General features: G+C 71.5%; 51 protein-coding genes, 5 pseudogenes and 1 riboswitch (2 of these 57 only partly in view). Of the genes and pseudogenes, 47 read left to right on the top strand and 9 right to left on the bottom strand.

Going from position 1 to position 56,017, the window contains the following annotated elements:
• Both ACIHEJ_RS04660 and ACIHEJ_RS04655 read right to left on the bottom strand, forming a co-directional pair.
• A protein-coding gene (locus tag ACIHEJ_RS04660) for an amino acid adenylation domain-containing protein (RefSeq protein ID WP_400132169.1) crosses the window boundary here: on the bottom strand, nt 1–3,007 show its 5' portion. Its footprint begins 245 nt before the window's first position; the window shows 3,007 of its 3,252 coding nt (coding positions 1–3,007); the start codon lies at nt 3,005–3,007; its stop codon lies beyond the left edge, outside the window.
• A gap of 19 nt (nt 3,008–3,026) precedes the next feature.
• Complete coding sequence (locus tag ACIHEJ_RS04655) at nt 3,027–5,624, bottom strand: Pls/PosA family non-ribosomal peptide synthetase (RefSeq protein ID WP_400132168.1); 2,598 nt, start codon at nt 5,622–5,624, stop codon at nt 3,027–3,029.
• 309 nt (nt 5,625–5,933) lie between these two features.
• Here ACIHEJ_RS04655 and ACIHEJ_RS04650 point away from each other — a divergent pair, with 309 nt between their 5' ends.
• The gene (locus ACIHEJ_RS04650) at nt 5,934–6,272 is read left to right on the top strand and encodes a DUF3040 domain-containing protein (protein WP_400132845.1); all 339 of its coding nucleotides are present in this window, start codon (nt 5,934–5,936) and stop codon (nt 6,270–6,272) included.
• Between the two features lie 181 nt (nt 6,273–6,453).
• On the opposite strand, the gene ACIHEJ_RS04645 is transcribed toward ACIHEJ_RS04650, so the two are convergent.
• Nucleotides 6,454–7,017 (bottom strand): hemerythrin domain-containing protein, encoded by a 564-nt coding sequence (locus ACIHEJ_RS04645; RefSeq protein WP_400132167.1) that lies wholly within the window; start codon nt 7,015–7,017, stop codon nt 6,454–6,456.
• Nucleotides 7,018–7,731: 714 nt separating this feature from the next.
• Here ACIHEJ_RS04645 and ACIHEJ_RS04640 point away from each other — a divergent pair.
• The 13 genes from ACIHEJ_RS04640 to ACIHEJ_RS04580 all read left to right on the top strand — a co-directional run bounded on the left by ACIHEJ_RS04640 (nt 7,732) and on the right by ACIHEJ_RS04580 (nt 21,610).
• Nucleotides 7,732–8,742: an NAD-dependent epimerase/dehydratase family protein gene (locus tag ACIHEJ_RS04640; RefSeq protein WP_400132166.1), complete on the top strand. Its 1,011-nt coding sequence runs from the start codon at nt 7,732–7,734 to the stop codon at nt 8,740–8,742.
• A gap of 43 nt (nt 8,743–8,785) precedes the next feature.
• Complete coding sequence (locus ACIHEJ_RS04635) at nt 8,786–10,420, top strand: carbamoyltransferase (RefSeq protein WP_400132165.1); 1,635 nt, start codon at nt 8,786–8,788, stop codon at nt 10,418–10,420.
• Entirely contained in the window at nt 10,417–11,412 is a 996-nt protein-coding gene (locus ACIHEJ_RS04630; protein ID WP_400132164.1) for a glycosyltransferase family 2 protein, read from the top strand. Before ACIHEJ_RS04635 ends, ACIHEJ_RS04630 begins: the two co-directional genes overlap by 4 nt.
• A complete protein-coding gene (locus ACIHEJ_RS04625; RefSeq protein ID WP_400132163.1) occupies nt 11,409–11,951 on the top strand; it encodes a D-glycero-alpha-D-manno-heptose-1,7-bisphosphate 7-phosphatase in 543 nt (180 codons plus the stop codon). The genes ACIHEJ_RS04630 and ACIHEJ_RS04625 overlap by 4 nt, the downstream gene beginning before the upstream one ends.
• The gene (locus ACIHEJ_RS04620; RefSeq protein ID WP_400132162.1) at nt 11,948–12,958 is read left to right on the top strand and encodes a glycosyltransferase family 9 protein; all 1,011 of its coding nucleotides are present in this window, start codon (nt 11,948–11,950) and stop codon (nt 12,956–12,958) included. The genes ACIHEJ_RS04625 and ACIHEJ_RS04620 overlap by 4 nt, the downstream gene beginning before the upstream one ends.
• Nucleotides 12,955–13,917, top strand: coding sequence for a glycosyltransferase (locus tag ACIHEJ_RS04615; protein ID WP_400132161.1), 963 nt, complete (start codon nt 12,955–12,957; stop codon nt 13,915–13,917). The genes ACIHEJ_RS04620 and ACIHEJ_RS04615 overlap by 4 nt, the downstream gene beginning before the upstream one ends.
• Entirely contained in the window at nt 13,914–15,146 is a 1,233-nt protein-coding gene (locus tag ACIHEJ_RS04610) for a glycosyltransferase (protein ID WP_400132160.1), read from the top strand. Before ACIHEJ_RS04615 ends, ACIHEJ_RS04610 begins: the two co-directional genes overlap by 4 nt.
• Nucleotides 15,143–15,889, top strand: coding sequence for an SIS domain-containing protein (locus ACIHEJ_RS04605; protein ID WP_400132159.1), 747 nt, complete (start codon nt 15,143–15,145; stop codon nt 15,887–15,889). Before ACIHEJ_RS04610 ends, ACIHEJ_RS04605 begins: the two co-directional genes overlap by 4 nt.
• On the top strand, nt 15,886–17,313 hold the full coding sequence (locus tag ACIHEJ_RS04600; RefSeq protein ID WP_400132158.1) for a PfkB family carbohydrate kinase: 1,428 nt from the start codon (nt 15,886–15,888) through the stop codon (nt 17,311–17,313). The genes ACIHEJ_RS04605 and ACIHEJ_RS04600 overlap by 4 nt, the downstream gene beginning before the upstream one ends.
• Entirely contained in the window at nt 17,310–18,350 is a 1,041-nt protein-coding gene (locus ACIHEJ_RS04595; RefSeq protein WP_400132157.1) for a glycosyltransferase family 9 protein, read from the top strand. The genes ACIHEJ_RS04600 and ACIHEJ_RS04595 overlap by 4 nt, the downstream gene beginning before the upstream one ends.
• A gap of 657 nt (nt 18,351–19,007) precedes the next feature.
• Nucleotides 19,008–19,550 (top strand): STAS domain-containing protein, encoded by a 543-nt coding sequence (locus ACIHEJ_RS04590; protein ID WP_400132156.1) that lies wholly within the window; start codon nt 19,008–19,010, stop codon nt 19,548–19,550.
• 20 nt (nt 19,551–19,570) lie between these two features.
• Nucleotides 19,571–21,082: an ANTAR domain-containing protein gene (locus ACIHEJ_RS04585; RefSeq protein WP_400132155.1), complete on the top strand. Its 1,512-nt coding sequence runs from the start codon at nt 19,571–19,573 to the stop codon at nt 21,080–21,082.
• 69 nt (nt 21,083–21,151) lie between these two features.
• A complete protein-coding gene (locus ACIHEJ_RS04580) occupies nt 21,152–21,610 on the top strand; it encodes an RpiB/LacA/LacB family sugar-phosphate isomerase (RefSeq protein ID WP_400132154.1) in 459 nt (152 codons plus the stop codon).
• 74 nt (nt 21,611–21,684) lie between these two features.
• On the opposite strand, the gene ACIHEJ_RS04575 is transcribed toward ACIHEJ_RS04580, so the two are convergent.
• On the bottom strand, nt 21,685–22,050 hold the full coding sequence (locus ACIHEJ_RS04575) for a DUF6479 family protein (protein WP_400132153.1): 366 nt from the start codon (nt 22,048–22,050) through the stop codon (nt 21,685–21,687).
• Nucleotides 22,051–22,223: 173 nt separating this feature from the next.
• On the opposite strand from ACIHEJ_RS04575, the gene ACIHEJ_RS04570 reads away from it, so the two are divergent.
• The 3 genes and pseudogenes from ACIHEJ_RS04570 to ACIHEJ_RS04560 all read left to right on the top strand — a co-directional run.
• The gene (locus ACIHEJ_RS04570) at nt 22,224–22,598 is read left to right on the top strand and encodes a ferredoxin (protein WP_400132152.1); all 375 of its coding nucleotides are present in this window, start codon (nt 22,224–22,226) and stop codon (nt 22,596–22,598) included.
• Between the two features lie 96 nt (nt 22,599–22,694).
• Nucleotides 22,695–23,873 (top strand): acyl-CoA dehydrogenase family protein, encoded by a 1,179-nt coding sequence (locus ACIHEJ_RS04565; RefSeq protein ID WP_400132151.1) that lies wholly within the window; start codon nt 22,695–22,697, stop codon nt 23,871–23,873.
• Between the two features lie 228 nt (nt 23,874–24,101).
• Nucleotides 24,102–24,335 (top strand): annotated as a pseudogene (locus tag ACIHEJ_RS04560) (transposase); the annotation flags it as partial.
• Nucleotides 24,336–24,452: 117 nt separating this feature from the next.
• On the opposite strand, the gene ACIHEJ_RS04555 reads toward ACIHEJ_RS04560, so the two are convergent.
• Entirely contained in the window at nt 24,453–25,019 is a 567-nt protein-coding gene (locus ACIHEJ_RS04555) for an RICIN domain-containing protein (protein ID WP_400132150.1), read from the bottom strand.
• A 64-nt stretch (nt 25,020–25,083) separates the two neighbouring features.
• Entirely contained in the window at nt 25,084–25,674 is a 591-nt protein-coding gene (locus tag ACIHEJ_RS04550; protein WP_400132149.1) for a ricin-type beta-trefoil lectin domain protein, read from the bottom strand.
• Between the two features lie 115 nt (nt 25,675–25,789).
• On the opposite strand from ACIHEJ_RS04550, the gene ACIHEJ_RS04545 reads away from it, so the two are divergent.
• The 21 genes and pseudogenes from ACIHEJ_RS04545 to ACIHEJ_RS04445 all read left to right on the top strand — a co-directional run bounded on the left by ACIHEJ_RS04545 (nt 25,790) and on the right by ACIHEJ_RS04445 (nt 45,722).
• Nucleotides 25,790–26,770 (top strand): ArsR/SmtB family transcription factor, encoded by a 981-nt coding sequence (locus tag ACIHEJ_RS04545; RefSeq protein ID WP_400132148.1) that lies wholly within the window; start codon nt 25,790–25,792, stop codon nt 26,768–26,770.
• Nucleotides 26,771–26,927: 157 nt separating this feature from the next.
• A pseudogene (locus ACIHEJ_RS04540) lies at nt 26,928–27,113 on the top strand (IS5/IS1182 family transposase); the annotation flags it as partial.
• A gap of 716 nt (nt 27,114–27,829) precedes the next feature.
• Nucleotides 27,830–28,726 (top strand): TauD/TfdA dioxygenase family protein, encoded by an 897-nt coding sequence (locus ACIHEJ_RS04535; RefSeq protein ID WP_400132147.1) that lies wholly within the window; start codon nt 27,830–27,832, stop codon nt 28,724–28,726.
• Entirely contained in the window at nt 28,723–29,616 is an 894-nt protein-coding gene (locus tag ACIHEJ_RS04530) for an ABC transporter permease (RefSeq protein ID WP_400132146.1), read from the top strand. Before ACIHEJ_RS04535 ends, ACIHEJ_RS04530 begins: the two co-directional genes overlap by 4 nt.
• Nucleotides 29,613–30,344 (top strand): ABC transporter ATP-binding protein, encoded by a 732-nt coding sequence (locus ACIHEJ_RS04525; protein WP_400132145.1) that lies wholly within the window; start codon nt 29,613–29,615, stop codon nt 30,342–30,344. The genes ACIHEJ_RS04530 and ACIHEJ_RS04525 overlap by 4 nt, the downstream gene beginning before the upstream one ends.
• Nucleotides 30,345–30,385: 41 nt before the next feature.
• Nucleotides 30,386–31,444 (top strand): aliphatic sulfonate ABC transporter substrate-binding protein, encoded by a 1,059-nt coding sequence (locus tag ACIHEJ_RS04520; RefSeq protein ID WP_400132144.1) that lies wholly within the window; start codon nt 30,386–30,388, stop codon nt 31,442–31,444.
• Nucleotides 31,441–32,769 carry an LLM class flavin-dependent oxidoreductase gene (locus ACIHEJ_RS04515; RefSeq protein ID WP_400132143.1) on the top strand — a complete coding sequence of 443 codons (1,329 nt, stop codon included), beginning with the start codon at nt 31,441–31,443 and terminating at the stop codon, nt 32,767–32,769. The genes ACIHEJ_RS04520 and ACIHEJ_RS04515 overlap by 4 nt, the downstream gene beginning before the upstream one ends.
• Nucleotides 32,770–33,217: 448 nt before the next feature.
• Complete coding sequence (locus tag ACIHEJ_RS04510) at nt 33,218–33,328, top strand: putative leader peptide (protein WP_333750322.1); 111 nt, start codon at nt 33,218–33,220, stop codon at nt 33,326–33,328.
• 128 nt (nt 33,329–33,456) lie between these two features.
• Nucleotides 33,457–34,320 (top strand): glutathione S-transferase C-terminal domain-containing protein, encoded by an 864-nt coding sequence (locus tag ACIHEJ_RS04505; RefSeq protein WP_400132141.1) that lies wholly within the window; start codon nt 33,457–33,459, stop codon nt 34,318–34,320.
• A 65-nt stretch (nt 34,321–34,385) separates the two neighbouring features.
• A riboswitch (SAM riboswitch) is annotated at nt 34,386–34,494 on the top strand.
• A 324-nt stretch (nt 34,495–34,818) separates the two neighbouring features.
• The gene (locus tag ACIHEJ_RS04500; RefSeq protein ID WP_400132139.1) at nt 34,819–35,799 is read left to right on the top strand and encodes an amino acid ABC transporter permease; all 981 of its coding nucleotides are present in this window, start codon (nt 34,819–34,821) and stop codon (nt 35,797–35,799) included.
• Complete coding sequence (locus ACIHEJ_RS04495; RefSeq protein ID WP_400132137.1) at nt 35,796–36,593, top strand: amino acid ABC transporter ATP-binding protein; 798 nt, start codon at nt 35,796–35,798, stop codon at nt 36,591–36,593. Before ACIHEJ_RS04500 ends, ACIHEJ_RS04495 begins: the two co-directional genes overlap by 4 nt.
• 64 nt (nt 36,594–36,657) lie before the next feature.
• Nucleotides 36,658–37,686: a transporter substrate-binding domain-containing protein gene (locus tag ACIHEJ_RS04490; protein ID WP_400132135.1), complete on the top strand. Its 1,029-nt coding sequence runs from the start codon at nt 36,658–36,660 to the stop codon at nt 37,684–37,686.
• An 88-nt stretch (nt 37,687–37,774) separates the two neighbouring features.
• Nucleotides 37,775–38,500: a GNAT family N-acetyltransferase gene (locus ACIHEJ_RS04485; protein WP_400132843.1), complete on the top strand. Its 726-nt coding sequence runs from the start codon at nt 37,775–37,777 to the stop codon at nt 38,498–38,500.
• A gap of 2 nt (nt 38,501–38,502) precedes the next feature.
• Nucleotides 38,503–38,646: a putative leader peptide gene (locus ACIHEJ_RS04480; protein WP_387195561.1), complete on the top strand. Its 144-nt coding sequence runs from the start codon at nt 38,503–38,505 to the stop codon at nt 38,644–38,646.
• Between the two features lie 77 nt (nt 38,647–38,723).
• On the top strand, nt 38,724–39,932 hold the full coding sequence (locus tag ACIHEJ_RS04475) for an LLM class flavin-dependent oxidoreductase (protein ID WP_400132133.1): 1,209 nt from the start codon (nt 38,724–38,726) through the stop codon (nt 39,930–39,932).
• Nucleotides 39,933–39,952: 20 nt separating this feature from the next.
• The gene (locus tag ACIHEJ_RS04470) at nt 39,953–41,326 is read left to right on the top strand and encodes an NtaA/DmoA family FMN-dependent monooxygenase (RefSeq protein ID WP_400132131.1); all 1,374 of its coding nucleotides are present in this window, start codon (nt 39,953–39,955) and stop codon (nt 41,324–41,326) included.
• Nucleotides 41,323–42,414, top strand: coding sequence for an LLM class flavin-dependent oxidoreductase (locus tag ACIHEJ_RS04465; protein ID WP_400132129.1), 1,092 nt, complete (start codon nt 41,323–41,325; stop codon nt 42,412–42,414). Before ACIHEJ_RS04470 ends, ACIHEJ_RS04465 begins: the two co-directional genes overlap by 4 nt.
• Complete coding sequence (locus tag ACIHEJ_RS04460; RefSeq protein ID WP_400132127.1) at nt 42,407–43,552, top strand: LLM class flavin-dependent oxidoreductase; 1,146 nt, start codon at nt 42,407–42,409, stop codon at nt 43,550–43,552. Before ACIHEJ_RS04465 ends, ACIHEJ_RS04460 begins: the two co-directional genes overlap by 8 nt.
• Nucleotides 43,459–43,759, top strand: a pseudogene (locus ACIHEJ_RS04455) (monooxygenase); the annotation flags it as partial. The gene ACIHEJ_RS04460 and the pseudogene ACIHEJ_RS04455, both read left to right, overlap by 94 nt.
• A gap of 57 nt (nt 43,760–43,816) precedes the next feature.
• Nucleotides 43,817–44,371, top strand: a complete 555-nt coding sequence (ssuE, locus tag ACIHEJ_RS04450; RefSeq protein ID WP_400132125.1) for an NADPH-dependent FMN reductase — start codon at nt 43,817–43,819, stop codon at nt 44,369–44,371.
• 190 nt (nt 44,372–44,561) lie between these two features.
• On the top strand, nt 44,562–45,722 hold the full coding sequence (locus ACIHEJ_RS04445) for an LLM class flavin-dependent oxidoreductase (protein ID WP_400132123.1): 1,161 nt from the start codon (nt 44,562–44,564) through the stop codon (nt 45,720–45,722).
• Between the two features lie 605 nt (nt 45,723–46,327).
• On the opposite strand, the gene ACIHEJ_RS04440 is transcribed toward ACIHEJ_RS04445, so the two are convergent.
• Nucleotides 46,328–46,732: a type II toxin-antitoxin system PemK/MazF family toxin gene (locus tag ACIHEJ_RS04440; RefSeq protein ID WP_400132122.1), complete on the bottom strand. Its 405-nt coding sequence runs from the start codon at nt 46,730–46,732 to the stop codon at nt 46,328–46,330.
• Nucleotides 46,733–46,897: 165 nt separating this feature from the next.
• Between ACIHEJ_RS04440 and ACIHEJ_RS04435 the strand changes: the two are divergent.
• Together ACIHEJ_RS04435 and ACIHEJ_RS04430 are read left to right on the top strand one after the other, a co-directional pair.
• Nucleotides 46,898–48,119, top strand: a pseudogene (locus ACIHEJ_RS04435) (IS701 family transposase).
• A gap of 134 nt (nt 48,120–48,253) precedes the next feature.
• Nucleotides 48,254–48,715: a pyridoxamine 5'-phosphate oxidase family protein gene (locus tag ACIHEJ_RS04430; RefSeq protein WP_400132120.1), complete on the top strand. Its 462-nt coding sequence runs from the start codon at nt 48,254–48,256 to the stop codon at nt 48,713–48,715.
• 619 nt (nt 48,716–49,334) lie between these two features.
• Here the strand turns inward: ACIHEJ_RS04430 and ACIHEJ_RS04425 are convergent.
• Complete coding sequence (locus ACIHEJ_RS04425; protein WP_400132118.1) at nt 49,335–49,493, bottom strand: helix-turn-helix domain-containing protein; 159 nt, start codon at nt 49,491–49,493, stop codon at nt 49,335–49,337.
• Nucleotides 49,494–50,399: 906 nt separating this feature from the next.
• Between ACIHEJ_RS04425 and ACIHEJ_RS04420 the strand changes: the two are divergent.
• A pseudogene (locus tag ACIHEJ_RS04420) lies at nt 50,400–50,767 on the top strand (sigma factor-like helix-turn-helix DNA-binding protein); the annotation flags it as partial.
• 229 nt (nt 50,768–50,996) lie between these two features.
• Here ACIHEJ_RS04420 and ACIHEJ_RS04415 read toward each other — a convergent pair.
• Nucleotides 50,997–51,482, bottom strand: a complete 486-nt coding sequence (locus tag ACIHEJ_RS04415) for a MarR family winged helix-turn-helix transcriptional regulator (protein ID WP_400132116.1) — start codon at nt 51,480–51,482, stop codon at nt 50,997–50,999.
• 159 nt (nt 51,483–51,641) lie between these two features.
• On the opposite strand from ACIHEJ_RS04415, the gene ACIHEJ_RS04410 reads away from it, so the two are divergent.
• The 6 genes from ACIHEJ_RS04410 to ACIHEJ_RS04385 all read left to right on the top strand — a co-directional run.
• Complete coding sequence (locus ACIHEJ_RS04410) at nt 51,642–52,790, top strand: PP2C family protein-serine/threonine phosphatase (protein WP_400132115.1); 1,149 nt, start codon at nt 51,642–51,644, stop codon at nt 52,788–52,790.
• Between the two features lie 135 nt (nt 52,791–52,925).
• Nucleotides 52,926–53,819: an STAS domain-containing protein gene (locus tag ACIHEJ_RS04405; protein ID WP_400132113.1), complete on the top strand. Its 894-nt coding sequence runs from the start codon at nt 52,926–52,928 to the stop codon at nt 53,817–53,819.
• Nucleotides 53,816–54,226, top strand: coding sequence for an STAS domain-containing protein (locus ACIHEJ_RS04400; RefSeq protein ID WP_400132111.1), 411 nt, complete (start codon nt 53,816–53,818; stop codon nt 54,224–54,226). The genes ACIHEJ_RS04405 and ACIHEJ_RS04400 overlap by 4 nt, the downstream gene beginning before the upstream one ends.
• Nucleotides 54,223–54,672 (top strand): anti-sigma regulatory factor, encoded by a 450-nt coding sequence (locus tag ACIHEJ_RS04395; protein WP_400132109.1) that lies wholly within the window; start codon nt 54,223–54,225, stop codon nt 54,670–54,672. Before ACIHEJ_RS04400 ends, ACIHEJ_RS04395 begins: the two co-directional genes overlap by 4 nt.
• Nucleotides 54,669–55,718, top strand: coding sequence for a SpoIIE family protein phosphatase (locus ACIHEJ_RS04390; RefSeq protein WP_400132108.1), 1,050 nt, complete (start codon nt 54,669–54,671; stop codon nt 55,716–55,718). The genes ACIHEJ_RS04395 and ACIHEJ_RS04390 overlap by 4 nt, the downstream gene beginning before the upstream one ends.
• 53 nt (nt 55,719–55,771) lie before the next feature.
• Nucleotides 55,772–56,017, top strand: the start of a protein-coding gene (locus ACIHEJ_RS04385; protein WP_400132841.1) for a PP2C family protein-serine/threonine phosphatase. The gene runs 1,470 nt beyond the window's last position; 246 of the gene's 1,716 nt are visible here — the first part of the coding sequence; the start codon lies at nt 55,772–55,774; its stop codon lies beyond the right edge, outside the window.

Here is a 56,017-nt window from a genome sequence, read left to right as displayed (position 1 = left end):
GGTGGGCACAGGCGCAGTCGTGCCGGTAGGCGGCTCCGATGTGCTCGGCATGCTGTTCGCTCAGCTCCGCGAGCTCGGTGTAGCCGCCGTCCTCGGCCAGCCGTGCGGCGATCTCCGCGTCGGTCCACCCGGACAGTTCACCCAGAGCGGCGCGGCGGCCGACGGCCGTGCCGAGGAGCTGCGCGCCGAGGAAGACCCGCGTCACCTCCACCCCGCGCTCCTTGAGCCGCCGGGCCGTCTCGAGGGCCGGCGCAGTGCCCGACGAGTGGCCCCACAACATGACCCGGGTCAGGCCACGCGCACCGATCTCGCCGGCCACCCGTTCCGCGATCTCGGTGATCGACGCGAACGGCTCCCGCCGGGCGGCCAGATCGTGGCCGGGCAGGTCCACCGCGAGGACCGCCGTGCCGTGGCCGGCCAACGCACTCGCCATCGGCTGGTAGTTGACCGCGTTGCCGCCCGCGTACGGGAAGCACACCAGCGTGCACTGCGGTTCACCGTCCGGCTGCGACAGCGGCTGGAGCAGCTCCGGCCGCTGCCGGGCGGCCCCGTCGAGGAGGGCGGCCAGGTCGGCGAGGACCGGGTGCCGGGTGATGTCCTTGAGGGAGACGGCGCGGTCGAGCGCGATGGTGAGCCGTACGGCCGTCAGGGAGGTCCCACCGGAGTCGAAGAAGTGGTCGCCGCGGCCGATGTGATGTTCCGGGACGCCCAGCAGCTCGGCCCAGGCGGCCGCCAGCTTCCGCTCGGTCGGCGTGAGCGGGGCGCCGTCCCGCTCACGCCCGCCGCCGTCGGAGGCGGCCGGTGCCGCCTGTTCGGCCAGCGCGGTGAGCGCTTTCCGGTCGATCTTGCCGTTCGCGGTCAGTGGCAGGGCGCTGTGCCAGTGGAAGGCGGAGGGGACCATGTACCCCGGCAGGACGGCGCCCAGCGCCTCCCGCAGCACCTCCGGCTGCTGCTGCCGGCCCGTGTAGAAGGCGATCAGGTGCTTGTTCCCGCCTGCACGCTCCGCGGCGACCACGGCACCGTCGCGCACTCCGGGCACCCGCAGCAGGGTGTTCTCGATCTCACCGATCTCGATCCGGAAGCCGCGGATCTTGACCTGGTTGTCCCGGCGGCCGAGGAACTCCAGCTTGCCGCCCGGGTGCCAGCGCCCCCAGTCACCGCCGAGGTAGAGCCGTTCACCCCGCCGGTACGGGTCCTCGCGGTACGCCTCCCGGGTCCGCTCGGGATCGTTGACGTATCCCCGGCCCACGCAGACGCCGGAGAACGCGATCAGGCCGGGGGCGCCGAGCGGCACCAGCGACAGGTGCTCGTCCACGACGTAGACGCGCACGTTGTTCACCGCACGCCCCAGCAGGACGCGTTCGGGCACGCGGTCCATGACCTCGTGGTTGGTGTCGTCCGACGTCTCCGTCAGCCCGTAGGCGTTGACGAGCCTGATGCCCGGCTGGAGCGCGAACCAGCGCTGGACCAGCTCCCGTTTCAGCGCCTCGCCGGTCACCGACACGTACCGCAGGTCCGGCAGTTCACGCGGGTGCTGCTCCAGGTAGGCGACCACGACCTCCAGATAGGAGGGGACGACCTGTGCCACCTGCGCCCGGCCCCGGACCAGCGTGTCGAGGAACCGCTCCACGTCCACGACCACGTCCTGGCCGACCAGCAGCGTCCGCCCGCCCACCAGCAGCGCCGACACCAGCTGCCACAGCGAGATGTCGAAGCACTGCGGGGCGGTCTGCGCCACCACGGAGCCCTCGCCGATCCCCAGGTCGTCGATCTTGGCGTGGAGATGGTTGAGCATGCCCGCGTGCTCGCACATCGCACCCTTCGGCTCGCCCGTGGAGCCGGACGTGAAGAAGAGATAGGCCAGTTGGCCGGGGTCCACCGGCACCCCGAGGTCGTCGTCGGCGTGCGGTTCCTCGTACGCCGCCTCGATCAGGAGTTTCTCGCACTCCGGCAGCTCGGCCAGCGCCTCGTCGAGGGTGCGGGTGCTGCCTGACTCGGTCAGCACCAGCCGGCACCCGGCCCGCGACAGCGTCGCCCGGACGCGGCCGGCCGGGAAGTGCGGCTCGATGGGCAGGTACGCGCCGCCCGCCTTGAACACCGCGAGCGTGGCGGCCAGCCAGTCCAGGCCGCGCTCGGTGACGACGGCGACCACGTCTTCCCGGCCCAGCCCCCGCGCCAGCAGCGCCCGCGCCAGCCGGTTCGCGCGCCCGTTCAGCTCCGCGTACGTCCATGTGCGCTCGCCGTGCACGGCGGCGACCGCGTCCGGATGCGCCCGCACCCGCTGCTCGAACAGCTCGTGCGCCCGCGCGTCCGGCAGCGGACGGCGGGGCCCGGCCAGCCCGTCCAGCTGCTCGCGGACCTCGTCCGGGGACAGCAGGCTCTGCCGGGTGTGCTCGGCCTCCAGGTCGGCCGTCATCAGCCGGAGCGCCGTCAGGTGGTAGTCGGCGATGCGGGCCGCGCAGTCGGCGTCCAGCACGTCGGTGCGGTACCGCAGCCGCAGCACCAGCCGTCCGCCGCTCTCGGACCAGCGCACATGCAGGACACCGTCGTCGGTACGGGCCTGACCGGCCTCCATGGGGCCGAACACCACCTCGTACGACGGCTCCGCGAGCCCCAGTTCCCGGCGCAGTTCCTCCACCGGGAACTCCCGGTGCGCCAGCATCTCCGCCTCGGCGTGCTGTGCGGCCGTCACCAGCGCGCGCCAGGACCCCGGGGGCACCGCCAGGCGGCAGGGCAGCGGCTCGCCGCGCACTCCGGCGGCGTACCCCGTCACCACCTCCTGCTCGCCGGACAGCGCGGCCAGCACCTTGGCGTGGGCGGCCAGCAGCAGGGCGCTGACCGGAACCCCCGTCCGGCGCACCAGCCCGCGCACCGCGTCCGCCACATCGGCCGGCACCGGCGCCTCGGCCTCGGCCGTACCTGCCACCGGCTGCCCGGCCCACCGCGGCACCGCCGTGGCACCGCCGGCCGTCAGCGCACGGCTCCAGAACTCCCGGTCCGCTTCCACCCGCGCTCCCTGCCCTTCCTCAACTCGCGGTCGCCACACGGGCGTCGGCCGCGTTCGATGCTGTGGACCGGTCACCGACGGGAGGGCCCGCGGCCTCCGGCATGTCCACGGCCGGGTTGCCGCCCCAGTGCGCCCGCGGCGGCATCTCCTCGCCCTTCATCAGGAAGGAGTCGGCCGCCAGCACCGCACCGTCGCCCAACGTCACGCCGTAGTGCACATGGGCTCCGACGCCCAGCGTGCAGCCGGCACCGAGCGCGGTCCCGGCGGACTTGAAGGTGCCGTCCTCCTGCGAGTGGCACTGGATCTTGCTCCCGGCGTTCAGCATGCAGTCGTCACCGATGGTGGTGAGCGTGCGCTCCGTCAGGTAGCAGCCGTCGTCGAACACCCTGCGGCCGATGCGCACTCCCAGCAACCGCCACACGAGCGCCTTGAAGGGGGTCCCGTTGTACAGGTTGAGGTAGTGGTCCGGCACCTTCCACACGCGCTCGTGCCGCCAGAACACCGGGTCGTAGATGGAGCACAACTGCGGCTGCAGTCTGCGGAACCTCGTGGTGAAGCGTTCCACCAGGATGTAGTGGACGGTGGACAGCGTGAGCGTCAGCGCCAGGTACACGGCGATCACCACGTCTCCGACCACGCCGTACAGGTCCACCGAGGCGAGGGCGAGGAGGGTGAGCGCGAAGGTGTGCACCCATCGCGCCCCCAGCATGAGGCCCATCGAGCGCAGGTTGTAGCGGTTCTTCGAGGCGAGGCGACGGCGCAGTGTGTCACCGGTCCTGAGGTCGTCGAACCGCGCGTCACGCTCGACCGAGCGGGGGATCTCGAAGGACGGCGAACCGAGCAGTCCGACGCCTTCCCTGACCTCGCCGTCGAGCGGGACCATCACCTTCGTCGCGAGCAGGCAGTTGTCTCCCGTCCTGCCCCCCGCTGGATAGGCGATGTTGTTCCCCAGGAAGTTGCGCGGACCGATGACCGTCCGGGACAGACGGAACGACGTGCTGGAGTAGTCCGCGTTGAGGAGGGAGAGCCCGTCGGCGATCATCGTCCCGGTGCCGACGGTGACCAGGAGCGGGCTCTCGTGCTGGACCTCGGTGCCGAAGTTCGACCCCGTCTGCTCGACCTGCGACAGGTCGTATCCGATGCCCCGCAGGTAGTGCACGATGAAGGAGCTGTCGCCGAACAGCCAGGTGAAGAACTTGATGTTCGTCATCCGCGCCGTCGCCCGGTGCACCGCGTAGTGGAACCCGTAGAGCGGATAGACGCGGTCCGGCCTGACGACCAGACCCAGCAGCCGGGGCAGGGTGCACAGGGCGACAAGCCCCAGGACGACGAAGCCGAAGAACAGCACGAAGGACAGGATCAGCGCGTCCGAGAACAGTTCCGACGGTGACAGCGAGGCCGTCTGCGGGTCGAGCCGCTTGCCGATGGCCGGAACCTCGGTGAACAGTATGTACACACCGCCGACGGCCAGCGGGATGTACAGGAAGTACAGCTGAAGGAGCGTCACCAGAGCGAACCAGGCCCGGCGTCCCGTGCCGCACCTGGCCGGCGCGACCCGCACGTACTCCGTCTCCGTGGGCTGCGCCGGAGAACCGTGCCAGTGAGCACCGTCCGGCACCGCCTGCCCGCGGTGCAGGGCGGACGAGTGACCGAGCTGAGCGCCGTCACCCATCGACGTGTCGATGTCCAGCACCGTCTTCTCGCCGATGTAGACCTCGCGGCCGAGGGTGATCCGGCCGGTCTGGATCCGCCCCGAGTGCGCCCGGTAGCCGAGGATGAAGGAGTCCTTGCGGACCACCGTCCCGTCGCCGATCGTCAGCAGGTCGGTGCAGACCGGCACGGTGTGGGAGAGGATCGTCACCCCCTTGCCGATCCGTGCGCCCAGCAGCCGGAGGTAGAGCACGTAGAGCGGATTCTCGACGAAGAACACCATCGGATTCGCGTGGAGCAGCACCTTGACGATCCAGAAGCGCACGTACTTCACGCCCCACACCGGGAATTCGCCGGGTTTCCAGCGGCCGATGAGCAACCATTTGGCAAGGACCGGCACGGTGACCATGACCGTGAATGCGATGCCCCCGAAGAGCAGGGACCTGAGATAGATGCCGGCCAGGCCCGAACCGGCGGCGATCCACTCGTATCCACGGGCGGAGACGAATCCGGTGACGAGGGAATACACCAGGAAGACAGCGCACTGGACCACTCCGCACAGAAAGTGGTTCAGGCTGCTCGCCCGCGCGAGGGGAGCCGTCGGCCGGGCCGGTTCCGCGGCTGGTGCGGAGGTGCTCTTCGAACTCGGCGACTCGGGGGCGTGTTCCACGAGTGCCGCCGCCAGACCGCGGATCGTGGGGTACCGGTAGATGTCCTTCATCGACGGGGACGGCAGATCGTCCCGCTTCCTGACCCGCGCACAGAACTGGGCCATGACCAGCGAGTTGGCCCCGAGGTCGGTGAAGAAGTGACCGTCGACCGGGACGCGCTGTGCGCCGAGGACATCGGCGAGGACATCCGCGAGTTCCCTCTCGGCCTCAGCCACCACTGGGCCGGAACCGCTACGCCGTTGTACGGCGCCTTCCTCCGGCCCGCTTATATGTTCCTCAGGCGGCTGCTCCACCATTCGATCTCCCGAAGAGGGCTGGGTCATCGAAGCTCCGGGCGCGTTCTCCTGCTGATCGCAAAGCGCCCGCTTCAGTTTGTGTCGGCCCTCGGCAGGATGCCACTTCGCACGGGCCGCCCTGCGGAATTCAAAGGCCCGACGCGCCCGCATTTCCCGATTCTCCGGGGATCCAGGGTTCCGCGGATCACTCGAATGGCTGACCCTCTACTCGGTGGCGGCGGCTTCGTTCCGGCCGTTCGGGGAACTCGGCCCACGCAGTGGGCCGAGGGCGGCCGACCGGCCGGAGGAGGTGCCGTCTCCGTGGACGACATGCACGACCGAGAGCACCCCGACGACATACGTCTGTCACCGCGCGAACAGCTCGTCCTGCTGGAGATCGAGGCCGGACTCCTGCAGGACCGGCGGCTGACGCACCGGATGCGCCGGATGCACCGGGTGCGCCGCGATGTCCCGCTGCGGTTGTCCGTCCTGCTGCTGACGGTCGCCTCGGCCCTCGCCGCCGTCATGGGAATCCGCTCCTCGGACCCCGCCCTGCTGTGGTGTTTCGCCGTGCTCTGGCCGCTCACACTGCTGCAGGCCGCGCGGCTGCTGCGCCGCACGGCCGACCGCTGGTCCCGGACCGGAGGCCGCGTCACCCCGTGGCTGTGAACCCCGGGCACCCACCGGACTTCACCGAACGCTCCATGGCCGCACGCGTACCGTCACCGCACGGACCTCACCGCCCCGCCGCACCACGAACCCCTGGTGCCCGTGGTCCGCGCGTGCACGGACCACAAGCACCAGGGGTTCGACCGGATCCCCGGCGGCTGAACGGTCGCCGAAACCGCCCTCAGCTCTCCTTGCCCCGCCCGGACATCGCGTCGCGCAGCCGGTCGACCATGCCCGCTCCCGGCGCCAGCAGCTTGTTCAGCGGGGGAGTGTCCGGTGCGGACGGGTGCGGACGGGTGGGGGCGGTCTTCTTCGCCCGGCGCACCTTGTCACCGAGGTCCATCAGCGCGTCCGGCGTGCACGCCGCCTCCAGCCGCGGGAAGAGGTTCTGCTCCTCGTCCGTCACATGGGACCGGATCTCGCTCATCAGCTGCGTCATGAGTGTGTCGAACCGCGGGTCGTCCGCCTGGCAGCCCTCCAGGTCCTTCATGATCTGCTCGGCCTTGGCGTGGTCCTCGAGCTCCTTGTCGGCCAGGGCGTCCCCGCCCTGGATGTGCTCGCGGACCGCCGGGTACAGGTAGGCCTCCTCCGCGATCGAGTGGCGCACCAGCTCGATCGTGGCCTGGTCGGCCAGGTCCTTGCGTTCCTTCGAGCCGGGCGGCAGCATCTCGATCTTGCCGAAGATCTCCTCGACCTCGCGATGATCGGTCGTCAGCTCCTGGATGACATTTCCGCCGTGACCCATGTCGTTACCTCCTGCGAGACACGCGGCGGCCCGTGAGCGGCCGGCCGTCGCCGCCCCGAGTGCCCAGCGCGCGGCGCGCCACACGGGCCTTCGGGCCGTGTCAGCGCAACGAGTGGCGGCCTGCGGCCGTCCGGCCGGGTCCGGCGAGCGCGCACCGCCCCCGTGGTCCAGGATGCCCGGGTCCCGCGGCCCCGCCACCGGGTCGAGGGCGATCACCGGCGTGCCTGGCGTGGAGGCCGGTGACCGAGACCCCGCGAGTCGTCGACAGGTCCTGAACCTGGCACGGAGAGTGGCGACTCCCGAGCACGTCGGCGGCGGTCGCGGCGCCGAGGAGCACGTTCGACCCAGCCGGGGACGAGCAGTGGCCCCGGGTTCCGGCCGGGCGCCCGCGGCAGGCTCCTCGTCAGCTCGTCGTGCGTGGGCCTCACCACCGTGGTGACGGTCGCCGGAGTCGCGCGAGCAGCCGTGATTCAGGACAATGAGGATTCAGCGTGTGAAACCAACTGATAGGGGAACACAGCTGCCAGTGCCGTCCAGCCAGCGGCGGCCGACCAGGGTGGTCCAGGCGGAGCAGGCCGGACCCGGCCCCCGTCCTCCTCTTTCCCGTTTCTTTCCCAGCGGGCCGACGACGTCGGACCCGGCGACGCGGTACGCGCCGACCCCCAGGCAGGGGGCTTCTCCGGTGCGTCGACGTGGACGAAGGAAATTGCCCCCATGACTGGTGAGACACCGTTCTCCTGGCGGCGCGCCCTCGTGACCGGCGGCGCCGGCTTCCTCGGTTCCCATCTGTGCGAGAGGCTGCTGGATTCAGGCGTCGAAGTCGACTGCGCCGACAACCTGGCCTGCGGGCGCCGGGAGAACGTGGCGCACCTGGAGCAGCGGCCCGGTTTCCGGTACGTGCACTGCGACGTCTGCGCGCCGGACTGCCCGGGGCAGCTGCCGGGACCGTACGACCTGGTGCTGCACTTCGCCTGTCCGGCCTCGCCCGCCGACTACCTGCGCATGCCGCTGGAGACCCTGGACGTGGGCAGCCTCGGCACCCGCAACGCCCTGGCGATCGCGGAACGCGACGGCGCCCGCTTCCTCCTCGCCTCCACCTCCGAGGTGTACGGCGACCCCCAGGTCCACCCCCAGCACGAGGGCTACTGGGGCAACGTCAACCCGATCGGGCCGCGCAGCGTGTACGACGAGTCCAAGCGGTTCGCCGAGGCCCTGGTCACCGCCCACGCCGGCACCAGGGGCACGAACGCCGGGATCGTGCGGTTGTTCAACACCTACGGACCCCGCATGCGGGCCCACGACGGCCGCGCGGTGCCCACCTTCATATCCCAGGCCCTGGCGGGGGAGCCGGTCACCGTCACCGGCGACGGCACCCAGACCCGCTCGCTGTGCTACGTCGACGACACCGTCGACGGCATCCTGCGGGTGTCCCGGAGCAGGTCCGTACGGCCGGTGAACATCGGCGGCAGCGACGAGATCACCGTCGCCGACCTGGCCCGCCGGGTGGTCGCCCTCGTCGGCTCCCGCTCGCCGATCGCCTTCATCGACCGCCCGGTCGACGACCCGGGCCGCCGCCGCCCCGACACCACGCTCGCCCGTGAACTGCTCGGCTGGTCCCCCCAGGTGCCGTGGGAGGAGGGCCTGAAGCAGACCATCGCCTACTTCGCGGCACTGCCCCCGGAACCCCTCCCGCCCGACGGGGACCCGGACCCGCAACACACCTGACCGGATCCCCGCCCGACCGCCGCCCAGGCCCAGGAGGCAGCGCATGCACGTCCTCGGAATCAACGCACTCTTCCACGACCCCGCCGCGGCACTGATCACCGACGGCCAGGTCGTGGCGGCGGCGGAGGAGGAGCGGTTCTCACGCCGTAAGCACGGCAAACGGCCCGTTCCGTTCTCCGCCTGGGAGCTGCCCGAGCAGTCGGCCCGCTGGTGCCTCGAGCAGGCCGGTCTCACTCCCTCCGACCTGGACGCCGTCGCCTACTCCTACGACCCCTCGCTCGCCCGTCCCGCGGAGCGGATGGGCCTGCACGACCCCTGGGACCACCTGCGACAGGAGTACGCCCGCCGGGCCCCGGAGTTCCTCGCCGAGGCCCTGCCCGGACTCGACCCCGCCAAGGTGCGGTTCGTCCCGCACCACGTGGCTCACGCCGCCTCCGCCGGCCCGGTCTCGCCGTACCCGGACTGCGCCGTCCTCGTGCTGGACGGACGTGGCGAGTGCGGCTCCCACCTGGCCGGCCGCTGCACCAACCGCGAGCTGACCGTCCTCGGCACGCAGGAACTGCCGGACTCCCTCGGCCTGTTCTACGAGGATCTCACCCAGCACCTCGGATTCCTGCGCAGCAGCGACGAGTTCAAGGTGATGGCCCTCGCCTCCTACGGCACCCCGCGCTTCGCCGACCGGCTGCGCGAGTACGTCCGGGCCGACGAGCGGGGCGGCTTCCGGGCCCGGCCCGTCCCCTGGGCCGACCTCGTCCCGGCACGCCCGGCCGGCGGCGCCTGGAGCCAGGACCACGCCGACCTCGCGGCCTCCGCCCAGCTCTGCCTGGAGGAGGCGATGCTCGCCCTCGCCCGGTGGCTGCGCGAACGCACCGGGGAGGACGCCCTCACGCTGGCCGGCGGTGTCGCCCTCAACTGCGTGGCCAACACGCGGCTGTGGCGGGAGAGCGGCTTCCGTCACGTGTGGGTGCAGCCCGCCGCCGGGGACGCCGGCACGGCCCTGGGCGCCGCGGCACACGTGGCCGGCCAGAAGGACACCCTGGAGCCGATGCCGACGGCCGCACTCGGCCGCGGCTGGAGCGACGCCGAGCTGCGGGACTGGCTGGAGCGGGCCGCCGTACCGTACGAGGAGCCCGCCGACGTCGCCGACACGGCCGCCGAGGCGCTGGCCTCCGACGGGATCGTGGCCTGGTTCCAGGGCCGCAGCGAGTACGGGCCGCGGGCGCTCGGCCACCGCTCGCTGCTCGCCCACCCCGGCGAGGCCGCCAACCTGGAACGGCTCAACGCCGTCAAGGGACGCGAGGAGTTCCGGCCCGTCGCGCCCATGGTGCTCGCCGAACGCGCCGCCGAGATCTTCGACGGGCCGCTGCCCAGCCCGCACATGCTGTTCGTGCACGACGTGGCCGCCGAGTGGCGGGGCCGCATCCCGGCCGTGGTCCACGTGGACGGCACCGCCCGCATCCAGACCGTGGACCGGGAGCAGGAGCCGCTGGTGGCGCGGATGATCGAGGCCTTCGAGCGGCGGACCGGGCTGCCCGTGGTGGTCAACACCAGTCTGAACACCGCCGGACGGCCCATGGTCGACGATCCGCGGGACGCGCTGGAGTGCTTCGGCTCGGCCCCCGTGGACCTGCTGGTGCTCGGCCCGTTCGCGATCCGCCGCGGGAAGGCGTTCGCATGAGCGACGCACCCGCCTACACCGTCGTCGTCCCGACGATCGGCCGGCCCTGCCTCGCCGAGTGCCTGCGCGCACTCGGCGCGGCCCACGGGCACCCCCCGCACGAGGTGATCGTCGTCGACGACCGGGCCGCCCCCGACGGCGACCTGCCCCTGCAGACGGCCGGGCAACTGCTCGACCGAATACGCACGCTGCGCACCGGCGGCAGGGGCCCGGCCGCCGCCCGCAACACCGGCTGGCGGACCGTCCGGACGCCCTGGACGGTCTTCCTGGACGACGACGTCCAGGTGCTGCCGGACTGGTCCCGGCTGCTCGCCGAGGACCTGCGGGAGGCCGGGGAGGACGTCGGCGGCATTCAGGGACAGCTGCGTGTCCCCCTGCCCCTGGACCGCCGGCCCACCGACTGGGAACGCAACACCAAGGGCCTGGAGAACGCCGCCTGGGCCACCGCCGACATGGCCTACCGCACCCAGGCGCTCACCCGGGCCGGCGGCTTCGACGAACGTTTCCCGCGGGCCTTCCGCGAGGACGCCGACCTCGCGCTGCGCGTGGAGCGGGCCGGCTGGACCCTCAAGCGCGGCAAGCGGGTCACGTGCCACCCGGTCCGCCCGGCGCACTGGTGGGCGTCGTTGCCCGCCCAGCGCGGCAACGCCGACGACGTCCTGATGAACCGGCTGCACGGACGGGACTGGTGGACCCGCGCCCAGGCGCCCCGGGGACGGCTGCCCCGCCACCTCGCGGTGACCGGCGCCGCCGTCGCCGCGGCCGCCTGCGCCGTCGTGGGCCGCCGCCGGGCCGCTGCGGCCTGCGCCGCCCTGTGGACGCTGGGCACCGCCGAGTTCGCCCTCGCCCGCATCATGCCGGGCCCCCGCACCACCCGCGAGATCGCCGGGATGCTCGGCACCAGTGTGCTCATCCCGCCCCTCGCCGTCCGGCACTGGCTGCGCGGAGTCGTCCGCCACCGGCACGCAGAACCCCTCGGAGGTGCCGGGTGACCACCGTCCGCGCCGTCCTGTTCGACCGCGACGGCACCCTCGTCGCGGACGTGCCCTACAACGGCGACCCCGACCGCGTCCGGCTGCTGCCCGGCGCCGCCGAGGCCGTCGCGCTGGCCCGGTCCCACGGCCTGGCCACCGGGGTGGTGAGCAACCAGTCCGGGATCGGGCGAGGACTGCTCACCGCCGAGGACGTGCGCCGGGTCAATGCGCGCGCCGACGCCCTGCTGGGCGGCCTGGACCTCTGGGTGTTCTGTCCGCACGCCCCGGACGCCGGCTGCGCCTGCCGCAAGCCCCGCCCCGGTCTGGTCCTCACCGCCGCCGACCGGCTGGGCGTCCCGCCCGCCGCGTGCCTGGTGATCGGCGACATCGCCGCGGACGTCCTGGCCGCCCGGGCGGCGGGTGCCCGGGGCATCCTCGTACCCGCCCCGGCCACGGCACCGGAGGAAGTGGCGCGTTTCGCCGAGCAGAGCGCCCCCGACCTGCTCACCGCCGTGCGCGGCGCCCTCGGCGTGACGGCGGGAGGGCGGTCGCGGTGAAGTCCCTCGTCGTCCGCCTCGACAGCTTCGGCGACGTGCTGCTCGCCGGCCCCGCCGTCCGCGCCGTCGCCGCCCGCTCCGCGCACGTCACCCTGCTGTGCGGCCCGCGCGGCGCCGACGCCGCCCGGCTGCTGCCCGGCGTCGACGACGTCCTGGTCTGGGAGGCGCCCTGGGAGGGCTTCGACCCGCCCGACGTGGACACGGCCGACATCGATGCCCTCCTCGGCCGGCTGCGCGCCGGTGCCTACGACACCGCGCTCATCCTGACCTCCTTCCACCAGAGCCCGCTGCCCACCGCGCTGCTGCTGCGGCTGGCCGGGGTCGGCCGGATCGGCGCCGACAGCGTCGACCACCCCGGTCGGCTGCTGGACGTACGGCACCGGCGGCAGGAGGGCCGCCACGAGGCCGAGGCGGCCCTCGACACCGCCGCCGCCCTGGGCTTCCCGCCACCCCGGGGCGACGACGGGCGTCTGCGTGTCCTGCCGCCGCCCGACACCGCCGACCTGACCGGCCCCGGCCCCTACGTCGTCCTGCACCCCGGCGCCAGTGCCCCCGCCCGCGCCTGGAGCCCGCACCGCTGCGCGGAGGCCGTCGTGCTGCTCACCGACGCCGGGCACCGCGTGGTCGTCACCGGCGGCGCGGACGAGCGGGACCTCACCCGGCGGGTGAGCGGCGACCTGGCCGTGGACCTCGGCGGCCGGACCGGCCCGCGCACCCTCGCCGGCGTGCTGCGCACGGCCGACGTCGTGATCAGCGCCAACACCGGCCCCGCCCATCTCGCCGCCGCCGTCGGCACCCCGGTCGTCTCCTTGTTCGCGCCGGTCGTCCCGGCCGAACGCTGGGCACCGTACGGCGTCCCGGCCATCCTGCTCGGCGACCAGTCGGCGCCGTGCGCGGACACCCGGGCCCTCACCTGCCCGGTGCCCGGACACCCCTGCCTGGACGAGGTCACCGGGCAGGACGTGGTGCGCGCGGTGCACAAGCTCATCCAGGAGCGCCTCTCATGAACATCCTCGTCTGGCACGTGCACGGATCGTGGCTCACCACCTTCGTGCAGGGCCCGCACACCTACCTGGTCCCGGTCACCGACGACCGCGGACCCGACGGGCTCGGCCGCGCCGTGACCTGGGACTGGCCGGCGTCCGTCGAGGAACGGACCCCGAAGGAGCTGGGCGACCGCGACATCGACCTGATGGTCCTGCAACGCCCCCACGAACTCGACCTGGCCCTGCGCTGGACCGGCCGTCGTCCCGGCGTCGACGTACCCGCCGTGTACGTCGAGCACAACAGCCCCGACGCCGCGCCCGAGCGGCAACCGCACCCGCTGGCCGGGCAGTCGGCGATCCCGGTCGTCCACGTCACCCACTTCAACCGGCTGATGTGGGACAGCGGCCGGGCCCCGACCGAGGTCGTCGAGCACGGCATCGTCGACCCCGGCCACCGGTGGACCGGCACCGAGCGGCGCGCGGCCGTCGTGGTCAACGAGCCCGTCCGCAGGGGCCGTACCACCGGCACCGACCTGCTGCCCCGGTTCGCCCGCTGCGCGCCCCTGGACGTCTTCGGGATGCGCACCGAAGGACTCGCCGAGCACCTCGGCCTGCCGCCCGAGCGCTGCCGCACCCGCGACCTGCCGCAGGCCGACCTGCACCGGGAGATGGCCCGGTGCCGGCTCTACCTGCACCCCGTGCGCTGGACCTCGCTCGGCCTGTCCCTGCTGGAGGCCATGTTCCTGGGCATGCCGGTGGTCGCCCTGGACACCACCGAGGTCCGCGAGGCGGTACCCGAGGGCGCCGGCGTGGTCTCGAACCGCCTCGACGTACTGGAGGACGCCGTACGGACCTACCTCGCCGAACCGGAACTCGCCCGCCGCACCGGCGAGGCGGCCCGGGCCGCGGCCCGGGCCCGCTACGGAGAACGGCGCTTCCTGGACGACTGGGAGCGCCTGATCAAGGAGGTCACCCGATGAGCCGCATTCCGCACACGGCCGGGCGCGTCGCCATGGTCTCCGAGCACGCCAGCCCGCTGGCCGCGCTCGGCGGACCGGACGCGGGCGGCCAGAACGTGTACGTGGCGCAGATCGCCCGGCAGCTCGCCCGCAGGGGATACCGGGTCACCGTGTACACCCGGCGGGACTCGGCGGGACTGCCGGACCGGGTGACCCTCATCGACGGCGTGCAGGTGGTGCATGTGCCGGCCGGCCCGCCCGCGGCCGTCCCCAAGGACGCACTCCTGCCGCACATGGCCGAGTTCGGGGCCTTCCTGGCCCGGCAATGGGCGGCACACCCACCCGACGTGGTGCACGCCCACTTCTGGATGTCCGGCCTGGCGGCCCTGACCGGCACCCGAGGTCTCGACATCCCCGTCGTGCAGACCTACCACGCGCTCGGCACGGTGAAGAAGCGCTACCAGGGCGACGCCGACACCAGCCCGGCCGAGCGCCTCGCCATCGAGGAGGCCATCGGCCACGAGTGCACCCGGATCATCGCCACCTGCAGCGACGAGGTGGCCGAGCTGAAGGCCATGGGCCTGCCGGAGGACCGGATCAGCGTCGTGCCCTGCGGGGTCGACCCCGACCAGTTCACGCCGGTCGCCCGGAACCGCCCGCCCGGCGCGCGCCGACGGCTGCTGGCCGTCGGCCGGCTGGTGCCCCGCAAGGGCTTCGACCGCGCCATCCGCGCCCTGGCCGGCGTCCCGGACGCCGAACTCTTCGTCGCCGGCGGCCCCGAGGCCGACCTGCTCGGCACCGAACCGGAAGCCGCGCGCCTCACCGCCCTCGCCGGTGAGTACGGGGTCCTCGACCGCTTCACCCTGCTCGGCGGGGTCAGCCGCGCCCGGATGCCCCGGCTGATGGCCGGCGCCGACCTGGTGCTGTCGCTGCCCCGGTACGAACCCTTCGGCATCGTCCCGCTGGAGGCCATGGCCTGCGCCACCCCGGTCGTGGCCACGGCGGTGGGCGGCCAGCTCGACACCGTCGTGGACGGCAGCACCGGCGTGCTGGTTCCGGCCGACGACGACCACGACCTCAGCGCGGTCGTCCGCACGCTCCTCGCCGACCCGGACCGGGTCGCCCGGTACGGGGCAGCCGGCCGCGAACGGGTGCTGGCCCACTACACCTGGGACCGGGTGGCCGACGGTGTCGCCGGGGTGTACGGCGCCGTGTCCTCGATCCCCTCGCTCCAGGGAGTCGTCCGATGAAGACCGTGACCGGCACGAAGACCGTCGTGGACACCACGCACTGCGACGAGCTGATGAAGGCCCTGGAGGCGTTCCGGGACCGCGGCCCGCTCGTCGAGCGGTGGGGCACCGAACTCGCCCGGCGGCTCGGCGGCGGCTCCCGGCTGCTGGTCGCGGGCAACGGCGGCAGCGCCGCGCAGGCGCAGCACCTCACCGCCGAGCTGGTCGGCCGCTACCGCGACGACCGGCCGCCGTTCTCCGCGGTCGCCCTGCACGCCGACACCTCCTCCACCACCGCGATCGCCAACGACTACGGCGTCCAGGAGGTGTTCGCCCGCCAGACCGCCGCCCACGGCCGCCCCGGTGACGTGCTGATGCTGCTGTCCACCAGCGGCGCCAGCGCCAATCTGCTGGCCGCCGCCGACCGCGCCCACCGCCTGGGCCTGACGGTGTGGGCGCTGACCGGACGGGCACCCAACCCGCTGCAGCTCGGCGCCGACGACGCGCTGTGCGTGGACGCCCCGGTCGCCGCCACCGTCCAGGAGGTGCACCTGGTCGCAGTCCACATGCTCTGCGAGGCCTTCGACCGGGCCGTGGAGCGCGGGGAGGCCGACCGGGCCGCCGGTGACGGCGCCGACGGCGGGCCGGACATCGACGGCAGGCCCGGTGTCGTGGGCCGGCTCGTCGGCCGGGCCCGCACCGTCGGCCGGTCCGCACCCGGCACGCCGGGCACCCCCCTCGCCCCCAGGAAGGGACACGCATGACCACCTCGCGCACGCCCCTGGTCGTCGTGGGCGACGCCCTGCTCGACCACGACCTGTGCGGCCGGGCCGAGCGGCTGGCGCCGGACGCGCCCGTGCCGGTGGTGTACGGCACCCGGCGCAGCTCCCGGCCCGGCGGGGCCGCGCTGGCCGCCTGCCTCGCCGCCTCCGACGGCCGCCCGGTCACCCTCGTCACCGCCCTCGGCGACGATCCCGCCAGCGACACCCTGCGGGAGCTGCTGGCCGGCCGGGTCGAGCTGGTGGAGGTGCCGATGGAGGGCGCCCTCAGCAGCAAGACCCGTGTCATGGCCGGGGACCGGCCGCTGCTGCGCCTGGACGACGGCGAGGGACACGCCCGCGAGGCGACCCGGGAAGCGGTGTCCGCGGTCGCGGCAGCCGCCGGCGTCCTCGTCGCCGACTACGGCCGCGGCACCGCCGACGTCCTGCGCGACGCACTCACGCACACGGAGGCCGCCCTCGTCTGGGACCCCCACGTGCGCGGCCGGACCCCGGTCCCCGGCGTCCGCCTGGCCACCCCCTCCGCCCAGGAGGCCCGCTCCTTCGCCCGGCGGTCCGGCGGCGGGGACACCGGCGGCGCCACGGCTCTGCGCACGGCCGCCCGGGACGCCCGCACCCTGGTGCGGGCCTGGCAGGCCCAGGCCGTCGCCGTGACCCTGGGCGAACGCGGCGCCCTGCTCTCCCACGGCGAGACCCCCCTGCTGGTGCCCACCCCGGCCGCCGCCTCCGGCGACCCCTGCGGAGCGGGCGACCGGTTCGCCGCGGCCGCGGCCGGACTGCTCGCCGACGGCGAACTCACCGAGGCCGCGGTCCAGGCCGCCGTGAGCGCCGCCACCCGTTACGTCGCCGAGGGCGGCGCCCGCGCAGTGGCCGCCCCCGGCCAGCCGGACGAGCCCGCCGAGACCCCGGCGGCCGACGGCGACACCACCGCCGACGCCGTGCGCACCGCCGCCCGGGTCCGGGCCGCGGGCGGCACCGTCGTCGCCGCGGGCGGCTGCTTCGACCTGCTGCACGCCGGTCACGTCGCCCTCCTCCAGGCCGCCCGGCGGGCCGGCGACTGTCTGATCGTCTGCGTCAACTCCGACGACTCGGTACGCCGCCGCAAGGGAACCGGCCGCCCCCTGGTCCCGGCCGCGGACCGGGTCCGGGTGCTGCGCGCGCTGGAGTGCGTCGACGCCGTCGCCGTCTTCACCGAGGACACGCCCGAGCGCATCCTCGGCGAACTGCGCCCGCACATCTGGGCCAAGGGCGGCGACTACGCCCGCACCGAACTGCCCGAACAGCCCCTGGTGGAGAGCTGGGGCGGCCAGGTCCTGCTGCTGCCCTACCTCGACGGCCGCTCCACCACCGGCCTGGCCCGCCGCGCCGCGCTGTCCCCGTCACCCCCGGGAGGAGGCCACCCCTGGTGAGCGGCAGCCCCCGTCGGTCCCCCCGCACCCGGACGGCCACCGCGGGCCGCCCGGCCCCCCACCCCCCGACCGTCCTGGTGCTGCGTGCCCTGGGCCTCGGTGATCTGCTGGCCGGTGTGCCCGCGCTGCGCGGGATCCGGCGCGCCTTTCCCGGTCACCGGATCGTCCTCGCCCAGCCGCCGGGCCTCACCGAACTCGCCCTGGCCACCGGGGCGGTCGACGCCGTCCTCCCCGCGGAGGCACCCCGGCGGGCGGTGCCGTCCCTGACGCACTGGCCGGGACCGCCGCCCCAGGTGGCGATCGACCTGCACGGCAACGGGCCCGAGAGCCGTGACGCCCTCGCGGCACTGCACCCGCGCCGACTGCTCGCCCACGCCTGCCCGGACGGGCCGCCCTGGCCGTCGCACGCCCATGAACGAGAACGCTGGTGCGGGTTCCTGCATGCCTACGGCATCCGGGCCGACCCGCTGGACCTGCGGCTGCCCCGGCCGGGCACACCGTCCCCGGCGCCGGGCGCCGTCCTCGTGCACCCCGGGGCGGCCGCGGGCTCCCGGCGCTGGCCGGGGGAGCGGTTCGCCGCCGTCGTACGGTGTCTGCGCGCCGCCGGGCACCGGGTGGTCCTCACCGGCGGGCCGGACGAGGACGCCCTGGTGCGCTCGGTCGCCGAGCGCGGCGGGCAGCCCGCAGACGGCGTGCTGACCGGCGGCCTCCCCTTCGGGGAGCTGTCCGCGCTGGTCGCCGAGGCGTCCCTGGTGCTCAGCGGCGACACCGGCCTGGCACACCTGGCGGTGGCCCACGGCACCCGCTCCGTCACCCTGTACGGCCCCGTCTCGCCCCGCTTGTGGGGCCCACCCCCCGACCCCTACCACCTGGCCCTCTGGAAGCCCGGCCCACCCGGCGACCCGCACGGCCGCACCCCCGACGCCCGCCTGCTGCGCATCGGGACCGGCGAGGTCGCCGCCGCCTGCCTGACACTGCTCGGGCAGACCGGCGGCGGCCCGCGGAGGCGTGGACCGGAGGTGGCGCATGCCCGCTGAACGCGTCCTCGGCTGGTTCAGCGGGGGAGGCGACGGGTGGGTGGTTCGCCGTCCGCTGCCGCGTCCTCGCCGCCCGCTTGCGGACCGGTGAGGCCGGCGGCGGCCCGTGGCGGCGTGGACGGGAGGCGGCGCATGCCCGCTGAGCACGTCCTCGGCTGGTTCAGCGGGGGAGGCGACGGGTGGGTGGTTCGCCGTCCGCTGCCGCGTCCTCGCCGCCCGCTTGCGGACCGGTGAGGCCGGCGGCGGCCCGTGGCGGCGTGGACGGGAGGTGGCGCATGCCCGCTGAGCACGCCCTCGGCCGCACCCGCCCGGTCACCGGTGGGAGAGCGACCGGAGGACGACCTTCGCCGTCATCACCCGCGACCGCCGCACCGGCCGGCCCCGTGCCGCACCGGCACCTGATCCGCACGGTGCTCCGGGGCGCCGCCTCCGCCCGCGTTTGCGGCCCTGCCACCGCCGGGCCCGGAGAGCCGCCTGGCGACCCGGGAGCGGGCCCGCAGGAACTCCCCCCGCCCGCCGCTACGGCGGCCGGCCCCCGATCCGCTCGCCGACACACCCAGCAGAATCGTTGCGCCACGTCCATGGCGCAGGCACAGTGATGCTCCCGGTCAAGACGCGGCCGGCTGATCCTTCCGCCCTCCAGGAAGGCACCTCCCCATGGAAAACGGCCGGCCCGGCCGTCCCGGCGTCCGCCCCGGCGGCGCGGCCCCGCTGCTGCTGCAGACCGTCCACGAGCACCGTCCCGAGGTCGGCACCGTCAGAGTCCTGAAGGCCCGTGGCACGGTCGACGTCTCCAACGCCCTGGAGTTCTCCGAGGCGCTCGCCGAACACATCGCCCACGCGGGCCGGGACGGCGAACACCCGGTCCTCGACATGACCGAGGTGTACCTCGCCTGCGCCGCCGCGGTGCGCTCCCTGGACCGCGCGACCGGGGTGCTCGCCTTCTCCGGCCGCGCCCTCCCCGTCGTACAGCCCCGACCGCACGTGCGGGAGGCCCTGATGACGGCCGGCCTGCCCGGCGTACGGGTGCACGCCAGCCTGGCGTCCGCCCTGCACGCCCTGGAGGCCCGCACAGCGGCGCGCCCCGCGGACCCGGCTGCACCGGGGGACGACGACCCGGCCGAGGCCGCGGTCGATCGTCGCGCACCGACCGTGCACGGTGGTGCGAGGTCAGGAAGAGGCCGATCGAGTTCTGTGTGACGTCCCGACTGGGTGATGCCATGAAAGCCTCTTCCGACCGGCCGGCCGCACCGGCCACCCTCGTGATCGAGTCCTCGGTCGTCGAGGGACTGCCCGCCGAGGGCGCCCTGCTGCTGCGCATGTCCGGCACCCTCGACGCCCAGGGAGCCCAGGTCTGGTCCGAGGAGCTGCGCGGCCACCTCGAACAGGCCGACCGCGCGGGGCTGCGGCCGGTCCTCGACATGGCCCATGTGCAGCTCGGCGGCGCCGCCGTGCTGCACACGCTCAGCGAGACGACCCGGGAACGCGGCGGCCGCCCCGACCTGATCATCGTCCGGGCCCGCCCCGGAGTGCGCGAGGCGGTGCACCTCGCCCGGCTGGACGGCGTCCGGCTGTTCGCCACCCTCGACGAGGCGCTGCGCGAGCTGACGCACGCCGCCGCCCGGGTGGAGGAGCTGCCCGCCTGGCGGTCGCAGCTCACCGATCCGCTGCGACCCTCGTACGAGGACCTGCACAAGGAGGTCCGGGCCCTGCGCGCGCGGGTGCGCACCGCCCCGGTGATCGGCATGGCGCAGGGCGTCCTCATGGTGCGCTACGGCCTGCCCGACTCCGGCAGCGCCTTCCGGGTGCTGCGCGAGACCTCCCAGCGGTACAACGTGCCGCTGCGCGTCCTCGTCTCCGCCGTCGTGGTGGCCCGCCCGCCGGAGGGCGAGGAGTGGTTCCCGGGCCGCCGTCCGCTGCCGGTGCCGCAGCTGCGGATCCTGGGCCGCGGCGGCCGCGACCCCCGCTACCGGCGGCAGATGATCGACGCGGTGCTGCACGAGGCGCTCGCCATCGGGCGGGCGCCCGCCGGATACGTGCAACTCGTCGACGCGGCCGTGAACACGCTGATGCTGGAGAACCACCACGGCTGCGCGGACACGTTCCTCGACCACCTCGTGCGCGGCTGCGACGACGGCACGGCCGACGCGGTCGCCCGGCTGCGGGGACGCCGGGTGAGCGTGCCCGACGTGGCCGTCGACGCCCTGCTCGCCGACGAGGCCCGGCGGGCCCTGCTGACCACCGGAACCCGCGCCCTGCAGAGCATCCCCGTGCTGTCCACGGCCGGCTCCTGCACGGGCGTGATCACTGTGCTCTGGCCCGAGCCCGGCCACCGGCCGACCGCTGCCCAGGCCGAGTCCTACGGCCTGCTGGCCTCCGACACGGCGGCCTGGCTCAGCTGGTACCACCGCTCGGTCCTGCTCGACGCCCTCGAACACCTCCACCGGGTACTGACCGCTGGCCCGGGCGCGTCACCCGCGCAGCCCGGGGAACCCGGACTCCGCACGCAATCGCAACACCCGGAGGGAGTCCGGCGCATGTCCGATCCGCAGCAGCCCGAACAGCGGCGCAGTGACAAGGGAGGCGCCACACCGCAGGACAGCCGTGAGCTGAAGGCCCGCGAGGCCGCCGCCCGCCGCGGGGGCGACCGTCCGCACGGCTCGGACAAGGGCGGCAAGGGCGGGGGCGAGGGCGGCGGAGTGCCTCCGGCGCAGCAGCCCGAGCACCCCTGAACCGGCGCCCCCCGCACCGCGAACGGCCCTGCGGGGCCGTTCGTCATGACAGGCGCTACGCTCCGGAGCATGCGGATCTCCGTCTCCTCCGACATGGACGAACCCGTGGCCCGCCTCCTGGTGACGGAGCTGCGGCGCCGCGGTCACGAGGTCACCACGCACGGCGCGCTGCGGCCCGGTGCCGACGCCCAGTGGGCGGTCTGCTCCGAGGCGGCCGCCCGCGAGGTGGCCGAGGGCGCGGCCGACCAGGCCGTGGTGTGCTGCTGGACCGGCACGGGCGCGTCCATCGCGGCCAACAAGGTTCCCGGCGTCCGCGCGGCCCTGTGCCCGGACGCCGGCACGGCGGACGGCGCCCGCCGCTGGAACGACGCCAACGTCCTCGCGCTGAGCCTGCGCCTGACCTCGGAGCCGGTCCTGAAGGAGATCCTGGACGCCTGGTTCGCGGCCGAACCCAGCCAGGACCCGGAGGACGTGCAGAACGTGGCCCACGTCGGCCGCCTGGACGTCACCGGGAGACTTCCCAGGTGAGTACGGCGGTCCGGCGCGGGCCGGGACGGTGACGGGGAGGGGTGTTCCGCAGGGGGTCAGCGGATGTGCCGGGCTCAGTGGGCGCCGAGTCCGCCGCCGCCGAACGAGCCGCTGGACCCCTTGCTCCAGCGCGGGCGGTCCGTGGACTCGCTCGGCCTGCTGTCCATGTTGCTCAGTTCGTACGGGGTGAGCGGACGGCCGCCCTTGGGAGTCTGCGGTACCTCCTGGGACTCCCTGTTCTGCCGGACTTCGTGCACCGGACCCTCCGGTGGCAGCTGGGGCTGCTCCTCGGGGCGTGGCCGAGGAGATTCGCTGGACCGGACCCGGGAGGTCAGCCAGAAGCCGCCGCCGAGCAGTGCCAGGACGGCCACGGCCACGATGAACAGGAAAAGGCTCATCAGGCCACTCGAAGCGGCCAACTGCATCGATGCGGTACTCATAGGACAGGGATACCCCACCCAGAACCGGACGAACCGGTCGAACCGGACACGGTTGGTCTGCGCTGGCCGACGACCCGCGGCCCGGCGGCTCGCCGGTGACGGAAACCGGCCTCGGGCCCGCAGGAGGGGGGCGACGGTGGTTTGCCTCTCCCGGGCCCGGCTACCCGCACGGTGTGACCCCGCCGACTTCCCAGCAGCAGCTCTACCGGTTCCTCGAGGACCGCTTCTCCTGCGCGCAGGCGTGCACGGAATGCGCCCGGGCCTGTGCGGTGCGCGCCAGCCTCGTCGACCCGGACGGCACCGAGCGCCAGGAGCGCGTGCGCCGGCTCGGCATCATGTGCGCCGAGGTGTGCGACGCCACCTGTCGCGTCCTGTGCGAGGAGAACCGCACGGACGAGGAGAGCATCCGGGTCCGGGTGGAGTGGTGCCGCTCGGTCTGCCTCGAAAGCGCACACGCCTTCGACGCGTATCCCGGCGCCGAGGCCACCGCGGACGCGTGCCGGGCCTGCGCGGACGCGTGCGCGGAATTCCGGGAGACCCTCGTCTGACCGCCGTGATTCGCACGGGGTCCGCCATTCCCAATTTCTGAAACACGTTCTACGGTGTGCGCCGTCAGGACCGCCCTTGGGGAGCCTGGAGGCGCCGTGCACCTCGACCACACGCCCGAGCAGCAGCGACTGCGCGCCGAACTGCGCGCCTACTTCGTCCAGCTGGTCCCGGACAACGCCTACGCCCGGTACGCCGACCCGGCGGCACAGAAGCGGTTCTACCGCGACACCATCCGCCGGCTGGGCGCGGACGGCTGGCTCGGCGTCGGCTGGCCGAAGGAGTACGGCGGGCGCGGCATGACCGCGATGGAGCAGTTCATCTTCTTCGACGAGGCCGCCCAGGCCGGCGTACCGCTGCCGCTGATGGCGCTGAACACGGTCGGGCCGACGCTGATGCGGTTCGGCACCGAGGAGCAGAAGGCGTACTTCCTGCCGCGCGTCCTCTCCGGCGAGATCGACTTCGCGATCGGCTACAGCGAGCCCGACGCCGGCACCGATCTGGCCGCCCTGAAGACCCGGGCCGTACGGGACGGCGACGACTACGTCGTCACCGGGCAGAAGATCTGGACGACCAACGGCGACACCGCGGACTGGGTCTGGCTCGCCGTGCGCACCGACCCCGCCGCCCCGCCGCACAAGGGCATCACCATGCTGCTGGTGCCGACCTCGGACCCCGGCTACTCCTGCACGGTCATCAACACTCTCGCCTCCCACGACACCACCGCCAGCTACTACGAGAACATCCGCGTCCCCGTCACCCGGCGCGTCGGCGAGGAGAACCAGGGCTGGCGGCTGATCACCAACCAGCTCAACCACGAACGCGTCACCCTCGCCGCGCACGGCACCATGGCCATCCGCGCCCTGCACGACGTACAGCGCTGGGCGCGGGAGACCAAGCTCGCCGACGGCCGCCGGGTCGCCGATCTGCCCTGGGTACGCCGGCTGCTGGCCCGCACCCACACCCGGCTCGACGCCATGAAGCTGCTCAACTGGCAGATGGTCACCGCTGTCGAGCAGGGCACGCTCACCCCGCAGGACGCCTCCGCCGTCAAGGTCTACGGCTCCGAGGCCCGCCGGGACGCCTACGCCTGGCTCATGGAGATCGTGGGCGCCGCGGGACCGCTGAAGGAGGGCTCGGCGGGCGCCGTCCTGCACGGCGAACTGGAGCGCGGCTACCGCTCTGCGGTCATCTTCACCTTCGGCGGCGGCAACAACGAGATCCAGCGCGAGATCATCTCCTGGATCGGCCTGGGGATGCCGCGGGTGCGGCGATAGCCCGCTGTGACGAAGCTTTTTAGTTGGCACAAAAGCGGGATAGTTGGCACCAACTGAAGTTCGCGGGCCAGCGGGTAACGGGTCTGGCGCGCCGACTGTCTCAGGCAGCTGACCTGCTCCGTTTTCTGAGTTGATGAGGATCGGGCGTACTATGAGCTCGTAACACGATCTTGATGATCGTTGCTGGTGGGACGTGACCGATGTGACGATCCGTCCGTTCGTGATGGTGTGAGCAAGAAGCCGTGGATCGTGGACGACGAGCTGTGGGCGCGGATCGAGCCGTTGCTGCCGGCGTGGCCGCAGCGGTCGCCGGGCCCGCGTCCGGTGGACGACCGGCTGTGCCTGCAGGGGATCCTGTTCGTGCTGTACACCGGCATGACCTGGCAGCAGCTGCCGCTGGGGCTGGGCTTCGGCTCCGGCCAGACCCGCTGGCGGCGGCTCGGCCGCTGGCAGGAGGCCGGGTCGGCCCCTCGCCCGGGGAGGGCGAGGGGCGCGGCCCGGGCGGGTCGTCTCGCGGCTTCGTGGCGAAGAAGCCGCGAGACGTCGGTCAACGGCCGCCTGTGGCCGTCCGGTCGGCGGTCAGGCGGAGGTCGTCCACCGCTGCTCGGCGCCGCCGTAGCAGGGCCACTGGACGACCGGGGCGCCCGGCGTCGTGCTCGAGGCGCCGACCGCGGCGCACAGGCCGCTCGCCCGGTTCCACATCTGGGCGAAGCCCGTGTCCGGGTTCCGGTCGAAGTACCAGGTCTGCTCCGCCCCCTTGTCGCAGCCGTACTGGATCAGCTGGACGCCGGCGTTCGGCGAACTCGCCGGATCGGCCAGGCACTTGCCGCTGTTCTTGTTCACGACCTCGTAGCCGCCGCCGGAGTTCGGCATGGGGTAGAGGCCCCAGTACTGCTCGGCGCCGCCGTAACAGGACCACTGGATGATCCCGGCCCCGCCCGCCGTGCTCCCGGCGCCGACCGACAGGCAGTGCTGGCTGTTGTAGTTCCAGAGCTCCACGATCTCCCCGTCCTTGAGCGAGGGGGACGCGATCGCGGTCGGTGCCGATGCCGAGGCCGGCGTCACCCCCGCCGCGAACGCAATCGCGGCGGCGAGCCCCACGGCCCCCGCGCTGAGCCTCCTCCGGGTACGTGCCGCTGCGTTCATGCGTGTTCCCTCCGTGTCGAGACGTGCCGTTCACCGGGCACCAGCGCCGACGGCGTCGGAGGCGTCATGCGGTCCGGATGTCCCACCACTGCTGGGACTGGAAGTTCTTGCCCCACAGCTGGGCCTGGGCGCCGTTGCCGGGGACGTTGGTGTCGCGGTCCAGCACGGTGTTGTTGCCGTTGTTGAAGCGGACGTTGTAGATGGCCAGGTCCCCGGAGGGGTGGTACCACTGCTGCTGGGTGGTGCCGTTGCACTGCCACAGCTGCACCCGGGTGCCGTTGGCGCCGCCGCCGTTGGTGTCGGCGTCCAGGCACATGCCCGGGAACCGCACGCTTCGCAGGCTGCCGTCGGTGGACAGCAGCCACTCCTGCTGGGTGGTGCCGTTGCACCCCCACACCTGGACCTTGGTGCCGTTGCCGCCGGCGGTGGCGTCGGCGTCCAGGCACTGGCCCGGGGTCGCCCGGTACAGGCTGTAGATCCGGACGTAGATGCCCCCGGTGAGGGAGCCCGCCCGGGCGCCGGGCGCCTGGCCCTGCTCCCAGGCCACGTGGTGGGCGGCGGGCTCGGCGGCCTGGGCGGATGTCGCGCCTGTGGCACCGACGGTGAGGGCTGCCACGGCGGTCGCGACGGCGGCCAGCTTCTTGTGAACGATCACGGGTTCTGGATTCCTTTCGGGGCCGGTCTGTGCGGTGAATCCAGGAAAAGCCACGCCGATTGACCGGTCGAATGATTCGATTTCTTTCGAAGGGACTGGCGAAGGGGGAACGCGTGTGATCCGGATCCGCCTGGGCGCCCGGGGGCTGGGGGGCGTGAGGTTCGCGGTCTCACCGGTGGGCTCGGCCAAGGACCTGCTCCGCGTCGTCGGCTTCAGCCCAGGCACCCTGACCCCGCCCTGGCGGACCAGGGCCACGGACGCGCTGACCCGGCACCGGCTCGGGCTGCTGGCCGTGGTCGGCGGGGGAGGCCCCCTCGGTTACGCCCCGGACTTCCTGCGGCCGGAACCCCCGGCCTTCCTGACCGACATCGACACCGCGCTGCACCAGATCGCGACGACCCCGCAGGAACGGATCCGCTACGAGCTGGCCGGGGCCGTCAACGGCCACTCCTGGGACCCCGGTTCCGGCCACCCGGCGCCGCGGCAGCTCTTGCAAGCCCTCGACCGGGGGGAGGACCACTTCGCGCGCCGACTCGCCGACGAGATGGCGCGGTTCTGGCACGCGGCACTGAAGCCCTCGTGGCCGGCCATCCGGGCCCGACTGGAAGCCGACGTCACCGCCCGGGCCTCCGAGATCGCCCAGTACGGGCTCGCCGAGGCCCTCAACCGGCTGGCCCCGAACCTGGAATTGCGCGACGGCGAACTGCTCGTCCACCTCCGCACGGACAGCATCCACCGGCTGACGCTGGACGCGGAAGCGGTGATCCTCACGCCGAGCGTCTTCGTCGACTGGGCCCTCTTCTGCGCCGGGGAATCGCCCGGGACGCCGGCGCCGCGCACTCCGCTCATCGTCTATCCCGCCGCGCAGGTCGACTGTCTTCCGCCCGCCCAGGACCACCCGCTGATCGGGGCGATGCGGCGAAAGCTCCTGGCCGAGCTGAGCCAACCGCGTTCCACGACGGAGATCGCCCAGCGGCTCTACCTGAGTCCGGCCACCGTCTCCTACCACCTGCAGATCCTCCACCGGGCCGGGCTCGTCACCCGTGCCCGACGGTCCCGGCACGTGCTCTACCAGCGGCTCGGGGGAGCGGTGTAGGCGTACCAGCCGCGCCCCTCGCCCGGGAGGGGCGGGGGCGGGCCGCACCCGGGCGAGGAAGGGGGTACCTGTCGGGACGGCTGCTACGAGGTCCAGTCGACGGGGGTCATGGCCCAGCGGGTGCCGTCGAAGCCGGGTGTCGAGGGCACCAACGCGACGTTGCGGCCTGCGCAGACCCTGTTACCGCGGCCTGGCGAAGACCAGCCTCCAGCACCAGCTCACCGGCGCCGCGATCAACCTCGCCCGCATCGGCGCCCACCTCACCGGCACACCACGAGCCCGCACGCGCACCAGCCACTTCGCAGCACTTCGCCCCGCCGACCAAACGATCGACGGGGCGAAGAAGACAAGCCCCGAATTAGCCAACAGCGGTCGAGGACTTGTCCGGGGCCGGGCGCGGCCAGTGGTTGTGCGACGACGGCGAAATACTCAGGGCCGGGCAGCCCCTCAGCCACGGTGACGAGTGGGCCTCACGGGTGGCGGAGGGCAGGGAAGCGGCCATGGAAGGCTCCTGATCGAGGAAAGCGGGCCGAGCGCGGACGACCGGCCGGTGCCGGGGCGTAGACGCTAGCCCTTGACGAGCACGTCAGGGGCCAGTGCGGCGGCCTGTGCGATCTCCGCGAACACCCGGAGGAGTTCTCCGTGTCCGCAATGCAAGACCTGTCCGGAAAGTTATTGACCGACGTGGTGGACCTCTGCTGAACTCCCGTCTTATGAACCCGCGCGTGGACCTCACTCGGCGGCGCCACATCGATCTGGCGCACGTCTCCAGCGCGTTTTGTTGTCGCTGATGCGGCAAGGGATCGTCGTATCCACCTCCTGAGGGCTCCCCTCTCCTCTCATCTCCTTCTCGTGTGAGCAGGGAGCCTGTTCGCGCATGCCGACGCGGCTGCTGAGAACGCGCCTGTAGCGGTCCTGCGACCACGCGTCTTCTCTCCGGCCGGCCCAGTCCGGTGTTCCGCGTGGTCGACCAGTCCTGCGCAGTACCCAACCCCTTCACTCGACTCCCCGTTCCCCAGCACCCCTTGGCGTGCCCATCTGCCCGGGAGGGATCCCCTCATGCCTCCGTCCATCCGAAAGCTCACCGGCCGCATCGGCGCGGTCGTCGAGGGCGTCGACCTCGCGGCGTCACCCGACCTCTCGACAGTCGCGACGCTCCGAGACGCCCTCAACGAGCACAAGGCGATCGTGTTCGACGACGTGCAGCTCGACAACGCCGGTCAGGAACGCGTGGCCGGCTGGTTCGGCGAACTCACCACCGCCCACCCGAACGTGCCGGCCGCCGACGGCACGACGAATGTCCTCGCCGTCGACAGCGCGATGTCCAAGGCCAACGAGTGGCATACGGACGTCACCTTCGTGGTCAACCCGCCGCAGCTCACCACGCTCCGGTCCATCGTGACCACGCCCTACGGCGGTCAGACGCTCATCGCCAACGCCGCCGCGGCCTACCGCGACCTGCCCGAAGCGCTGCGCTCCCTCGCGGACACGCTGCGCGTCGTGCACACCAACCAGTACGACTACGCCCGCCCCGCAGCCACGACGGCGCAGCGACAGGAGTACGACCGGGCCTTCGTCTCGACGCCCTACGAGGCCGAGCACCCGGTCGTGCGAGTCCATCCGCTCACTGGCGAACGCGGGCTGTTCATCGGCGGGTTCGCCAAGCGGATCGTCGGCCTGTCGAGCAGCGACTCGGCTGATCTGCTGCGCATCCTCCAGTCTTATGTGACTCGTCCGGAGAACATCCTGAGCTGGACCTGGTCCCCGAACCAGCTGCTGATCTTCGACAACCGGATCACCCAGCACTACGCGGTGGACAACTACGACGACCACCCGCGCCGCCTCAACCGGGTGACGATCGCAGGAGAGGTACCGACCGGCGTCGACGGCCGCCGCAGCGAGCAGCTCGTCGGCGACGCCTCGCACTACAGCAGCGTGCTGGCGGTGGCGGCATGACCGATCTCAGCCTCAAGGCGCCGGCCGTCACCAAGGGCTCGGACGCCGAGACGAAGGGCACGCGGCAACGTGAGGTGTTCCTGCCGCGCGATGCCCGCCGCCGGACGTCGCTCAGCACACTCCGCGAGCGCCTGCGCTGGCCGCTGGGCATCTATACGACCCCGGTCGCGATCCTCATCGCCTGGGAGATCCTGGCCCGGGCCGGAGTGGTGTCGAAGACCTACGCCCCCGCGCCGACCTCGATCGTGAAGTCCGCCGCCGATCTTTGGCAACAGGGCGTCCTCGGGCCGGACTTGGCCATCTCGCTGCAGAGGGCCGGCATCGGTCTCGCGATCGGTCTGACGGTGGGCATCGTCAGCGGGGTGCTCGGCGGGCTGCTACGCAGCGGTGAGTACCTGTTCAACGGCTTGGTACAGGTGCTGAACACGATCCCGCTCCTCGCGGTGCTGCCGTTGATGATCGTGTGGTTCGGCATCGACGAGCTCACGAAGGTGCTGCTGATTTCCTTCGGCGCCGGTGTCCCGATGTATCTCAACCTGTTCGCCGCGATACGGGGTGTCGACCAGCGGCTGATCGAGATGGCGCGCACGACGGGCGCGGGCACCTGGCGCCTGGTGACGCGGGTGCTGGTGCCCGGGGCCCTGCCGGGGTTCCTGGTGGGCCTCCGGTTCTCCCTCGCGTACAGCGTCCTGGGCCTGGTCGCCGCCGAAACGGTCAACGCGGACAAGGGACTTGGCTTCCTCATCACTCAGGGGCAGACGTATCTCCAGACCAATCAGGTCTTTGTTGGGCTGGTGATCTACTCGCTCCTCGGTCTGCTCGCTGACCAGTTCGTCCGGGCTCTCGAGCGGGTGCTGCTGCGGTGGCGACCCAGTTATGAGGCGTCATGAGCGGCACGATTGCGACGGAGCCCCGTCGGCAGACCGGGGTCGTCGTCGAGCAGGTGGTCCGTCAGTTCGGTGACCGGGTGGTGCTCGACCACCTCGACCTCATCATCGACGACGAGGAGTTGGTGATCCTGCTCGGTCCTTCGGGCTGCGGCAAGAGCACCCTGCTGCGGCTGCTCGCCGGACTGGACCGGCCCGACGGCGGGCGCGTGGAGGTCCCGGCCCGGCGTGCGATCGTCTTCCAGGCCGACCGGCTGCTGCCGTGGCAGCGGGTCCTGCGCAACGTCACGCTCGGCCTGCACGGCGCCGACGCGGAGCAGCGGGCCCGCGACGTGCTCGCCGAGGTCGGCCTCGCGGGCCGCGAGAAGGCATGGCCCAAGGAACTCTCCGGCGGTGAGGCCCAGCGGGTCTCACTCGCGCGGGCGCTGGTCTCCGAGCCCGAACTCGTCCTGCTCGACGAGCCGTTCGCCGCCCTTGACGCCATCACCCGGCTGCGCATGCACGACCTCGTACGCGCGCTGCGGACCAAGCATCAGGCGGCCATGCTGCTCGTCACCCACGACGTCGACGAGGCGATCGCCCTGGCGGACCGCATCGTCGTCATGAGCAACGGCCGCATCGGTACCTCGCACGAGGTGCACCTCACCGCCGCGGACCGCGAGGCGAGCGTCGCACGCGAGGAACTGCGCGCCCGGCTCCTGGAAGACCTCGGCTTGGCCGGCCAGCACTGACTGTCCGAACACCCTCACCCAGCACAGAAAGCACGACACCCATGCGAAAGAGAACCACGAGACTCATCGGCGCAGTCGGCTCGCTCGCTCTGGCGAGTACCCTCGTCGCCTGCGGAGGATCGTCGTCGGACACCGCCGCGCCGCTGAGCAACGCCGTCGACGCGAGTGATGCCAAGCACCCCGAGTGGAGCAAGTACACCTTCACCATCGGCGACAACGGCGGTGACGGCAGCCAGGAGCTGGCGAAGGTCACCGGCGTGTTCGACAGCGCGCCTTACAAGGTGAAGTTCGCCCGGTTCACCTACGGTCCGCCGCTGGTGCAGGCCGCCGCCTCGGGCGACATCGACCTGGGCAGCGTCGGCGACGTACCGCCGATCACCGGCGCCGCGAAGGAGTACGGCTTCAAGGTCGTGGCCGTCAACCGCTCGCTCACGCCCACCCAGTCGAATGAGAACATCATCGTGCCGAAGGGCTCGCAGCTGAAGACGGCCGCCGACCTCAAGGGCAAGAAGATCGCTGTCCCGCAGGGCAGTTCGGCCCACGGTCTGGCCCTGAACGCGCTGAAGAGCGTCGGTCTCACCCCCAAGGACGTGAAGCTGGTCTTCCTCGATCCGGCGGCCGGCGCGACGGCGTTCAACACCGGGAAGGTGGACGCTTGGTCGATCTGGAACCCGCAGTCGGCGATCGCGGTCAAGAACGGCGCGCGGATCCTGGTGAAGGGCCTCCCGCCGATCGACCAGACGAGCAGTTACTACGTCGCGAGCGACACGTCACTGAAGGACAAGACCAAGCGTGCGGCTCTGACGGACGTCCTGAAGAGGCTGTCGCGAGAGTTCGCCTGGGCGGTCAAGAACCCCGGCAAATACGCGCAGGCGCTGTCGAAGGAGCAGGGCATCCCGCTGGATGACGCCAAGGCGTCCCTGGCCGCCTACTCGAACCGGGTGACTCCGGTGGAGCAGTCGGACATCGAACTGGAGCAGAAGCTCGCCGACGCCTTCCTGGAGGCCGGTCAGATCTCCAAGAAGGTCGACGTCCCGTCGATCGTCGACAACCTCCTCCCGGCCGGCTACGACAGCTCCAAGCTCAAGGTCACCTCATGAGCGCGGGACGGAGGAGGCTCCACCTCAACGCCTTCCTCATGGAAGCGGGCCACCACGAGGCGGCGTGGCGGCTCCCGCACAGCAATCCCCGCGCCGACTTCGACCTACGGCACTGGATCGAACTGGCACAGCTCGCCGAGAGCGCCAAGTTCGACTCGCTGTTCCTCGCGGACGGCCCGGCCCTCATCGGCACCGGCGAGTTCCGCCCGCCCGGCCAGCTCGAGCCGCTGACCCTGCTGACCGCGCTGTCCCAGGCGACCAGCAGGATCGGCCTCATCGCGACCGTGTCCTCGACGTACAACGAGCCCTACAACCTCGCCCGCCGGCTCGCGTCCGTCGACCACGTCAGCGGCGGCCGCGCCGGCTGGAACATCGTCACCTCGGCAGGGGCGGACGAGGCGGCCAACTTCGGCCTCGACGACCGCCCCGGCCACGCCGAGCGCTACGCCCGCGCCGACGAGTTCCTGAAGGTCGCCAAGGCGCTGTGGGACAGCTGGGAGTCCGAGGCCGTCGTCGCGGACAAGGCCGCCGGACGCTACGCCGACCCCGCACGCCTGCACCGGCTCGGCCATGAGGGCACGTACTTCAAGGTGGCCGGCCCGCTCAACGTCGAGCGCCCGCCGCAGGGTTACCCGCTGCTCGTCCAGGCCGGCTCCTCGGAGGACGGCAAGGACTTCGCGGCCCGCCATGCCGAGGCGATCTTCACCGCGCACACGACGTACGAGCGTGCGGCCGGCTTCTACGCGGACATCAAGGCACGGACCAGGGCCTCGGGGCGCGACCCGGACGGTGTCATCGTCCTGCCGGGCATCGTCCCGTACATCGGCTCGACCGAGGAGGAGGCCCGGGCGCTTGCGCGGCAGTTCGACGAGTTGCGCGTGCCGGAGTACGGGCTGCGTCAGCTGGCCGCGGTGTTCGAGACCGAGGCGTCGGTCTTCGAACTCGATCAACCGCTGCCGGAATTCATCCTGGCGAGGCCGAAGCTGGAGGGCTCGCAGAGCCGTTCCGACCTGATCATCGATCTCGCGGTGCGCGAGAAGCTCACGGTCCGGCAGATCATTTCCCGGCTCGGGGGCGGACGCGGCCACTTCGAGTTCGTCGGCACACCCGAGCAGGTGGCGGACACGATCATCGCCTGGTTCGAGGGCGGTGCGGCAGACGGGTTCAACATCATGGCCCCCGCGCTGCCGTGGGGCCTGGCGGCCTTCGTCGAGCACGTGCTGCCGATCCTGCGCGGCAAGGGGTTGTTCCGTGAGGAGTACGAAGGCACCACCCTGCGTGAGCACTACAGGCTCCCGGTGCCCGCGAACCAGTTCCATGGCTGACCCGCTTTCCGGGCCTGATCCTCCCACGGCTGGATCGCTTCCCCCGGGTGACCCGCTCGCGACTCCCGCCGCTTCCACTTTCCGGAGCGGCGGGAGTCCGCCCCCGCTGCGGGTCGAGGGCCTGCGCAAGACGTACGAGGACGGCTTCACCGCGGTGGCCGGCCTCGACCTGGAGATACCGGATGGTGCGTTCTTCGGGCTGGGGCGAGAGCCTGCGGGCCCTTTCGTCTGGGCCTTCTGCGGTGAGCACGCAGCTCGTCGGCACGTCATCCACGCCGACTCGACACCGTCGCCGCGTCCCGACGGTTGCAGTGGGAAACGTGTGGTGACCGTGTCGAGGAGGGCCGCCGTCCATCGGGGCGTCCGCGATGCGGGACGGCCCTCTTGACGCCGATGTCGGTCGGATCGACACTCACTGAGGGAATCCTAGTGAGTAGGTAGGGAAATTATGAGGCGCTTGGAGTCGGTCACCGTCCGAGTGAGCCGTTCGCCTCTTCTGACCTCCCGCCGTCACATCGATCTGCTGCGTGTCTGCAGCGCTATCAACCCCCAGGGCTGAGCCGCGCCCATCCCGCACCGGAGACGCCCTCGGGCGTCGTGCCGTCCGGTGCGTACGGGAGAGCTCCGCTCCCGCACCCGACGTCGCTTCCGCCGCGCGTACGTCCGCGCCCGCTCCCGGGGAGAGTCATGACTGTCACACCGCTGGCCGCCCACGCCGCCGACCGACCCGCGCCCGCCTTCCGGGGCCGGATCGGCCGGGACGCGCGCAGCGGCCACTACGCCGTTCCGGGCCGCTACCGCCTCCATCTGTCGACCGCCTGTCCCGGCGGCCTGCGCCTCGCCGTCACCCACAGCCTGCTCGGCCTCGACACCGTCTGTCCGGCCACCTTCCTGCCCGCGGTCCCCGACTGCCCCGAGGGCGGCCACTCCGTCCTGCGTCCGTTGTACGAGGCCAGCGCCCACCGGTACCCCGGTCCGGCCGTCGCGCCGGTGCTCAGCGACGACTGGTCCGGGCGGATCGTCAGCACCCACGCCCCGGACATCATGCGCGACCTCGACCGCCGGTTTGGCGGCGACCGCCCCTCGCTCTACCCGTGCGGCGCCGAGTCGGAGATCGAGGCCGTCGAGCGGATGTGCGCTCAGGGCATCGAACAGGCCGCGCAGCACGCCGGATCGGCCGGTGGCGCGCCGGTGGAACGTGACACGGCACTTGGCATGCTGCTCGAAACGCTTGGGGCCCTGGAACGCTGGCTCGAAGGACGCACGTATCTGATCCGCGACGAAATCACCGCCGCCGACGTCGAGTTGTGGGTCGCCCTGGTCCAGCTCGACACCGTCCACCGCAACCACCTCGACGCCTCCGCCGTCCAACGCATCGCCGACCACCCGACCCTGTGGGCCTACGCCCGCCGGCTCGCCGCCCACCCTGCCTTCGGCGGCCACCTCGACCTCGACGGCATCGAACGCCGTCACCACGCCCGCTGCCAGGGCCTGGAGGCCGCCGGAGCGGCCGTCCAGATCCTGGACTGGGCAGCACACGCGGCCCGTTAGCCGTTCCACCTGGTGGACCGGCGTTGACATTCGTTCGGGCAATTGTCTTAACTACGGCCCAGAACGGTCATGAGTGTCAGCGACAAGCCCTGGCTTGCTGACCGGCAACCCTCGCTCCGCGGTGGGGTGCCCCAGGTGACGACCGGACCGAAGACGTTTCGGTAAGCGCGAGGCCCACACGGGCCGGAACAGTGATGGTGACGCCATGTACGCAGCTCTCAGGACGGCCACGCGCCGCTCCCAGGGCTGCGTACAGCCGTACCCGAACCCTCTCGTCGCCGATCGCGCCGTCGATCTGCTCCGCGTGAACAGCGCACTGTGTACCGCACCGGGCTGTGCCCGCTGTCGGGGCTGACACCTCCCCGCAGCCCCCGCAATCCCTGACGAACACCGCCCCTGCGGTGTGCCGTTGTCCTCCCCGCCCCTGTTACCTCGCCGTCGTGTGCGCCCCCGCATGCCGCCACGCTTCCGGGGTGTCCGACCCAGCCGGAGCCCACCATGAGTGAACCCCCTGGCGCCACCGTCACCCTCCCCGAGGCGCCGACCGCCGACCAACCATCGAAAGCCCTCACTGCCCAGCGAGTTCTGCCGCTGCGGCGCCCCGGACGCTGGATCGCCACCGCGGTGGTGCTCGTCCTGGTCGCCCAGTTCGTGCACGGACTGGTCTCCAACCCCTTCTACCAGTGGGACCGCTGGGGCTACTGGTTCCTGCGCCCCACCATCCTCGACGGCCTGCTCATCACCCTCGAAGTCACCGCCTACAGCGCGGTGCTCGGCCTGATCGGCGGCATCGTGCTCGCCCTGGCCCGGCTGTCGAAGAGCCCCGTGCTGCGCGCGGTCAGCTGGACCTACGTCTGGGCGCTGCGCTCCATCCCGCTCATCGTGGTACTGATCTTCCTCTACAACTTCAGTGCCCTGTACAAGACGTTGAGCGTCGGCATTCCCTTCGGCCCGGCCTTCTTCTCCTTCGACGAGTCGAAGCTCGCCACCGACATGGTCGTCGCCGTGATCGGCCTCAGCCTCAACGAGGCCGCCTACGCGGCCGAGGTCGTTCGCGGCGGAATCCTGTCCGTCGACCAGGGTCAGCACGAGGCGTCGGCGGCGCTGGGCCTGCCGAAGGGCTACCAGTTCCGGAAGATCGTCTTTCCGCAGGCGCTGCGCTCGATCATCCCGAACTACGTCAACCAGCTCATCGGCCTGATCAAGGGCACCTCGCTGGTCTTCTACGTCTCCCTGCTGGACCTGTTCGGCTCCGCGCAGACCATGGGTTCCACCTACCCCGGCGACATCGTGCCGCTGCTGCTGGTCGTCACCGTCTGGTACCTGATCCTGACCAGCGTCGTCTCCGTCGTCCAGTTCTATGTCGAGCGGTACTACGCCCGCGGTGCCACCCGCGGCCTGCCGCCGACGCCGCTGCAGAAGCTCCGCATCGGGCTCACCGGCCTGCGGGAGCGCATCCGCCGGGAGGCCGCCGTATGACCGCCGACACCATCGAGGCCCTGGCGGACGTCGAGGCCGCCACCGTCGAGGTGCACAACGTGCACAAGTGGTACGGCACCCATCGGGTGCTGGACGGCGTGGACCTGACCGTCCGCCCCGGCGAGGTCACCGTGATCCTCGGCCCCTCCGGCTCCGGAAAGTCCACCCTGTTGCGGGTCATCAACCACCTGGAGAAGCCCGAGACCGGCTACGTCAGCATCAATGGCGAGCTGATCGGCGTGAAGCGGCAGGGCGAGCGGCTCAAGGAGCTGAGCGAGCGGGCCATCCTCACCCAGCGCGGGCGGATCGGGTTCGTCTTCCAGAACTTCAACCTCTTCCCGCACCTGACCGTCCTGGACAACGTGGCCGCCGCCCCGGTCGCCACTGGCAGGCTCGGCAAGTCCGAGGCCCAGGAGCTGGCCCGCGAACTGCTCGGCCGGGTCGGCCTCGGCGACAAGACCGGCGCCTACCCGCGCCAGCTCTCCGGCGGCCAGCAGCAGCGCGTGGCCATCGCCCGCGCCCTCGTCCTGCGCCCCGGCGTCATCCTCTTCGACGAGCCCACCTCCGCCCTCGACCCCGAACTCGTCGGCGAAGTCCTCGCCGTCATCAAGGACCTGGCGACCAGCGGCACCACGCTTCTCATCGTCACCCACGAGATCGGCTTCGCCCGCGAGATCGCCGACCGGGTCGTCTTCATCGACGGCGGCAAGATCATCGAGCAGGGCCCGCCCTCCGAGGTCCTCGACAAGCCGCGCCACGTGCGGACCAGGGACTTCCTCAGCAAGGTCCTCTGACCCGCCGCACCTTTCAGACCTCCCCCCACGCCACCCTCATCACCTCCAGCGACAAGGAACGGCCATGTCCACCCAGTTCACCCGACGCAGCCTGATACGCGGCATCACCGCGGCGACCGCCGTCGCCTCCCTGGCCACCGGGCTCGCCGCCTGCGGTGGCGACAGCGACGCGGCCACCTCCACCGACAGCGCCGCCAAGTCCGGCGAGGTCGTCATCGGCCAGGTCTCCAACGGCGCCGCCCAGCAGACCTCCATCAACGTCTCCGAAGTCAAGTCCATCAGCGCCGAACTGCCCGCCGCCGTCAAGAAGAGCGGCAAGCTGGAGGTCGGCATCGGCGCCCTGCCGGCCGGCTTCCCGCCGCTGGCCTACGTGGGCGGCGACCAGAAGACACTCACCGGCGCGGAGCCCGACTTCGGCCGCCTGGTCGCCGCGGTCCTCGGCCTCCAGCCCGAGGTGAAGAACTCCACCTGGGAGAACCTCTTCGTCGGCATCGACAGCGGGAAGGTCGACGTGGCCTTCTCCAACGTCACCGACACAGAGGAGCGAAAGAAGAAGTACGAGTTCGCCTCCTACCGGCAGGACAACCTCGCCTTCGTGGTGCCGAAGAAGAGCACCTGGAACTTCGACGACAACTACGAGAACCTCGCCGGCAAGACCGTCTCCGTCAGCTCAGGCACCAACCAGGAAAAGATCCTCCTGGAGTGGAAGGCGAAGCTGACCAAGGAGGGCAAGAAGCTCACCGTCAAGTACTTCCAGGACAGCAACAGCGTCTACCTCGCCCTGTCCAGCGGCAAGATCGACGCGTACCTGGGCCCCAACCCCGGCATCGCCTACCACAACCGCCAGGTCGCGAACACGCCCAACGCCACCCGCACCGCAGGCACGTACTCCGGTGCCGGCGCGAGCCTGCAGGGTCTGATCGCGGCCACCGCGAAGAAGGACAGCGGCCTGGCCAAGCCGCTCGCCGACGCCATCAACTACCTGATCAAGAACGGTCAGTACGCCGAGTGGCTCAAGGCCTACAACCTCTCCAACGAGGCCGTCGCCAAGTCCGAGGTCAACCCGCCCGGACTGCCCCTCGACAACTCCTGACCATCGCGTGACCGGACTCCACCGCCGCCTCGCGGTGGAGTCCCCGCGCGCCGGACACCCCGAGCCGCACCCCGGAGACTGCCACACCATGTCCGTGACCAGCATCGACGCCAGCTCCTCGCACATCCTGGACAACCCCGCCTGGGCCGCGCTCACCGGCCCCCACGTCCACTTCGCCCAACGGATCGGCCACGCCGCCCGCTATCAGCAGGACGTGGCACCCTTCTACGCCCTCTCCGACGAGGACGACCCGCGCGCCTGGGCCGACCTCGCCGCACTCGTCGGCCCTGGCGGCACCGCCGCGGTGCGGGGCGTGACCGAGGCGGCGGTGGGCTGGGAGGTCGTGCGCACCGGACACGGCGTCCAGCTCGTGGACACCGCCCTGCGCGCCGAGCCCGACCCCGAGGCCGTACGGCTCGGCCCCGGCGACGTGCCCGAGATCCTCGACCTGGTCGCCCGCACCGAGCCCGGCCCCTATCTGCCCCGCACCGTCGAACTGGGCACCTACCTCGGCATCCGCCACCAGGGCCGGCTGATCGCCCTGGCCGGGGAGCGGCTGCACCCGCCGGGCTGGACGGAGATCAGCGCTGTGTGCACCGACCCCGCCCACCGCGGCCGGGGCCTGGCCACCCGTCTGGTCCGCGCGGTCGCCGCCGGCATCAGGGAACGCGGCGAACGCCCCTTCCTGCACGCCGCGGCCACCAACGCGAACGCGATCCGGCTGTACGAGTCGATCGGGTTCACCCTGCGCCGCCGTACCGTCTTCTCGCTCGTCCGGCACACCGGGGCCGCCGCGCTGGAAGAAACGGCATAGCCGTGCCGTTGTCCTTGTCGAAGGTGAGTGCATGGTCCGCTCGGACGGAGGTGCGACACGTGACACGTGTACTGCGTGCCGTCCGCCTTCACTCCCGGCCCCACATCGACCTCCAGCGCGTGGCCGGCTCCCTCTGTAGCTCCTGACCCCGTTTCCCCAGCCGCCGTGCGCCCCGACTCCCGCGGGCCGGCGATCTCGTACGGACCTCCAGGAAGGCACCCTCGTGTCCACAACTCCCGCTTCCCCCCTGCACCTTGCCGTCGCCCTCGACGGCACCGGCTGGCATCCCGCCTCCTGGCGCGAGCAAGCCGCCCGCCCCCGGGACCTGTTCACCGCCGGCTACTGGGCCGACCTGGTCGCCGAGGCCGAACGCGGCCTGCTCGACTTCGTCACCCTTGAGGACGGACTCGGCCTGCAGTCCTCGCACTACGGTGAGCCGGACGGCCGTACCGATCAGGTCCGCGGACGCCTGGACGCCGTACTGATCGCGTCCCGTATCGCACCCTTGACCCGGCACATCGGACTGGTGCCGACCGTGATCGCCACCCACACGGAGCCGTTCCACATCTCCAAGGCGATCGCCACTCTCGACTACGTCAGCAGCGGCCGGGCCGGCCTGCGCGTGCAGATCTCGCCCCGGCCGCACGAGGCCGCTCACTTCGGTCGCCGCACCTTTCCACCGTTCAGTCTGGAGGGCATCCAGAGTCCGGCCGGGCAGGAACTGCTCACCGACCACTTCGATGAGGCCGCCGACTACGTCGAGGTCGTGCGCCGGCTCTGGGACAGCTGGGAGGACGACGCGGAGATCCGGGACGTGGCCACCGGCCGCTTCATCGACCGCGACAAGCTGCACTACATCGACTTCGAGGGCAGGCACTTCAGTGTGAAGGGCCCCTCCATCACCCCGCGCCCGCCCCAGGGCCAGCCGCTCGTCACCGCCCTCGCCCACCAGACGATCCCGTACCGGCTGGTGGCCCGCCAGGCCGACGTCGGCTACGTCACCCTGCACGACGCCGGCCAGGCCCGCGCGATCGTCGCCGAGATCCGCGCCGAGCAGGAGGCGGCCGGACGCGCCGGTGAACTCGTGCACGTCTTCGGTGACCTGGTGGTCTTCCTCGACGACGAGCCGGCCGCGGCGGAGGACCGCCGTGCACGTCTCGACGCCCTCGCGGGGGAGCCGTACACCAGCGACGCCCGCATCTTTGCCGGTACGCCCGCTCAACTCGCTGACTTGCTGCAGGAGTTGGCGGTGGAGGGGCTGAGCGGCTTCCGGTTGCGGCCCGCCGTCGCCGGGCACGACCTGCCCGCCGTCACCCGGGGCCTGGTGCCCGAACTCCAGCGCCGCGGCGCCTTCCGCACCGCCTACGAGGCCGACACCCTGCGCGGCCTGCTGGGCCTCGCCCGCCCCGCCAACCGCTACGCCACCGCCTGAGCCGGAAGGACCGCACCGACATGAGCAAGCCGCTGAAGCAGATCCATCTGGCCGCACACTTCCCGGGCGTCAACAACACCACCGTGTGGAGCGACCCGAAGGCCGGCAGCCACATTGAGTTCAGCTCCTTCGCCCACTTCGCACAGACCGCCGAACGCGCCAAGTTCGACTTCCTCTTCCTCGCCGAGGGACTCAGGCTCCGCGAACAGGGCGGCAAGATCTACGACCTGGACGTCGTCGGCCGCCCCGACACCTTCACCGTCCTCGCCGCCCTCGCCGCAGTCACCGAACACCTCGGCCTGACCGGAACCATCAACTCCACCTTCAACGAGCCCTACGAGGTGGCCCGCCAGTTCGCCAGCCTCGACCACCTCTCCGGCGGCCGCGCCGCCTGGAACGTCGTCACCTCCTGGGACGCCTTCACCGGCGAGAACTTCCGCCGCGGCGGCTTCCTGCCGCAGGGTGAGCGTTACTCCCGGGCGAAGGAGTTCCTGGCCACGGCGGGCGAACTCTTCGACTCCTGGCACGGCGACGAAATCATCGCCGACCAGGCGACCGGCGTCTTCCTACGCGACGCGAAGGCCGGCTCCTTCGTGCACACCGGCCAACACTTCGACATCCACGGCCAGTTCAACGTCCCGCGCTCCCCGCAGGGCCGTCCCGTCATCTTCCAGGCCGGAGACTCCGACGAGGGCCGCGAATTCGCCGCATCGAGCGCCGACGCCATCTTCAGCCGCTACGCCACCCTCGAAGGCGGCCAGGCCTTCTACACGGACGTCAAGAACCGCCTCGCCAAGTACGGCCGCCGACACGACCAGTTGCTCATCCTGCCCGCCGCGACCTTCACCCTCGCCGACACCGACGCCGAGGCGGAGGAACTCGCCAGGGAGGTGCGCCGCCAGCAGGTCAGCGGGGCCACCGCCATCAAGCACCTGGAGTTCGTCTGGAACCGGGACCTGTCCTCCTACGACCCGGAGGGCCCGCTGCCCGACATCGACCCGGACGTCAGCGACAACCACATCTCCCAGGGCCGCGCCCAGGTCCGGATGTACCGCGACCCCCTGGCCACCGCCCGCGAGTGGCGCGAGCTGGCCGAAGCCAACAACTGGTCCATCCGCGACCTGGTCATCAACACCGGCAACCGCCAGAACTTCATCGGCTCCCCGGCGACCATCGCCAGGACCATCAACGACTACGTCCAGGCCGACGCCAGTGACGGCTTCATTCTCGTTCCGCACATCACCCCGACCGGCCTCGATGACTTCGCCGACAAGGTTGTCCCGCTGCTGCAGGAACAGGGCGTCTTCCGCACCGACTACGAGGGCCCGACGCTCCGGCACCACCTCGGCCTCGCCCATCCGGACGAGGCGTCCGACGAGCGGGCGGCGTCGTGAAGTTCCTCGCGATCACCCTGATCGTGCACCGCCCGGACCCGGTCACCGGGGTGCAGAAGTCCACACACGACCGGTTCCGCGAGGTCCTCGACAACGCCCTGCTCGCAGGGGAGCTGGGGTTCGACGGCTTCGGCGTGGGGGAGCGGCACGAGCGACCGTTCATCTCCTCGTCCCCGACCGTCGTACTGAGCCATGTGGCCGCCCTGACCAAGCGGATCCGCCTGTTCACGGCCGTGACCACGCTCAGCCTGCTGGACCCGGTCCGCGCGTACGAGGACTACGCCACCCTCGACCATCTCTCCGAAGGCCGCCTCGACCTGATCATCGGCAAGGGCAACGGCGCCGCCCAACGCGACCTGTTCAACGTCACGCCCGAGGACCAGTGGGACCGCAACGCCGAGAGCTACGAGATCTTCCGGAAGATCTGGCGCCAGGACAAGGTCATCGCCGACACCCGCTTCCGTCCCCCGCTGACCGACGCCGAGGTGTGGCCGCGGCCGTACCAGCAGCCGGTCCGGGTCTGGCACGGCAGCGCCACCAGCAAGGAGTCGGTCGATCTCGCCGCCCGCTACGGCGACCCGCTGTTCTCCGCGAACGTCACCAACCCCATAGAGCCGTATGCCGAGTTGATCCGCTACTACCGCGAGCGCTGGGAGTTCTACGGCCATGACCCGGCCGACATCGCGGTCGGCGCCGGGACGGCCGGCATCTACGTGGCCCCCACCTCCCAGGAGGCGCTGGCCGCGTACCGGCCGATCTTCGAGTCCAACCTGGCGTTCTTCAGGAAGGCCGGCCTGCCGGTGGTCTTCGAGACCCTGGAGGACTTCGTCGAACGCAGCTCCGCCCTGATCGGCAGCCCACAGCAGGTCATCGACAAGGTGCACCGCTACCACGAACAGTTCGGCCACACCGTGGTGCACCTGCATGCCGACGCGAGCGGGCTGACGGAATCCCAGCACCGGGCCTCGCTCGAGCTGTTCCAGTCCGAGGTCGCCCCCGTGCTGCGTCGGGGGATCCCGGATCCGCCGTTCGCCTGGGGCCCCGTGCTTCCGGCATCACCGATCACTCAGGAGTCCGCCCGTGTCTGACATTCCCCTCGGCGTCCTCGACCTGGTCCCGATCTCCTCCGGCTCGACGGCAGCCGATGCCCTGCGCAACTCCATCGACCTCGCCCAGCAGGCCGAGCGCTTCGGGTATGCCCGCTACTGGTTCGCGGAGCATCACCTCAATCCCGGCGTGGCCGGCACGTCACCCGCTGTCGTCCTGGCGCTGACCGCCTCCGCCACCTCCACCATCCGGCTCGGTTCCGGGGCCGTGCAGCTCGGGCACCGCACGGCGCTGTCCACCGTGGAGGAGTTCGGCCTGCTCGACACACTGCACCCGGGCCGCTTCGATCTGGGCCTGGGCCGCTCGGGCGGCCGCCCGCCAGGACAGCCGGCCGTCCCGTTGCCGACGGCGACCCCGGTCGTCGACGGCCGCACCCCGAACCGCCTGCTGATCCCGCCCCGCTTCTCCTTCGAACATCTGCTCGGCTCACCCCGCATTGCACTGCAGCGCAGGCTGCTCCTGCTGCCGGGCGCCGAGTCACAGGACTACGCCGAGCAGATCGACGACATCCTCGCCCTGCTGGCCGGCACCTACCGCTCGCCGGAGGGCGTCGAAGCGCACGTCGTGCCAGGGGAGGGCGCCGACGTGGAAGTGTGGATCCTGGGCAGCAGCGGTGGTCAGAGCGCCGAGGTGGCGGGCGGCAACGGTCTGCGGTTCGCGGCCAACTATCACGTCAGCCCGGCCACGGTCCTGGAGGCGGTGGAGGGCTACCGGTCCTTCTTCCAGCCCTCCGAGTTCCTCGACAAGCCGTACGTCAGCGTCTCGGCGGACGTCGTCGTCGCAGAGGACGACTCAACGGCCCGTGAACTCGCCACCGGCTACGGCCCGTGGGTGCGCAGCATCCGCACCGCCGAAGGCGCCATCGAGTTCCCGACGCCGCAGGAAGCGCGCGCCCACGCATGGACCGACAAGGACCGGGCCCTGGTCCAGGACCGCCTCGACACCCAGTTCGTCGGCTCGCCGGGCCGGGTCGCCGACCAGCTGGAACAACTGCAGGAGGCCACGGGCGCGGACGAGTTGCTCATCACGACGATCACCCACGACCACACGGACCGGGTCCGCTCGTACGAACTGCTCGCGGAGGAATGGCGCCGACGGGGGCACTCCTTCCAGCAGTGAAGGCCCGCGCCGCCGACGTCACCCTGGAGATCGGCAACCAGACCTTCGCAGTGACCGGCGCCCGCGCCACCGCCGCATCCGAGGGCCTGCCGCTTCTGGCGCAACGTTCGCACCCACACCCTCCACGACCCTGTCGCCCACAAGCGGCCAGAGGTCGGGCGCTGGGTCATCGAGGGCGAACTGCCCGAACCGACCTGGTACTCCTGACCGCCCCCAGAGCGCCTCCCCGGCGGAGGCGCCCCCTTCTCCCCGAAAAGAGGACCCATGGCCACCGTCCTGTCCGTCTCCGGCAGCCCTTCCGCCTCCTCCCGCACCAACCGCCTGCTGCGCCACCTGGACCAGCGCCTGACCGCTCAGGGGCACGACGTCGTTCCGCTCGACGTTCGCACCATCCCCGCCGATGCCCTGCTCGGCGCGGACTTCCGGCATCCGGCGATCGTCGAGGCCACCGAACTGTTCGCGAGCGCCGACGGCGTCGTCGTAGGAACACCCGTCTACAAAGCGTCGTACTCCGGAGTCCTCAAGGCGCTCCTCGACCTGCTCCCGCAGTACGCACTCACCGGAAAGACGGTCCTCCCTCTCGCCACCGGCGGCTCCACCGCGCATGTCCTCGCCATCGACTACGCCCTGCGTCCGGTCCTCAACTCCATGGGTGCCGCGCACATCGTGCAGGGCTGGTTCACCCTCGACAAGGACATCACCGCCCACGACGACGGCTCGGTCACCATCGCACCGTCCGCCGCCGAGGCCCTCACCCAGGTCGTCGACCAGTTCTCGCTGGCGCTGGGCCGTACCCCGCTCCTGGCCGCGGCGAGCTGAGGCCATGACCGCACACGTCATCGCCGACGACGCCGAGGCCGTCACTGTCGCGTCCGCCCCGAGCAAATAGTTCCGGGCGGGCGCCTCGGCCCGCGACGCCGAACACCGGCTTCCCCGCGAGGAGCTGGACCTGCTCTCCGCCCCGGCACCGACGAACGTCCCCTGATCGCACTCCTGATCGGAGCCCCGAGTGTCCCTCACCTTCCACTGGTTCCTGCCGACCAACGGAGACAGCCGCCACGTCGTCGGCGGCGGCCACGGCACCCCCGCCACCGAGTCCGGGCGCGACCGGCCGCCGACGGTCGCCTACCTCAGCCAGATCGCCCGCGCCGCCGAGGACCTGGGCTTCGTCGGCGCACTCACGCCGACGGGAGCCTGGTGCGAAGACGCGTGGCTGACCACCGCAATGGTCAGCCAGAACACCGAGCGCCTGAAGTTCCTCGTCGCCTTCCGGCCCGGCTTCGTCTCACCGACGCTCGCCGCGCAGATGGCCTCCACCTTCCAGCGGCAGACCGGCGGACGGCTTCTGCTCAACGTCGTCACCGGCGGGGAAAGCCATGAACAGCGGGCCTACGGAGACGTCCTGGACAAGGACGCGCGCTACCGCCGTACCGGCGAATTCCTCGAGATCGTACGAGGGTTGTGGGAGGGCAAGACTGTCGACCTACGCGGCGAGCACCTCCATGTCGAGGACGCGAAGCTAGCACGGGTGCCCGACCCGGTCCCGGAGGTGTACTTCGGGGGCTCCTCGCCGAACGCCGGAGAAGTCGCCGCCAAGCATGTTGACGTCTATCTCACCTGGGGCGAGCCGCCCGCCGCCGTCGCGGAGAAGATCGCGTGGATCCGGGCGTTGGCCGACAAGGAGGGCCGTCGCGTCCGCTTCGGCATCCGCCTGCATGTCATCACCCGCGACACCTCCGAACAGGCCTGGGCCGAGGCGAACCGGCTCCTGGACGGCTTCGACCCGGAGGCGGTCAAGACCATCCAGGCGGGCCTGGCCCGCAGCGAGTCCGAGGGCCAGCAGCGCATGCTCGCCCTGCACGACGGCGGCAGCCGTGACCGCCTGGAGATCCACCCCAACCTGTGGGCGGGCATCGGCCTGGTGCGCGGTGGCGCGGGCACCGCCCTGGTCGGCAGCCACGACGAGGTCGCCGAACGGATCAAGGAGTACCACGCTCTCGGTATCGACGAGTTCGTGCTCTCCGGCTATCCGCACCTGGAGGAGGCCTACTGGTTCGGGGAGGGCGTCCTTCCGAAACTTCAGGCGCAGGGCCTGTGGCAGCACCCGTACGGACAGCGGGCCGCCCCATCGGCCCAAGTGCCGTTCGCCAGCGCCGGGGGCCGGCGATGACCACGTGATCGCGGCGAAGGTGGGAAGCGCCCATGTGTTCGCTGACGACGCCGAGGCGGTCGTCGTCGCCGAGTTGGCCGCCAAGTTCGCCCGCGAGGCCGCGCAGCCGCGGCAGGCTCCTGGCCCCGTCCGGCGGCGCCATGCTCCGTGAGCGTTTCCACGGCCCGGCTGGCATCCCCCGATGCAGGGGCCACTCTGGTGAGCCTGCGCCATGGCACCACACACGACGTGCCGGCCTGCTGGTTCGGTGTGGACCCACCATCACGCGCGCGACCAGCGTTGATCTCCCCCCGCGCGAGGAGGCCCCGCCAAGCCAAAGCGAGGTGGTGGAGGGTGTGTGGACGTGCGCGTCCACAGAGCGGAAACAGATTTCCGGTGGCACGTTCCGCGACTCCATTGTCCAGGCGCACGACCTGGACCGCGCCCGGCGTGACGGGGGCTGAGGGCTGCCCTGCAGTGCGCGGGACTCTCATGGGGTTAATACTCCAGCCGTAGATCGTGATCTCGATGGTGAGGGGCGCCGAGGAGACAGGTGGTCAGTGTCGATCACCTGGACGAGATCGACCACGCCACCGAGGGTGTCCGTTCCTTCTCCGCCTACCCGACTACTCAAGTCCACCGAGACGGAGGGCGTCCCTTAATGCGCTGAGCTTCTCGGTCGTCGCCGGGGTCCACTCCTTCGCCTGTCCAGCGAGTCGGAGGGCATCCTCAATCTCGTTGAGTTTCGCGTAGGGCAGGGCGCCCGCCCGCTCGATCAGGTCGTCCCGGGACACGGTGGTCAGCCACGTGCAAGGGGTAAAGCCCGGACTCGGGAACGCGAATCGCAGCACGCCTTCAAAGGGCAGTCCTTCCATGGCGCCTACTGCCACTTCGACGCCCAGACCGCTGATGTCGACGCCCGCCGGAGCCACGACCTGCATCACCCGGATCCCGGACGCGGCGCCTTCCGACAGCAGTACGACCGGTCGCCGCTCGTCGAACTCGACCCACCAGACTTCGCCACGTTGCACATGTCCTCCTGACACAGGACCGCATGCGGACGCTGCGCGACCCTGACGCGCTGTGGAGACGGGTGCGGCCACGTTGATCATCGGTGTGTGAAGACAAACGATCACGCGGTGGCCGCAGATCACAGCGTAGACCCTGCCCGCTGGCAGGAGGCGTTCGATGGCCTGATGAGCCGGATGGCCGGGCGGTTCGCGCGGGTCGAACCCCGCCTCCGGGCCAAGCGCTTGGTGCTGGGCCTGCTGTCGGATCTGCCGCGCAAGAACTGCTGGACGATCGCAGAGTGGGCCGGGGAGGCCACCTCGCACGGCATGCAGCATCTGCTGTGCAGGGCCGCCTGGGATGCCGAGGCCGTCCGCGACGACGTACGCGAATACGTCGTCGAGCACCCCCACGACGAGGCCGCAGTGCTGGTCGTCGACGAGACCGGCGACGTGAAGAAGGGCACACGCACCGTCGGGGTCCAGCGCCAATACACCGGCACCGCCGGGCGGATCGAGAACTCCCAGGTCGCCGTCTACCTCGTCTACGCCGGCGAGCGCGGGCACGCGGCGGTGGACCGAGAGCTGTACATCCCGCGCTCCTGGACCTGCGATCCGGACCGCTGCCGGGCCGCGGGGCTCAGCGAGGACACCGTCTTCGCGACCAAGCCGGAACTGGCCCGGGTGATGATCGAACGGTTCCTGGACACTGGACACCGCGTCGGCTGGGTCACGGGTGACGAAGCCTACGGCGGCAACCCGAAACTGCGATCCGCGCTGGAAAAATGCGGCATCGGCTACGTCCTCGCAGTGGCCTGCTCAGCCCAAATGACCACCGGCGCCGGCACGTTCCGCGCCGATGCGCTGGTGAAGAAGGTGCCGAAGCGGGCCTGGCAGAAGCTCTCGGCCGGACGCGGCGCGAAGGGACAGCGGTTCTACGATCGTCATCGACCTCGCCGAGGCGGCACCGGGCCACCACCAGTTGCTGATCCGTCGCAACCGCACCACCGGTGACCTCGCCTATTACCGCTGTCACTCCACCACGTCGGCATCCCTGGCCACCCTGGTCAAGGTCGCAGGTTCCAGATGGCGGGTGGAGGAAACCTTCCAAAGTGAGAAGGGGCTGGCCGGACTGGATGAGCACCAGGTCCGCCGCTACGCGTCCTGGGCCCGCTGGGTCACCCTCGCGATGCTGGCCCATGCATTCCTCGCCGTCGTCCGCGCCGACGAACACGCACACCGCCCCACGCCGGCCAACCTGATCCCGCTGACCTGTAACGAGATCCAGCGCCTGTTCATCAGTGTTGTTGTCCGGCCCGCTCACGGCCCGGCCCACCGGCTCAACTGGTCCGCCTGGCGACGCAGCCACCAGGCGCGATCACGAGCCAGCCACTACCGGAGACAAGCGTGACTGAGCACTTCAGCTGGCCACCCTGAGCACCGTAGTCGGTCGCCCCCAGCCAAAAGCTGAGGGGTTCATCGGTCGCTGGGAGTAGGTCCTGCGCCTCAGGCGTGCTTCGCCCCTGCTGGCTAGGGTCGGTCCGCATGGAGACCACGGGAATCGTTCGCCGCCAGACGGCGGAGCGTATGCGCGACACTCTGGAGCGGCTCGTTACCGAGCGGGATGTATGGGTGTCGACGGCTCACCCTGATCACGGGCCGCACCAGGTGCCGCTGTGGTTCTTGTGGGATGGACGAGCAGTGTGGATGTGCACCAGCGCCACTTCCGTGACTGCGCGGAACGTCCGCAAAGAGCCGCGCGTGCGCCTGGCGCTACCGGACACCTTCGACGTGGTGCTCCTCCAGGGGGAGGCGGAGTGCTTCCCGGACCAGGAGGTGCCCGGAAGCGCAGCGGAGGCCTTCGCCGACAAGTTCGGGTGGGATCCACGCGTGGAAGAGGGTTCCTTTCTGTATGTACGCGTGGCCCCGAGGACTGTGCGCGCTTGGCGCGGCGAGCCGGAACTACGCGGGAGAGTCATCATGCGCGACGGAATGTGGCTGCAATAACGGCCGCCCCTCGCCGACGCGCCTCTCGCCGATCACGATCTACAGCTGGAGTATTAACCCCCGGTTTTATCCAAACCCCCGAGTTGATCATCTCGCCATTGCGTCTCATGTAGAAATTTAAATTCCTGGGCCAAGTCTCCGAGAGAGTCGGACGTCATGTCGAGAAAGGGTGGCCTCGGGTGGCGGAGTGGGTGGCAGCCCTTGCGACTTGCGCTTTGCCCAGGATCCAACCGTCTCTCCATCTGGCGTGGCAGTGGGGGTGAGAGATGATCAATATCGATGTCTTCGCTCTGTACACGGTCGTAGGCGTTGTTTCGGATCGTTGTAACTTCGGCGCCGATCTCTTCCCTGCTACGGCATCCTTGATCTCGTCCGGAGCGGATGGCTTCGGATTGCATATGGCGGCGAGGGGGTGGGTAAACCCCTCCCAGAGCTAAAGCCGTTGGTCCCTGTCTCGGGAGAACCTCGCCGCCTTCACAGCGCCCAAGTGGGTGCTGTTCGTGGATGCCCTGCCGTGCAACGCCAGCGGAAAGATCCTCAAGCGCGACGGTTCGGCGGCGGTCCCGGCACGGCCTAGCGGGCGCGAGCCGGGCCGGCGCTCACAGGATGCGCCCCAGCTCTATGACCAGCTCGGCGATCCGTGCCTCGTCGCGCCGGTAGTGGGCCCACTTGTCCACGCGCGTCGCCCGGACCAGCCCCGCGACTGCAGCTCGGCCAGGTAGGCCGACACGGTCGACTGAGCCAGCCCCGCCTTGGCCTGGATGTGGCTGACGCTCATGCTGAAAACGGCCAATCCAGAAGCAAGTATCTTGCAATTGATGACGGACCGGGCCTACCGGTTCGCCAGGGTCCGGGTCCGACAGCAGGTGGATACGGATCCCACGGTTTTACCGTGACACGCTGCGCGACGTGATCGATCCGCGCAGGCCGGTGAAGGACTCTCTTCATCTCTTCCAGGCCGTCACAAAACTCCCCGACGAGCAGCGCGACGTCGGGGTGCTGATGCATCTCCACGGTTACTCCGTCGGTGATGCCGCCTACCACCTCGGCATGAGTTGGGATAGGGTCCGCCACTTGGACCGGCCCGGCGTGTCATTTGGCACTACCTGGCACTCACCGTGGAGCCCACGGGCCAGATCTGAAGCGGTGGGGGACGTGGTCGTTGTGCGATCAGACGGTGTTTCGACTAGGGGTGCGTAACAGCTGTCCACGGAGCTGTGAGGAGCGTGGCGGGATGCTCCGCCGTTTCCGTGAAGACGGTGAGTCCGCCAAGACCGAAGCGTTCTGCGCCAGTCGCAAGCGTGCTGATCAATCCGTCGTGGTCTGTCGTCGCTCGGCGCCTCAGCTGGATGCCCAGCTGCGGCTACCCGCCGTGTGACCTGCGCTGTACCAAAGTGCCAACTATGTTGCCTGTGCGGTACCTGCAGGCGGTCGAGTCAGTTGGCATCGGCGCAGGCCACGAGTGTTGCCTTGGGTCAACTAGCAAGCTTGGCCACACCGCGGCATCCGGGGCGGAAGCGCCCGGGGCAGGAAGCACAGGCGTGCTGGTCGGCGGTCGGGGTATGCGGGTGCTTGCCGGAGTTGGACCGGCGAGGACCGGGCCGATCGACTGGGAGGGGCGCATCATGGCGACGACGACCGTGCAGACTGCCGAGCTGGTGGGTGTGCCGGAGATCGCCGGCCCTCCCGTGAGGGCGAGTTCACCTCCTTCGCCATCGCCTGTGTCGTCGGCGAGATCGAGCGGTTCTTCCGCGACACCTCCTGGGGCGTGCACGTGCCGCGCCGGCTCCAGGAGGTCCGCGTTCCCCAACTGGCCTGCGGGGGCTGCGCGTCGGCCTCCCCCCACGCGGCGCCGGTCGAGGACTTCCACGCCCTAGCCCCGTGATCGCCGAACCCGACGAGCGTGACCGCAGGATCGTCCACCGGCGGTTCGTCGAGGAACTCACCCTGGCCCGGACCGGCGAACGCCCCGGCGCTTCTCGGGCGGACGTCTCCCGGCTGATCTCCCGTCTCCTGGCCCGCCCGCGCGAGGGCATGCTCGGCATCACCTGACGGAAGTCGGGCGGAGCAGGGTTCGTCCTCGATGCCCACCTCTTCGACAGGGCGCCACCCCCGGGCGGCACAACAGTTGCCATTTGACAATTATGGCCGTGAGGCAACAAAGTAGCGGCGTCGCACTGCACGGGGAAGGATCCGCAATGTTCCGGTGGGCGGAGACCGCTCCGGGCGCCGGCCGCCCGGGATCCGCGGCATCGCGGCGCTCGGTGGACCGGCCGTGCGCTCAGGCCGTCCGGTCTCCGGTGTGCGGGGTGTGGTCGTGTATCTGCGACGCCGCCGCGTCGCAGAACGCTTCCAGTCCCGCGAGGAACTGGGTGCGCTTGGCGGCGGGCATCAGCTCCAGCACGGCCTGCAACTCCTGCTCCCGGCGTGCACGCAGGTCGTCGAGGAAGGCGCGACCGCGGTCGCTGAGGTGTAGACGCACCTCGCGCCGGTCGCTGGGGCTGATCTCGCGGTCGACGAAGCCGGCCGCCACCAGTCGGTCGCAGAGCCGGCTGGTGGACGGAGGCGTGGAAGCGAGAGAATCGGCGAGAGAGCGCAGGTTGATGCCGTCCTGGTGCTCGACCATGAGCAGAACGCGCATCTGGGACGGAGAGGCCGGCGCGGTCGAGGCCCGGCCCCACAGGACTTCCAGCAACTCCACGGCCGTCAAGGTCACGCGCGCGACCTCGACGGGTTCGGGGCGGGGGCGGAAGACAGTCACCGTCACACTCTCGCAGGCACCTTGGACGATCGCCAGCGTACTAGGTGCCGGGAGCGGCAAGGGATGGGGCGGCCGGTGCGGCTCGGATCGGGTGGCCTCGTCGCCTGAGCGAGGTTCGTGTGTGTCCGTCGAAGGATTGGTGTATTTACGATCGTGAACAGATTTGTGACCGCTGAGCGCGCCCTGCGCACGGCGGCCCCCCACGAGTTGCTCGACGCTGTGCGTCATGTGCTCGTCCAGGAGTACGCGGCGCAGGCCGTCGAGCTCTATCTGGCCGACTACGGCCTCACCGTCCTGCAGCCGGTGTCGGTGCTGCCCCTGACCGCGGCTCCGGTCTCGGTGCACAACAGCCCTGCCGGCCGTGCGTTCGGCTCCCAGGAGCCGTTCGTGGAGGACGTCGACGGCGGTGCCGTGCACGTCCACCTGCCGGTCACGGTCCGCGGGGACCGGCTGGGCGTGCTGACGGTCGCCCTGCCGGACGAGGAGGGGGCGCGGGACCTGCTGGGTGAGCTCGCGGACATCGCCGAAGTGCTCGCACACGAGGTGGTCGTGGCCGAGCGCGACACCGACCTGTACCTGCAGGCGAGGCGCAAGGACCGGCTGACCCTGGCCGCCGAGATGCAGTGGCAGCTCCTGCCCGGCCGCGCCTGCTCCCGCCCGGAGTACGAACTCGGCGCGCAGCTGGAGCCGGCGTACGCGATCTACGGTGACAACTTCGACTGGTCCGCCACGGGGGACCGCCTCACGCTCTACGTCACCAACGGCATGGGGGAGGGCATCGAAGCCTCCCTGCTGACGAACCTCGCCATCAACGCCCTGCGCAACGCCCGGCGCGCCGGCATCGCCATCGACGACCAGGCCGCCCTGGCGGATCAGGCGGTGTACGCCCACTACCAGGGGCGCTGCTACCTCTCGGTGCTGATGCTCGACTTCGAACTCGCGACGGGCAGGGCGAAGCTGGTGGACGCCGGCTCCCCGCAGCTGCTGCGGCTGCGGGACGGCGTGGTCGAGCGCGTCACCTTCGAGGCGCAGCTCCCGCTGGGCATGTTCGAAGAGACCGACTACACGGCTCAGGACTTCCAGGTCGAGCCCGGGGACCGGCTCGTCTTCGTCAGCGACGGGGTCTACGAGGTAGCCTCGCCCGGCGGAGAGGCGTACGGGGACGCCGCCCTGGCTCGGGCGATCATGTCCACGCGTCTGCTGCCGGCCGCCGAGGTGCCACGTGCCATTCTGCGAGAGCTGACCGGCCACAGGGGGCAGTCCCTCCCGAAGGACGACGCCCTGGTCCTCTGTCTGGACTGGCGCGGACGCTGAGTCGTCGATCGCCGGCCGCGTATGTGTCGATGCTGTGTCGTTTCCTCGGTGCCGGCGGAAGTAATGCTTGTCATGTGGCAATAATTGGCGAGGTTGTGCCGGTCGTGGCGCAGCAGCCTGTTCTCGAAGGAGACGATGCAGGTGTCGGAGCAGGCAACGGCCGAGCCGGCGGCGCGGGAGCTGGGGCTTTTCCTGGAACGCCGACGCGAACAGATCGCCCAGCGATGGGCGGACACGCCTCTGTTCCGTACCGTCTTCACCGTCTCCCGTGACGAGGCCGTCGAGGCGTGCAAGACCGTGGTGGACGCACTGTCCGAGGTGGCGTCGAGTGGGCGGCTGGAGGACGTCGCGGCCCCGGGGTTCGACTCCGCGCGGGAGCAGTTGGGGCGTATGGCCGCCTCCCGTTCCCGCGGGGGGTTCAGCCCGGCCCAGATCACGGAGGAGGCCGCCTGCCTGCGGGTGGCGGTCACCGGGCTGTTGCGCGAGGAGAACTCCGGTCCGGCCGGTCCTGAGGCACAGGATGTGCTGCTGGCTCTGACCGTGCTCATGGGAACCCTGCGTCTGGTGATCATGGAGACGACCGTCAGCGCCGGCGAGGAAGTCATAGCGCGGCAGCGGCAGCAGTTGCTCGAGGTGGCCACTCCTGTGATCAGCCTGTGGGACGGCATCGTCGCGGTGCCCCTGATCGGCACGCTGGACAGCGCCCGCAGCCAGGTGGTCATGGAGTCGCTGCTGCAGGCCATCGTGGAGCAGCGGGCCCGCTTCGCGATCCTCGACATCACCGGCGTGCCCACGGTCGACTCGCTCGTCGCACAGCACCTGATGAAGACGGTCGCCGCGGCCCGGCTGATGGGCGCGGAGTGCATAGTCTCCGGCATCCGCCCGGCCATCGCGCAGACCATCGTGCACCTGGGCATCGACCTGAGTTCGGTGCTCACGCGCACCTCGCTGTCCGACGCCCTGGCCCACGCGCTCGACCGGCAGGGCACAGAGGTCACACACCGTACGGCCGGTGTGAACCCGCGATGACCGTCCCCCGCCCGGGCGACCCGGCGACGGTGCCGATCCTGGCCCTGGAGGGCATCCTGCTGGTCACCCTGCAGGGGGAACTGCACGACGGCATGGCCGAGCGGCTCCAGCAGGACATCACCCACCGCGTCGCCCGCAGCGCGGCGACCGGCGTGGTCATCGACGTCTCCGGCGTGGAGATCGTCGACTCGTTCCTGGGACGGGTCATCGCCGAGATCACGGCCGCCGCCCGCCTGCTGGCCGCCCGTACCGTCCTGTGCGGGATGCGGCCGGCCGTGGCGATCACCCTGGTCGAGCTGGGCCTGACCCTGCCCGGCCTGGTGACCGCGCTCGATGTCGAACGTGCTCTTGAGCTGCTCCGCCGTGGCCCTTCCGCCGCGCCGGGCGGACGTGAGGGGTGTACGTGACACCGGCTTCCGAACTCGCCGCCACGACCAGCCTGCCCATCGGCTCGGACGCGGATCTCGCATGGGTCCGGCACCAGGTGCGGCGGCTCGCGGCCGAACTGGGATTCGGACTCGTGCAGCAGACGAAACTGGTCACCGCGGCCAGCGAGCTGGCCCGGAACACGCTGGTCCACGGCGGTGGAGGGCAAGCGGAGATCACTCCAGTCACCGATGGCCCGATGCGGGGGGTCCAACTGGTCTTCGCGGACACCGGCCCCGGCATCCGCGACGTCGAGCTGGCGATGTCCGACGGCTACACCACCGGGGGCGGCCTGGGACTGGGCCTGAGCGGAGCCAAGCGGCTGATGGACGAGTTCGCCATCGACTCCGAGCCCGGACGGGGCACGGTCGTGACCGTCACCGCTTGGGCCACCGGGACGCCCGGCGCTCCTGCGGGGCCCCGATGACGCGCGTCTGGGACATCCCGGTGCACGACTCGACCCGGGTGCGGGACGTGCGGGTGGCGACCGAGGAGGCCGGCGCCCTGGCTCGCCTGGACGCCCACCGCACCGCGGTCGCCGCGCTGGTGGCCACCGAACTGGCGACCAACCTGCTCAAGCACGCCGGTGGGGGCCGCCTGGTGATCGACCTCGTCGAGCGCCGGGGAGCGGGCGCCCACGGTCCGGCGGTGCAACTCGTCTCCCTCGACCACGGCCCCGGCATCCGGGATGTCACCGCGGCCATGCGTGACGGCTACACGACCAGCGAGGCGTCACTCGGTGCCGGTCTGGGCACCTGCCGGCGCATCTCCAGCGCGTTCGGCCTGTACAGCACCCAACGAGGCACCGTAGCGGTGGCCCGTGTCGACCAGGGCGCCGTCGCCCGCGAGGAGACCGGGCCGGCCTGCCGTGCCGGCGGTATCAACGTGCCACTCGGCCGGGCCGAGCGCTCCGGTGACGCGTGGAGCTGCGTGCGATCCGGCTCACTGCTGACCCTGCTCCTCGCCGACGGCCTGGGCCACGGCGCCAAGGCCGCGCACGCGTCCGGCGCCGCGGTCGACGAACTGCACCGCGTCGGACATCTGCCACCCGCGGAGATCCTGCGTCGGATGCACCCGGCACTGCGACCCACCCGCGGGGCGGCGGCCGCCGTGGCCCAGCTGGACACGGACACCGGAGAACTCGCGTTCGCGGGCGTCGGCAACATAGGTGCCCGGCTGCACACCGCCGGCACATGGGAACACCTGATCTCCCACCCCGGCATCGTCGGAGCCCAGTTCCCGGCGACCGTACCGGTCCGCCGCCTGCCCTGGAGCCCAGGGAGCCTGCTGGTCCTGCACAGCGACGGGCTGCCCGGCCGGTGGGTGCCGCCCGACGATCCCCACCTGCCCACCCACGACCCGGCGGTGGTCGCGGCGGCCATCCTCAGGGACGCGAGCAGCGCCGCCAGCCCCGTACGCGATGACACCTGCGTAGCCGTCCTGGCCTGCGGCGAAGCGGCCCGGCGCCCGTGAGGGCGCCGGACGTCCGCGATGTCACCTCTGTCACCGAGGCCGTCCGCGCGCGGATGCTCGCGGCGTGCCTCACGGCCGCCCTCGGCGTGCCCGCGCTCGAACGGACCCGTTTCCTCACGGCGCTCACGGCGCGCCTGCGCGAGGATCTCGCCCAGGGGGGTGCGGAACTCACGCTCACCGTTCTGCCGTCCGCGTCCGACGGGACCGTGCGGGTGCAGGCCGTCGGCAGGCCCCTCGCACCCGAGCCGTGCCGGACACCGACCTGGCGGCTGGCCGTCTCCTGCCCCGGCCCTGCCACG

Origin of the sequence: Streptomyces sp. NPDC052301 (genome assembly GCF_044593395.1) — a bacterium.
Classification (GTDB): domain Bacteria; phylum Actinomycetota; class Actinomycetes; order Streptomycetales; family Streptomycetaceae; genus Streptomyces.
Note: the sequence above shows the minus strand (reverse complement) of the source record. Positions and strands in the feature narration are given on the sequence as shown.

Coding starts and splice junctions, on each gene's coding strand:
- ACIHEJ_RS04585 (WP_400132155.1), top strand. CDS start 19,571: ATGAAAGCCTCTTCCGACCGGCCGGCCGCACCGGCCACCCTCGTGATC.
- ssuE (WP_400132125.1), top strand. CDS start 43,817: ATGGCCACCGTCCTGTCCGTCTCCGGCAGCCCTTCCGCCTCCTCCCGC.
- ACIHEJ_RS04405 (WP_400132113.1), top strand. CDS start 52,926: ATGCAGGTGTCGGAGCAGGCAACGGCCGAGCCGGCGGCGCGGGAGCTG.
- ACIHEJ_RS04650 (WP_400132845.1), top strand. CDS start 5,934: ATGCACGACCGAGAGCACCCCGACGACATACGTCTGTCACCGCGCGAA.
- ACIHEJ_RS04525 (WP_400132145.1), top strand. CDS start 29,613: ATGAGCGGCACGATTGCGACGGAGCCCCGTCGGCAGACCGGGGTCGTC.
- ACIHEJ_RS04495 (WP_400132137.1), top strand. CDS start 35,796: ATGACCGCCGACACCATCGAGGCCCTGGCGGACGTCGAGGCCGCCACC.
- ACIHEJ_RS04505 (WP_400132141.1), top strand. CDS start 33,457: ATGACTGTCACACCGCTGGCCGCCCACGCCGCCGACCGACCCGCGCCC.
- ACIHEJ_RS04600 (WP_400132158.1), top strand. CDS start 15,886: ATGACCACCTCGCGCACGCCCCTGGTCGTCGTGGGCGACGCCCTGCTC.
- ACIHEJ_RS04500 (WP_400132139.1), top strand. CDS start 34,819: ATGAGTGAACCCCCTGGCGCCACCGTCACCCTCCCCGAGGCGCCGACC.
- ACIHEJ_RS04515 (WP_400132143.1), top strand. CDS start 31,441: ATGAGCGCGGGACGGAGGAGGCTCCACCTCAACGCCTTCCTCATGGAA.
- ACIHEJ_RS04400 (WP_400132111.1), top strand. CDS start 53,816: ATGACCGTCCCCCGCCCGGGCGACCCGGCGACGGTGCCGATCCTGGCC.
- ACIHEJ_RS04530 (WP_400132146.1), top strand. CDS start 28,723: ATGACCGATCTCAGCCTCAAGGCGCCGGCCGTCACCAAGGGCTCGGAC.
- ACIHEJ_RS04610 (WP_400132160.1), top strand. CDS start 13,914: ATGAGCCGCATTCCGCACACGGCCGGGCGCGTCGCCATGGTCTCCGAG.
- ACIHEJ_RS04630 (WP_400132164.1), top strand. CDS start 10,417: ATGAGCGACGCACCCGCCTACACCGTCGTCGTCCCGACGATCGGCCGG.
- ACIHEJ_RS04520 (WP_400132144.1), top strand. CDS start 30,386: ATGCGAAAGAGAACCACGAGACTCATCGGCGCAGTCGGCTCGCTCGCT.
- ACIHEJ_RS04490 (WP_400132135.1), top strand. CDS start 36,658: ATGTCCACCCAGTTCACCCGACGCAGCCTGATACGCGGCATCACCGCG.
- ACIHEJ_RS04575 (WP_400132153.1), bottom strand. CDS start 22,050: ATGAGTACCGCATCGATGCAGTTGGCCGCTTCGAGTGGCCTGATGAGC.
- ACIHEJ_RS04390 (WP_400132108.1), top strand. CDS start 54,669: ATGACGCGCGTCTGGGACATCCCGGTGCACGACTCGACCCGGGTGCGG.
- ACIHEJ_RS04645 (WP_400132167.1), bottom strand. CDS start 7,017: ATGGGTCACGGCGGAAATGTCATCCAGGAGCTGACGACCGATCATCGC.
- ACIHEJ_RS04580 (WP_400132154.1), top strand. CDS start 21,152: ATGCGGATCTCCGTCTCCTCCGACATGGACGAACCCGTGGCCCGCCTC.
- ACIHEJ_RS04615 (WP_400132161.1), top strand. CDS start 12,955: ATGAACATCCTCGTCTGGCACGTGCACGGATCGTGGCTCACCACCTTC.
- ACIHEJ_RS04635 (WP_400132165.1), top strand. CDS start 8,786: ATGCACGTCCTCGGAATCAACGCACTCTTCCACGACCCCGCCGCGGCA.
- ACIHEJ_RS04510 (WP_333750322.1), top strand. CDS start 33,218: ATGAGGCGCTTGGAGTCGGTCACCGTCCGAGTGAGCCGTTCGCCTCTT.
- ACIHEJ_RS04640 (WP_400132166.1), top strand. CDS start 7,732: ATGACTGGTGAGACACCGTTCTCCTGGCGGCGCGCCCTCGTGACCGGC.
- ACIHEJ_RS04590 (WP_400132156.1), top strand. CDS start 19,008: ATGGAAAACGGCCGGCCCGGCCGTCCCGGCGTCCGCCCCGGCGGCGCG.
- ACIHEJ_RS04555 (WP_400132150.1), bottom strand. CDS start 25,019: ATGAACGCAGCGGCACGTACCCGGAGGAGGCTCAGCGCGGGGGCCGTG.
- ACIHEJ_RS04605 (WP_400132159.1), top strand. CDS start 15,143: ATGAAGACCGTGACCGGCACGAAGACCGTCGTGGACACCACGCACTGC.
- ACIHEJ_RS04425 (WP_400132118.1), bottom strand. CDS start 49,493: ATGAGCGTCAGCCACATCCAGGCCAAGGCGGGGCTGGCTCAGTCGACC.
- ACIHEJ_RS04470 (WP_400132131.1), top strand. CDS start 39,953: ATGAGCAAGCCGCTGAAGCAGATCCATCTGGCCGCACACTTCCCGGGC.
- ACIHEJ_RS04535 (WP_400132147.1), top strand. CDS start 27,830: ATGCCTCCGTCCATCCGAAAGCTCACCGGCCGCATCGGCGCGGTCGTC.
- ACIHEJ_RS04430 (WP_400132120.1), top strand. CDS start 48,254: ATGGAGACCACGGGAATCGTTCGCCGCCAGACGGCGGAGCGTATGCGC.
- ACIHEJ_RS04485 (WP_400132843.1), top strand. CDS start 37,775: ATGTCCGTGACCAGCATCGACGCCAGCTCCTCGCACATCCTGGACAAC.
- ACIHEJ_RS04655 (WP_400132168.1), bottom strand. CDS start 5,624: ATGGTGGAGCAGCCGCCTGAGGAACATATAAGCGGGCCGGAGGAAGGC.